The organism is Ruegeria sp. AH12 (assembly GCF_056541465.1).
Genome location: NZ_JBQFYL010000004.1, coordinates 225,220 through 280,765, shown reverse-complemented (window position 1 = coordinate 280,765; position 55,546 = coordinate 225,220). Strand labels below are relative to the sequence as shown.

Here is a 55,546-nt window from a genome sequence, read left to right as displayed (position 1 = left end):
CCGCTATGACAGGTGCCCAAAGGTATTCCTCTCCGCCATCGCTCTCGCCGCCACTGTCATATTCTGGCTATGAAACAACAACGAGTCCTGAACCTAGGCCAGAACGCCGTCACTGTGTACTTAACCTCAAATACTATTGAAAATACCCGGCCTTGCCGAATTAAGGGGGCGACAGGCAAGGCCGGGTGACCGCAAGATGGAAGCCAAAATTACCTCGCTTTTCTGCGGCGTAACCCTTCATTTTTGCAGATGCTGTCAGCCTCGGGAATTGACATCCCTTTCGGGGCAAGCACTGCCTGATCCCAAACGACTAAGTCAGGTGTATATAGCTGACAGGTCACGATACCCTTTGGGGTTTCGATCTCAACCGGAGTTGTTTCGTAGTAGTTTGGGTCATTGCATCCGCAAATACTCAGGATTGATGTAAGAGCAATTGCTACTCGGTTTACGTGGATTTTGGGTTCTCCTTCTTTCAAAAGGTTGCGGAAGTGAGTGATGCCGGCTTAAACTGCACGGTCGAGGTTAATGAGGTTGCTTTCATGGGCTTTCAAAACCATACGCGCGGTGGACCCGTAGTTTGAGGTTTCCTCAAACGCGTCGAGTTCTGGGAATAGGTTCAGGATTTCTTCACGCATTTCGCTGTCTTGCGCCAAAACCTCGGAGCCTGGAAAGAAGCTCTCGGTCCAAAGATCGTTTGACAAGACAAGTTCATGAGCGTCGAACAAGATATGGAAATACTCAACCGTACCTCCGGGTTGCCGCGTGATGCCAGGCTGGCCAACAAGGTGTTTTGCGGCAACCAGTACCTCGCTTTCACCAAACAATGCTCCCATGTCTGCACTGTTTTTTAGAACGCGGTGATTAGGCGATAGCCACAGGTACTGATCATTCGACCCAAGCACGCCAGGGGCGATGCGGATTGGGGCCAATTTCCCTAGCGCAGAAACTCTTTTGGACCCGATCCACCGGATTTCCTGTAGACCATTGTCCCGAGTGATAACCCTGTCGCCGACCTTCAGGCGTTCGACTGTGGTCAGCCCTCTGGCAGTCGCGATCTCGGTGCCGGATACGAAACAGGGAACGCCTGTTTGTTCGAACAACGAAGACCCATTGATGCCAGACAAAGCGGCAAGCCCGGTGATCTGTCCGCCTCCCATCGACGTATTGTCGGAGTAATCACCAGAGGACTGGTTCAGAATACCATCGTCTGCCAGATCTTGTTCAAGTTCGGCTTGGTCTGTGTAGTAACTGGACAGATCGATAAAATCGTTGTTCGAATTGTCACCATCATCGGCATCAGTGGAACCCGTACCAAAATCGGTGATATCCAATGCCTCACCAGCAGTATGTATGAAGATGTCATCCCCATCGCCGCCTGTGGATTGATTATCTCCGATACCACCGACCAGTGTATCATTGCCCAACCCGCCGGTCAGGGTGTCATTACCATCTTGGCCGAAAAGCTGATCGTTCCCGTCGCCGCCGTCCAGATCGTCGTTGCCTTCGCCGCCAATGAGCTGATCAGCCCCGGCACCCCCCGTCAGCGTGTCATTGCCGTCCTGGCCAAACATGAGGTCATTGCCGTCACCACCATCCAGAATGTCGTTGCCAGTACCACCCTGAAGTTCATCATTGCCAGCACCGCCAAGCAGAGTGTCCTCACCTGCATCGCCAAACAGCCGGTCATCACCATCACCGCCATCTAGAAAATCGACCCCATCTCCTCCAACCAAATCGTCGGAGCCAAGACCGCCATCAAGCGTATCGTCGCCTGCTTCGCCAAACAGCAAGTCGTTTCCGTCGCCGCCGTCCAGATCGTCGTTGCCATCTCCTGCGACCAACTCATCGTTGCCGATGCCACCACTGAGCGTATCTGTGCCAGTGCCGCCAAACAGCCTGTCATCGCCATCTTCACCGAACAGCGCATCGTCACCGTCTTCACCAACAAGATCGTCATTGCCGGATCCGCCAAAGATCTGATCGTTGTCGGCACCGCCATAGACTTCATCGTCGCCTAAGCCGGCTGAGATGATGTCATCGCCACCGTTGCCGAAAATCAGATCATCCAGACCATCTGGCCCGTCGATGATATCGCCACCGCCATCTGTCAGCTGGCCCGCATCATCATAAAGCGGCCCCATTGTTTCGCCGTAGTCTTCGCCATCCACGGCGCCATCTGGATTGGCGCGGACAAGACTGCCGATATCGACGCCGGTATTGTCCGGCGTTAAATCGTTGGGGGAAACAGGGTTCCCATTTCCGTCCAAAATGGTCAGCGAATTGTTCGCATCCCAACCAGCGTAAGGATCATCCAGAACCCCATCCGCCTGATCGGCCCGCAGCCATTCCAATTCATTGGTGATCACAGTCGGATCAATATGACCCGCATTCACCGCTGCGATAAAATTGGCTTCTGAATAATAGGAACTCAGATCGACGAAATCATTATTCGTAACATCGCCATCATCAATCGGACCACTGTTTCCAACATTAAAATCGGTGATTGTGTTGTGACCCGCGCCAGGAATGAACGTGTCATCCCCGTCACCGCCTGTCAAAATATCATCACCTTCGCCGCCGTCCAGGGTGTCATCCCCACCAGGTTCATAGGGGTCAGCGGAAAATGTTACCAGCTCGTCATAAGCGACGCTTCCAGCCCCAGTTTGCGAGGTTGAAAGATATTCATGCCCCTCTACAAAGGGTTTGCTGGTCGCAAGGTATTGGTAGGTGATACCATGTCCCATGGTGACTTCAAAGACAAAGAAATCATCTATGTAATTGCCATTCTCATCATATTCTTCAAACCGATGTTCAGTTGTTGTTGCGATGTACGTCCCCGCAGGGAAGGTTTCGTACTCAGTGGTGAATTCTTCGGTCAGTCTCTGACCGCCACCCCCACGACCATTATCAGTGAGTTGCTCGTCCTCAAAGAGTGAAGCCGTTTCTAATATCAGATCCGTGTCTGGGCCGACTGCAGAGTTGTTCCCAACCGCAGCAGGACCACTGTATTGGATGTCTGTGTCTGATATTGTGATTGTCTGAACACTGCTTGGGTTTGCATTGTATATACCCGACCAGGCGTTGCTATATAAACCCACCCCAGTGGACGTCGTGTCAAATCCAAAACGATCAACAAGTGTGAACTGATGCTCGGTCGACAGTGTTGGCGGCGGTGGAGGAGCTGTGCCGCTGCTATCCCCCCCTGAAATGACGTCATCCCCGTCGCCACCAGAAAGCATGTCGTCACCAGAACCGCCATCAATCGCATCGGCTCCGTCACCGCCATCGATGGTATCACTGCCAGCACCACCATCAATTGTGTCGTCCCCCAAACCACCATCAATGACATTCTGGCTTTCATCACCAGTCAACGTGTCATCAAAAGCAGAACCCGTCAGGTTTTCGAAGTTGCTGAGCGTGTCACCTTCTGCATGCCCACCCGAGGCAACACCTGTATCCAGATTCACCTCAACGGCAGCATCCGAGTTTTCAAAGCTTGCTGTGTCGGTTCCGGTGCCACCATCAATTCTGTCAGCACCCGCGCCACCTTCGATCGTGTCGTTGCCAGCATGGCCAAAGATCGTGTCGTCGATCCCGTCAGCGCCATCAATGATGTCCCCCTCGGCATCAACATAGCCGATCCCCATGGTGTCATCACCTGATGTTCCATCGACCGCATCCTCTGGCACAACGTTGGTCAGCTCATTGAAAGACAGAAAGTTCCCAAGGCTGCTGAACGCTGAAACCGTGTTGGCAACTTCAAAAGTGGCGATTTCCTTGGTCGAATCGATACCGGACGTCTGCAAACCGGCCGGTGTGTTGCTGTCGTAGGTCGACCAGATAAACTGCCCGTCCGCCGTATGGATAGCCCAAAGGTTCTGTGCGTTGCCCGTCGTTCCGTCTGCATAGGTGATGATGCCATCAAGCTGGTAGACATTACCTCCGTCGCTCGTGACCACGCCATCAACAACAATGATCTCATTATTGAGCATTTGGCCATCGCCGTTGAAGTCAATGTCAACAGTTGTCAGGCCCGAGAAGGAAAACACCGTCCCCGCGGTTACCTGTGCCGCTCCAAGAGGTGTTCCACCGTCATCTGTAACCGCTGTGTCTCCTGAGCCCCTGGCGGGACCCCCAGTCGTATAGTCAAAACCCATCTACTCGTTCCTCATGCGACCGCATGCGGTCGTGTTTTGCCACCTGTTTTTCAACCTTTTGAAGAAGCAACACTCACCACTACGTGTGTTCACAGCCTGCTCACCCTTGCGGGATGCACAGCACCACTTGATCAATTCCGATCTCTGCTGCGATGCCATAAACACCACTTGGGCTGCTGGCATACATCGGCCTGCGATGTCTTCCTCGGGTTTCAATAGTGTATCGATGACCTTGATCATCCCTGAGCTCCATCGTCCAACGAGGCCGAGCTTCAGTTGCGTCATCACAAGCTACTGCAATCAAAGACAGACGCCGGTTTTCGTCCGGAACCATTGATTGCGCTGTGTCGACTGATATGAGCGTTGGGATGCGCGGTACGCCGAGTGATCTAGACATTAAACGATACCTCAAATTACTGCTGTGCCTTAGATTGCAACGACTATCGTCTCGCATCCTGGTCGCTGCCCGGAGTGTTCGTTCATTGGACAAGCTAAAGCCCTCTCTTTTTAACTAACTTGCGTCCAGCTTCGGCGCTCTATCCTCGAACCTAACTGAAAAGGGTTAACCCAACCTCTCGTTCGGTAGGTATCAGACTGATCTGAACTGCTTGGGTAAGAAATGAAAAAGTCACTGGCGCCGCCGCGATGACGACGCTGGTGTCAAATCACGTAAACGGTCTCAAAATATTATGCCTGATACCCGTACAGTGGATGCTGGAAACTATTATTGTTTCGATTTATTGGGCAAACATCAGCTCTCAGATCGCTGAACAAATCAGCAAAAGCTCAGGAATCTATTCGCGATCGCTGATGGCGATATCCATAGTTGCCAGTTGACTACCGAATCGCTCTGATCTGAACCAGAGACTGTCTGGATTTATGTATCGATTTCAATACTATGGCAAACATTTGGCATTCGCGTTGGGTTTCCACAATCATGCCATTATTGAAGGTGAATTTTGCCTAAAAAAATAGCGCTCTTTCAGTTGGCCGGAGCTTTGCCCAACTTTGTCTTGGTCATCTTTTGCCGCACTTGCATACTCAAGAGCCCGCCTCAAATCAGAAAGGAATGTGCAAAGTCCACTCATGTCGTTGTGCAAGGCTGGAGTGACGCTTAGCTGTGGTTCTAGATATGATCAAGATTTCGACCTCAAACGTCTTGTTACCCGGTTACTTTCGTGCCCAGTTCAGAAGCCAGTTTGGAGAGTTGCTCAAGAATGAACTTCCCAAACTCTCTGATCTGCAAGTGGAACTCACACTCGAAGAAGTTTGGAATACATTTGACATCGCAGACCGAATAATTGGTGAGCACTGGCCGCTGTTAGCAACTAAGCTTTGGAAGTACGGTACCCATCAACTGTTGACATCATTCGTCGAAACCAGCCCGAACATTGCCACTGCACTTCGCGATGTTTTCTCCGAAAGTACAGCATATCTTCCCGTTTTTGCCGCCAGTTTTGATCCTACGCCCGAGTGTATGGTGGTCAGAATTCGTCCTGCATTTGAAGTAAAGGATCGCCACTGGAACATCCTAATGATGCTGATGATACTCGGGGAGACTGCATTCTATAAAAGGCACCTACCCGAAGAAGCAAAGTTGATTACTTACAAAACCAGTATTCCTGAGAGCGACTACTCAGACACTTTCCGAAAGTTGACGACCGCAAACATGAATTTTGGCTTTCCACCTGAGGAAGCACACTTCATGTACCCATATTCTCTGATTGGAAAGAGTGTCGGAAACCGAAATGATCGTCTCAACAAAGTGTTGCTCGAAGAAATTCGACAAACAGCACGATTGCCGGCTGCAACCGACCAGACTTTGCTAAACCTAAAAAGGCTTATTTCTGACCGTCTTCCAGACGTGTTACCGGTCGATGCTGCGGCGTCTGAACTGAAGATCTCCCGCAGCTCGCTGCTGCGCCTTCTAAAAACACATGGCCAAAGCTATCGAGAGCTCGTGACAACCGCGCGTCGAGAATATGTACTCGTTCGGTTGTCTAATATTAGATACGAAGAGGACTATGCTGCAAAGCTGGGGTTTTCATCAGTACGTGCCTTGAACGAATTTTGCACCAAGAACCTTGGCTATACGCTTAGAAGACTTCTTAGAGACTCGTGAGCCAAGCAGACACGGTGGGGTTTTCTTGTGAAGTAAGAATGGTTTTTTGGAAGTCGCTGTGATCAGATGACCAGTCCGGCGGACCGGCACTGGATAGACATTGGACTGGAGTATTGTTCGGCGCTTCCCTGTAAGCCTAAAATGCAAACAATCAGCGGCCCAACTCCAAACCAATTCGATGACGCCGATTACATCGCCGCTGCAACGGGGATTGTTCACGTATTCAGACTGCCACCACTTGAATCGGTCGAAGATTTTGGCTCATGTCCGCAGGTGGTGAATATAGTTCCAAGAGTGGCTTACCGTTTTTCTTATGTCTTCTCACCAACATCTTCTGCTGATTGCCTTCTACCTGGCTGAGTATCGGGACGGAACCAAGTCGCGATGGCTGTCAAACCCGCTGAACGGGTTGAAAGGCTGAACCTAAGGAGCACGCTAACAGCCATCCGTCGCGATGTGCCCATGGGATTTGTTGACAAAATTTGCCTTATCAACGAACACAGTGGCCACCCGAAAGAAGTCCAAAAAGCTGAGCTTCTGAACTCTTTCTGCGTTGCACGGATATGGGCCTGCCAGTTGCGCATTCTCTGGTGGGTAACCAACGGTTCTTGAGCTCCCTATGATCAACAACCCGACACCAACAACCGGGCATTGGAATATCCTCGACATCTATTCGCCAGACAGGGACGTTTCGCACGTTGCAACCTAACGTGATTTGGAGTTTGGGATACGTCTGCGCATAAGGCTCTTGTCTAAATCTGTGAAACAGAACGGCAAGTGCCGCTATACTCAGGTTCAATATCATGGGTGAACATTGCGTCGTATAAGGAATGATCTCTTCAACTGAAACATAACCGGCATCGAAAAAAGCTTGTAAGTGTTTTGGGTCAGAAATGCTTGACGTAATTAGCCGATTAATTGAGGTTTGGGCGGTCGATTGAGTCAAAAATCAGTGACGTTCTACATTTCCCTGTGAGGCGACGCATAGTTATGCCATCAGCGACAGAACCTTTCCTTTTTTGGCCTCACATCTTTGATCCAGCACCTAAACCGATTTCATTGATCCTGACTTTCTTTCGAAAAATTAGGACTGATTTGCAGATCAGACGCCGAAGGCGCCTGTTCCTGCTGATCTGAAACGCGGCGAACGCGGATGGGGGGCGAGGCGATGCTATTCGACAATAGTGGTGTGGCCCGCAGGCGCAGCCGAGGGCACGGTTTTGTCTAATAGGGTTGGCGTAGCAAAAGTGCGCTTACACCTCGAATTCTCCAACAAAGTCGGACCAATTGTGCACTGTCTTAGTTATCCAAAGTGATAAGCTTTCGAATATTCGCCCACATCAGTATTGCCTGCGATTTTTGTGGTTCTAGCGAGCTAGAAATCAAGTTTGAGTACCTTAGCTTTGGTGAATCAGGGCGCTTGTGTAGGTGGCCCGTACTTGTAGTCAGCATCCCCGGTTCTATCCCGGCGAATGAGCTGAGCGCATTGTGTGAAACAGACAAGTATTCGGTCCCCAATACCAGGCGCCGATTTAGAGGTACGACAGCAAGTATACGTTCGTTTTGGCTGGTCCAGAATTGCAACAACTGACGCGAGAGGTCCGGCAATGCTTTTTGATACACTTCAGCATCTAGCGCCATTGAAGGATCGAAACGGACTCCGCTGATCTTTGCCAATCGCATGAAGCTGGCGGGGAAAGGTAATCCGCGGGTGCGTGCGTCAAAAGCATCTCGCTGCAAATGCGCCAGAACTGATTCAAGCCAGCTAAAGGGCTCGCGTAATACAACTATGAATTTAGCTTTAGGCATGAGCTTTGTGAACTCCCGGGCAAACCAGAAATTGACGCTGGAGCTATCGACTTCAAGTTGTCCAAGCGCTTGTCGGGTCAACAAAAATGCACTCAGCTCAACTCGGCTGATCCTGCCGTCATCATATGCTTCAAGTATCTTGGTCGCCGCATCAAATTGGTATTCATGGCTTGCGCGAAAAGCGGAGAAAAGACCCGCAACTGACTTCGTTCCCGTTTTTGGTAAGCTCAAGTTAACAATATGTAGTTGGCGCATGGTAACCAGTGTTAGTGCCGCAGGGCGACTGAGAGCAAGAGTGGAATTGGCGTACATCTTACGGGCGACGTGTGCCTTCTTGCATCTCCTCACAATACGGATAGATGTATTTCAACTAAGTAATGAGCAAGATGAGATCCAGATCGAGCAAAGCCTTGCAAGAAACTTCGCCCAAATCAATCCTGGCACCGCATCCAAACCAATATCTCAAACCCGGTGCTTTGAACGTGCGGCCGTTGTTTCGGACCCATCTTCGATACGGCGCGTTGGCAGCTGACTCGATGCTAATAAAAAGTGAGGTGGATACGCTCGTTCTTGAGGGAGTTGACGCGGCCCAATTGCAGGTTTTGATCCCGTTTTTGGACGGGGCACATACACTGCGCCAGGTTCTGCAAGCGCTGAATGGCGTCATCGATTCAGCGGATATGTTTTCTGCTTTGGGGCTACTGGATGAACACGGCTGCCTTGATACAATCGAATCCGACGTGCCTGTTGAGACTGTCATTTGGCACAGTGCAGGATTGGATATTGAGAGTGTCGGCACGTCCCCGCACGGCTCTTCTGTGTCGATTATCAGCCTGGGTGTGAGTACGAAGTTTGTCGAAGAATTGCGCGCGTCACTTGGTCAAGCCGGGATAGACGCCTTGGCGTCAGGCTCTACTAGGGAGTCGGCGTTCACCGTCGTATTGGTCGATGACTACCTCAACCCTGAGCTGCCAGAACTAAACCGTAGTTTTTTGGAGTCAGGCACTGCTTGGCTCATTGCTAAACCTGTTGGACGTGTCTTGTGGTTCGGACCTGTTTTTGGACCAAATGAACAAGCATGCTGGGCTTGCTTGGCACAGAGACTCAGGGACAATCAACGTGATGAGCTGGCGGCTTTAACCAAGGATGCTGCGGCGCAAGCACCGCCTTCGAGCGGGCTGTTCGAAACCGCGTCCCTCTCACTTCTAACAACTCAGATTTCTCTTTTGTTTGGAGGACGGAATAGGGGTGCGCAGCCCCGCGTACTCAGAACTTTCGATCATGTTGAAGCAGCGAGCGCTCAACATTTTTTCCCACACCGTCCACAATGTCCTGAGTGTGGCTCAGGTGCGCCAAAGGACGGTTGGCGGTTGGATCAAAGCGAACTTTTGATGCGCCCGGGGCTTCAACTTCATGACGCGGTCAAACGATCCTCAAGTGACGGAGGTTTTCGCGTTTGCTCTGCTGAAGAGACGATTGCACGCCTATCACCACTCGTCAGCCCAATCACCGGCATCATTCCCAGCCTCCAAGATGGCGTGATCGGTCCATTTCACGTCACAAAGTGCAAGCAGATCTCTCCTTGGCGCGTAGATGGCTGGCAGAGGCGCATTGACTTGACATTGGGTGCTGGCGGAAAGGGTGCGAGCAGTGCGCAAGCGCGGGCAGGTTGCATGGCCGAAGCCGTTGAGCGGTATTGCGGGACATTTCAGGGCGATGAGCCACGGATTTTTGGCTCGCTGAACGCGCTCAAGCCCTATGCGATCCATCCCAACGATGTCATGGGGTTCAGCCAGAAGCAATATGCTGATCGTGCTGCTGGCAAAAGCTCCGGTTTTCAAATTCCGGAGCCGTTTGACCCTGACTTGCAAATGGACTGGACGCCATTGTGGTCGCTGCGAGAAAAGACATGGCGTCTGCTTCCAACGACCTACTGCTACTACGAAGCTCCTTCGCAAGGTGGTTTCTGCGTAAGTAACTCGAACGGATGCGCCGCTGGAAATACAAGAGAAGAAGCAATCCTGCATGGCTTGCTGGAACTTATCGAGCGCGATGCTATTGCTATCTGGTGGTACAATAGGCTGCATCGTCCACCGCTTGAAAGTTCTCGGTTGGACAGTTTTGCCTCCAGACGGGTCGCGGACTTAACCCGCGAGCAGGCCGCAGCTGGGCGAACTCTTGCTCTTCTCGATCTGACTAACGATCTTGGCGTTCCAGTTATCGGCGCGGTGTCTGCGGACTATCAATCAGGGAGCAATATTGTATTCGGCTTCGGCGCGCATCTTGATCCTTCGATTGCCGCACTTCGCGCTGTAAGCGAACTGGTTCAGCTTGAGGTTTATCGCCGTGAAGCCGAACAATCGGCGGCTCCACGCATGGACCAAGTGCGCGCTTGGTTTGCTGCGGCCAATCTGGAAAGTCATTCTTATCTGGTCCCAGATCAATCAGCAGCGCCCGCCCGCCATTCAGAGTTCAGCCAAAGCACGAACTTGAAGGACTATATTGAAGATCTTGTTAGACTGCTTGGCAAATGCGGATACGATGTGCTTGCGCTTGATTGCACGCGCCCTGACATTGATTTCCCTGTCGTTCGAGTGGTCGTGCCGGGTCTGCGTCATTATCACAACCGCTTTGCGCCCGGTCGACTTTATGATGTTCCTGTCGAAATGGGATGGCAAAGATCAGCAACCAAAGAGGCCGATCTTAACCCGATCGTGTATTTTGCGTGACTGGCCCAGTTCTGAAAGAGCCTGAAACACGTTTGTATTCGCGATATATCGAAATCGCGACCAGAAGTCTCTTTTCCGGTGTCGACAATAGTCGGGATTTAGAGCTTGCAGAAAGGACGATAGGGGCAATTCCACTCGATCAGGAGGTGCCGCCACCTGTTGGCATTGAGATACCGATGCACGGACCCTGGTCGGGTTTCGATTTGTCACTTGGGTTCGCCTCTGGTTTCGGAAACAAGCACGCGATCAAAACCGCTGCGCAAGCTGCCTCGCCAACGCTGGCGCAATCCTTTTCGAACGTTGCATCTATCGAGACCAGCGACCCGGAACTCTGGCAGCAGCTAGATAACTTCTGGTTCGAATTCGACCTCCGCAACCAGCAAAGTGCTGCGGCCAGTGTTTATTTTTCACCGAACGCTCAAGAACTTGGTACGCAAGCGACCACCAGCTTGACCAACGACCAGCCGCAGCAGCTTACGCAAACGCAAGTAGAGGCAGCATGTGCGGGCATGAAAAAGCTGTTTCCCAATATCAGCGGTGATGACCTTGCAATATTGGCGTCAATGATGCGGACTTATCAAAGCGTCAGCCCCTTTCTGCTTTGTGGCGCTATGCTGGGCCGCCGACCAATTGAGGCGCGGGTCGTCTTCGCCTTTTCGAACATTCAAGAAGCTTCCGCTTATCTAAACAAATTTGGCATAACCTGCCACGAGGGTGTTCTGCACTCAGTCAACGAGAGTTATGGTGATCTTACTGAGCGCGTATTGCTGGGCATCGCACCGCTGGTGCCGGGGCGCCACAAGGTTGGATTGGAACTATATGCCCCCAATGGTTGGATGCGGTCAGACAGCCATGATCGCCAGTTAATTGACCGGATGATGGAAAACGGCCATTGCGACCCTGCGCCTGCGCAGACGGTAAAGAGCTTTCCGGGTCTTTCAGTCGTCGATGGTGGACGTGAACATTGGCCGGTCGTTCCTCATCGAGATGGCTTTGCCCAAGCGGACGCGCAGTGCCCGATTTGCGTTCGCAGATTCCACCATGTGAAGTTCTCAATAGAGAATGGAGAAATCAAGCAGACCAAAACCTATCTGTCCTCCCACTTTCAGTGGTCCCGGATGTAACAATGGTTGAGAAACAAACAGAGCAAATAAATGACCCAGCCAGCCGACTTCTTTGGAGATGGAGCGGCCAAGTCGTATTTGATGCCGATTATGGTTCGATAGAGTGTTCAGAAACCGGCGAAAGTTTCAGAATCGAGCCATCTTTTCTTGAGCGCATTCGACCTCTGACTATCGGCCTATCGGGCAACGGTTTGGATGACCGACAGATTAGGTCATTGGCATCATGTCAAGATGCAGGGTTGCTCTATGCTTATCTTGGCCGATTTCTGGAAAGCCTTTGCATTGAATGGGCGCTTTACATAGGGCAGACAAACGTGGCGGTGTTCAAGTCGTTGGTTCGCGGTTTCCGACCTGACACTGCAAGTGACATCACGTACACGCGAATTTCACCGTTCGCATTTCTTCGATTTAACGATGGTACGCCTGTTCTACAGTCCCCGCTGTCGCAATGTCGGGCTGAGTTGTCCGTAGCTGGCGCACATGCTTTTCTTGATGCTCAGTCCGAAACGCACAGAACTCAGGATTTCATAAGTAATGAATTGGCCCGTGCACTCGCCCGTTTTGGGTTCATGGAGGACAGCAAAGAAAGAACGGATCAAGGGTTGGAAAGCTGGGATTTTTCTGATGCGCTTTTGCATGTCTCCAGCACCCGCAGGCGAGACTTGCCGATCGTAGGGCTCAACAAAAGGCTTCAGGAACAATTTCCTCGCCCTCCTACATACGCGCCATCGTCCGGGCCTAAAGTTGAGTTACCTGCTCCACGTCAGGAGGAAATGGCACGGCATTCGGCACTTGACACGATGCGCAAGCGGGTATCTTGCCGGGATTGGTCGACCCATAGTCTGCCGTTGGAGACTGTTTCCACCTTTCTTTCGGTGCTAGTTGGGCCGAAGACTGATGAAAGTGATGCCCCTTCATCAAAGGCGAATACTCTGCCGATGGCTGGAGGCATAGATGCGCTTGGATGGTTCATCGTCGCGGGGCGGATTGAAGGCCTTGATGTCCGTTTGTATCGCTACGTTGCCGAAAACCACCGCCTTGAGGTGTTTGAGCATTCACGCAGCCAAGCACAGGACATGCTGAAAGCGGCAACTGCGTCTATGAATAGATCACAACCCGAGCCTCAAGCCATAATCCTACAGACTTTACGGTTGCCTTTGCTGTCATGGCGCTACGCCGGAATGGCCTACAGGTTGGGACTGCTCGACGCAGGTATCTCTGTTCACGCGATGTATATGATGGCGACCCAAATGGGTTTGGGTGGGTGCGCTTTAGGGACAGTCGACCCCCGACCCTTTGAGTCGGCGACAGCAATCGATTGGTCCGTGGAAACACCAATCTCTGCCTTTGCTCTTGGGTTGCCAGCATGAACAGCCTCTTTGGGTTTGCACGAACTCCGCTGTCGCCACAGCTTCACACCTACGATTGCGGACTTGCAGCTCTTCTTTGCATACTCAGGTACTTTGGGTACCCTTTGGAACGCTCGGACCTTGAAAGAAAGATTAAGCCGACACGAAACGGCGTAGCGCTCACATCTCTCGCCGACATAGCCATGGGTTTCGACGTGTCAGCGCAGGTTCGCCGCTGCACCGCAAAGGACGTTTTGGATTCACAGATCCCAATTTTGCTTCATTGGAACCAAAACCATTACGTTGTTTATGAGGCGCATCGCTTCGGAAGGGTCCGGATCAATGATCCAGCGCGTGGGCGTAGGACGATATCACAAGACGAATTTATCCGGAGTTTTTCAGGCTCAGCCATTTTTTTTGATCCACCCTTCGAAAGACTGCGGTGGAGAAGTGTGTTCAAATCACGAGCCGGATCACTCTTACAGTTGTGGTCATTCGTATCTTCAGAACCGTTGCAAGCGCTCTTCGGACTTTTGTCTGGCCTAGTCTGCGGACTACTTTTTTTACTGCTTCAAAATAGTTCTGATGCACGCGATTCATCAATGTCCCAATTTGTCTGGATGTCTTTGGTTGCGACACTTGCCGGTCTCCTGGCGGTTCATTTGTTAAACCTAAGACGTCTCGGCGAGCGCAAACGGAGGCTGCGCGATCTTGCATACAAATCTCTTGATGGAGGTTTTTCTACTTCACGGCATTGGTCGGCGCAGTTTGTTCTTATTCTGGCCAATACCAATCTTCTTTTTTCGACCGACAAGGCCCAGTTGCTTAGATGGATTTCTGCATTGGTTGCGATCATCGGATTGATGGTTTTCGTGCCGGACCATCACTTGGCATCTTATACCGCTTTCGCTTTCTCCTTTGTCCTTGTCATCGGGGCAATGCTTGTCACGGGCTGGTTGAAACAAGCCGAGATGGAAAGGAATGCAGACGACAAGGTCGGCATCATGCTGGACGTGTGGTTTGTCGATATGGTCAGCGATTTTTCGTTTTTGCAAAAGATTGCGCGCACTCCGACCCAGCTGGACATCATGCACAATTCGATTTTGGATCGGGTTTACAAAAGAAATCGGGACAACAGGATAAATTTGCTTTTGGTTCTGGCTAATTTTCTGTCCGCTACCGTCCTTGCGGGGTTTGCGGTTTTTGCGCCGAAAGGCATTGGGTCAGATATTGCATTGCTGTTTGCAGCAAGCGGATTTGCGGCATCCGCGATGGCCCATTCATTTATCAGACCCTCCACGATTCCATCGCCTGTGCGCCAGGCTGTCGTCGAAGAGTTAGAGAATGGCGGCACTCAGAACAGCCGCCTTGAACCGAGCCAGATAATCGAGCGCGTTGAAACCGGAATCGCTCGTCTCACATTCGACCAGGTTTGTTTTGGTTTTCAAGATGCAAGTCACATACTTCTCAAAGACGCAAATATGGTTATTGAGCCCGGGCAAGTCATACTTGTGTTGGGAGAACATGGTTCCGGAAAATCGACGCTCGCCCAATTGGCAGCAGGTCTATTGTCGACCGACGAGGGTTCGGTATCTTTGGTAGATGCGCCTTTAGGCACCTCATCAAACAATGCGGGTCTTATCCATGTTAATGTGGGAAAACCGTTTCGAACGGGTACAATAGGGTCGAACCTGCAGCCTCTGCAAGATCAAGATGGTATTGACGAAACATGGATCCTCGAACACAGCGCCTTGTCGCAAACCGTTAATAACCTTCGCGATGGTGTTTCGACTCGTATTGGTCACAACGGCTGTCCACTTAGCGAAGGTGAAGGTGATCGTTTGCAGGTCGCACGTGTTTTAGCAACGAGACCAAGCTTCGCGGTGCTGGATGAAACCTTTCGCCACTTTAGCGCGGAAGAAGAAAACCGAGCCGTATCGGCCCTTCGAAAGCAAAAAATTGGAACCCTTGTGGTTTCGTCGCAATCCCGTGCGCCGACAAGCTATGACCAGGTTTATCGTCTCGAGGGCCAACGTTTAGCACCGATCAAGAACTTCAAGCTCGGCAACCGGTTCGTCGACCTTACGTCCCAAGATTTCAGGTAGGCGGATGCCTGAGGGACAAGCAACGCGATTGTGGGCCCCGGTAGGACCTGGAATTTTCAAATCGACGTTTGCGGTTGCAAGCATAGCCTGCTCGATATTTGGCGGTGTTGCAGTGCTATGCGCAGCATACATAATCGCAAGCTGGATAACGGTCAGATTTGGTATCGGGGCTGATATTGAACCCGACTATTCGGGTGGGCATGTGCTCGTCTATCTGGCGCTGGCCGCTTTGTTTTCGACCCTTGCGCTTGGTTTCGCCGACCGGGCAAATGCGGTGCTTGCCGAGAAATATGTCGGCCGTGGTCTGCACTTTGCTCTTGAATCGAATGAATTCTCTGCGGAGCTCGCGCAAGACATACTGAAGAGTGTTTTTCTCACGCTAGACCAAGGCGTTGATATCACCCGTTCGGTTGCGCTTGCGACTTATGGGGTTACGATTGTTTTGGGTGCCGGCGCCATATCGTCTGTCTATCTGCCCGGCACTTGGTCAGTGCCTTTATTGTTGCTGACATTTGCTTGCATCACGGTTCAACTGCGATTTTTTATTCGCCAGCGGCGAAAACCTGTGACCGGTGAATGGGCACGTTTGGAAGCGCGCACCCGTTTCTTTCGGCTTTGGAGACTTCGTGAATGGCCAATGATGATGGCCGATATGAAAGAAGTTGATGCGTCGTCTGATCTAAGGCCAGTCAACTACGACAAGGTTGCCACTTTGCCTATGCTTCCTGTCTTATTCTTAGCGGTTCTGCTAATCACAACTCATTGGTCCTCCGAGTCTTTAGAGGTGTTTGTTGACGTTGCGATCACGGCGCTTATGGCATGTCTGTTGGGATTTGGATTGGTCGCATTCGGTCGCGCTCTGGCAGATATAACTCGAAGCCCTTTGCGCAGACTTGTCTTAAACAGTCATGTGCCTATCGGCAGAGATGGGATGCCCGCACAGCCTGATTTCGATGGGAGCGTCAACCTGTCAAATGCCGTTCTCATGCATCCATCGCGCAAAAAACCGGTGCTGAATGAAGTCAATTTGCGCGTCGAAGCTGGCACGATCGTTGGAATTACCGGTTCCGTTGGCAGCGGAAAGACGTCGCTTATCAAAGTGTTACTTGGTCAGGCCAGATTGGTTAAAGGGACTGTGATGTTCGGCACCCGAAACGGGCAAATGCTTGCAAACAAGACAAATCAAGGCCGCGTTGCAGGTTTGTTACAAGGTGATCGGCCTATGGGGCTTACATTGATGAATAACATGCGACTTTCTGGTGCCAGAAACGCCAAAGAGGCTTTTGCTGTGGCATCCGTAACTGGCATTGGGATTGAACCCAGTGTTTTGCCACAAGGTCTATCTACAATGGCGGGGGACAATGGTGCCTATCTTTCAACGTCCGAACAACAGCGGCTCAACCTGGCTTGCGTTTTGTCCAGTAGCGCAAAGATACTCGCGATCGACGATGTAATCTCAACTCTTGGAGCCAAGCGTATTTCAAAGGTTTTCGACTTTGTACGCAAAGAAGGTAGGACGCTGATCCTAGTGTCATTAGATCCCGAAGTTTTGGCCCGCGCGGACACTGTTTATCGACTTGAAGACGGCGATCTGACCAAAATAGAAAATTAGCCCTATCGCTTCAGCGAGATGCCGGGATTGAGTGGCACAAGCGGTGCCGGCAGGGTTGACCTGCTCGCCTTATTTCGTGGGAGATATCAACGGGCAGCCATCATTTGACAAAACAGCCGTCCCGTCAGCCAGCACTCGATCTATGTGACCTGCTTTGCCAAGTTTGGAATAGTATGCAGCGCCAGACGCAGAAAGCCTAGCGTCTGGTGCTGACCACCGGCTGGTGTAGCGTGCCATCGTCGCCTGGGTCGGGTTGCCGGGTGCGCCATGGACTGCCATCGGGTTCAACACCAGGCAATCAGTGGGTTCAAGGTTCCACCTCATGATGTCGTGGTGCTCAAGCTCTTGATTAAAGTCAGGGATCAGCTCAGGCGTCGACCCATCTGGATTACGCATCTTTTGCCCAAGTTCTTTCTGCATTTCAGCGAACTCAGCCTTGTGCCAAGGCTCATAGAACTGGCGGTTCCATAGATGCGATCCACGGATAACTTCTACACTCGAAGACATTGGGACTGAATCCAGCGGTATCCAAAGTGAAACTAGGCGGCCAAGAAATCCCCAATCCTGATGCCATGGCGTAGGGTCAATCGTACCTGGGTACTTTATGATCCAGCTATCGTAGAGGAACCTTGCAGACCGTGTTTCGAGGAAGAAACAGGCGATAGATGCTGCGGCATCGCTCCAGGCAAAGTTTCGCAATCCCTCCGAACGTGCACTTACCCAGGCATCGCTCACATAGCGCCCGATCCCCCCGGGCTTGGTAAAAACCCTTTTGCTCGTCGAATCTGACTTTGCATCTTCGAAAACCGCATGCCGAAGATCTAGAACTACGTCGGTGTCAAAAACACTTCTGAGAACAACCGCTCCATCCCTTTTGAACGCTTGGCGCTGTTCCTCACTCAACAGCATACGTTTTTTCAATTCGGTTTCAGCTGCAACGTTCATTGTGCCACTCAAATTTGGTTCCAAAACTTTAGCCACCGATCGATTGATCTTTGGCTGGCTAACCTTTGTCTAGAACTGGCAAGAGCGGATAGGTTTCATCGTCGAACTGCGTGTCGTCCACCCGATGCAAGGGGACATCTGCATCCTCTGACACAACATAGTCACCAATTGCCGCGCCATGCGGCGCCATCCGGGCCTTTGGCTCCATCCACCTAGTTGAATACCGACGTATGACTGACGTACTGAAATTCCCTCCGGCGCCGTGAACCGCATAACAGTCAAGCACGATGCAATCACCTGGGTTCATCTCCCACGACAATATCTCGTACTTGTCCAGGTTGCTTTCGATCTCAGACATAGGCAGAAGGCGACGCCCGCCGGAATCTTCCATATCTATCTGTCCCGCCAACGCCGCGTTTTCGATCACATTGGCGAATTTGCCTCTGTAGTAACAGGCGCCGCTGCGATGCGTGCCGCGCAGGACTTCAAGCCCCGATCCTTTTGGAACCGGATCGAGAGCAACCCAAATGATCAGACATTGACCATCGATACCGTGATCTTGATGCCATAGTGTTCGACGCGCGGTTCCCGGGTACTTTGACAGCCACGTATCATAGACAAACCGGACTTGTGGATGCCCCATGAACGCGGCAGCTATGTGCGACAAGTCGGATTTCAGGATCACTTGTCGGAAGCTATCGCGCACCGTACTTGCGAACGTTTCCTTTACGAACCGACCCATCTCGGTCGGTTGAGTCTTGGTTTTGAAGAATGGACTCGGATCCGCGGTAGATTCCGCAATGCCGATTTTCAGGTGGTCGATCCAGTCTGGCGACAATACGGATCGCAGGCAAACTGCTCCATCCTGAATGAAGCGCTCTCTGTCTTCTTTGGATAGCTTGAACACGTCTGCGCTCATTCGATGGCGGAAGAACTTACTTCGAAGCTGGCCACGAGTTCGCGCCGTACACTTGCGACAGGTTTGTGCCGGATGCCATTTCTTCGGGGGAGTTTGGCAAAATGAAGTACCGGCTGTTATCGGTGTTTTCCACAATATTGAAATCAACGCCCTCAGGCACTTTGATGTCGTATTCGGACAAGACCGTTTCGGTTGAAGACATCAAGCGTTGCTTGAACTCTTCATCAACCCAGCATCTCGCCACAATTTGCCCCATTTTAAGGCCGAAATCTTCATCGTTTTCCATGGTTTTTCCTACTGCAATTTTCCAAACATGCCCAAGTATTGACGGTAGCCATGTTGATAGGTGTGCGCAAGGAAGTAAGCGCCGAAAATACCAACAGCACATCACGCAGGTCAGTGGCCTTCCATTCGCTCCAGCGCATAAGACAAGGCAAAAAGCGATTGCGCTGTCGCGTACAACCGTTTGTGATCTGCAAACCGCTGCGTGTAGCTGCCATCTGCATCAGGCTGCGTCCAAGGCCGATCTATCGTCGGATTGCTCATCTGACAGCTGGCTGGCCAAGATCCATCCTCTAACTGTGCATCCAACAGGCGCTCAGTCAGAACATCGAATGACGAACCAGCTTGCACAGCAAGCTGTAACGAAAGCGCAATTTCCAACCCAGACGTGTAGCTGTAGGGAACACTCTCAAATTGACCTTGGCGAGAATCTCCCGTTTGCGACAATAGGAATGCTGTCATCGCTGGCGTGTATACGGCTGATCTCCAAAAATGACTGGCAGCAGGGCCATTTGTTTCAAGACTAAGCAAACAATAATTTTTAGAAGCCTCGGCATTGATTTGATCATCCAAACGATCAAACGCGAGTCCAACAACAGCCGACACATCAGGATGGCTCTGTTTCCAAGCTGTGGGGACCGTGTCAAAGTCACGAAAGCATGACGCCCCACCCGTATCTTTCAAAAATGTTCGAAGCAGTTCGGCGAGCCGCTTTTTGTCCAAGTTATGCCACTGTGACAGGAACAATATTACAAATGCCGTACTGTCCGCATCAACATGTGTATCTTCGGCGAAGCCCCACCCTCCCTGGGGTAGTTTCTCAACCTTTCGCAACCAGTCCCGCGCGCGGAGCATCGAGGGATGATCATTGCTTAGCGAAACTGAGGAACGCGGCTCAACAAGCGCTCGACCTACCACGGCCGTTAGCCAGGGACCAGAAGCACCCACCCAAAGTTGGAAGTCCCGCCAAGCGCCGTCTGCTTCTTGATGCGCCAATAGGTAGTTTACGGCCGCGACACAGCACTCGCGAACCCGATCAATCTCGGTTGCATGACAACTGCTTGGTAAACCCAATAAACACCTCCCATCGTGTCTAGGCTAAGTGCCTCAATCCTCTCAGCGCAGCCTATGCCAAGTTCTACAAATTTTTTTGTTCCTGTAGCACTGGCTTTGTTGCTCCCTGCTCATAAGGGAGGTGCTTTCACAATCGGCATTGACTTGCATTGCTCTGCATAGCTCTATGAGTAGCGATGGATCAATCTACGGCCAACCAAATGAGAAACAGGAGACTCCCCAGTGATGAAAGCAATTCGCAATATGCTTTTGCCAACACTCGTGCTTTTTAAGCACAAAGCTGTTCGGGCAGCGACTACATTTGTGGTTGTGATTGGCATTCCAGGGTTCGCATCAGCAAGCGATGATAGGCATAATATCCTCGGCAGTTGGGAGGCGGTTTCCGAAGTGCACATAGAAGGCGAAGGTATCCCATTTATTGTTGAGGAGACACATGACGGTGTAAAACTCGTTGTAACAGATACCGAGGAAGATACCTTCCGCGGATACTTTGAGTTCCAAATGATTGTTGGCGACAAGGTGGACGACGAAGTTTTACATTTTGTTGGCCTTTTCCGGAAGGATAATGAGTTCGTGATTGGGACCAAGCTTGGGACAGTCATTTATGGTGACGTGGCCGGTGATGTTATGTCGATCGACTATCTGTCCTTTGGTTCGAGCCACGCGGCTGGAAGCTACGAGCTACGACGCGCCGAATAGTAGGTCACACGGCGCTGGGGCTTTACGTTTACAATCGTGGCTGGTTGACCTACCCAAAGTCGGCTGGCCGATTTTCAAAATCTTGACCAATGGCATCAGTCGGAGGACTTCAGTAACGGAGCCACCCCAGTCAAGCTGTTTTGCACAGAACAATTGATACACCAATGAAATTTGGGCTTATTTGTCCTTGTCCGCGCTGCTCTCTATCGCTGCATTTGGCTGAGATTGTCCGTCGTCAGAGATTTGGGACAGATGGCGCTCTGATCTAAGAGAGAATGTGGCTCATCTGGTTGGATTGGTTATGCGGCGGATTTGCGGTGAAGCAAGCGCCGGGTTTCGATGGTTTTTCGTTTAATCCCTTCTCGTTGTTCTAGAATGGTCTGACCGCGTCCGAAGTAGACGTCAGCGGGCGTGAGGTTTTGTAAGCTTTCGTGGTAGCGCGGATGATTGTAATGGTCGACGAAAGCATCGATCTGCCCCTGTCGATCATCACATCAGCCGTTTTCGCCTTGCTTGGGGCGCTTATACCCATCGCCTATTTCCCGTTTCTGACGAGCGACATCTTTGCCCAGATCGGCATGGTGTTGTTGACCGGACTGGCCGATGCGGTTGCACGCGGTCCTGTTTACATCCGAGCTGAGAATGCACGTGCTTATGTGATCATGAGGACAGAAGAGTATGACCGGCTGTCCGCACCTAGTTGATGTGAGTTGATGCTGGGCGGCGCATATGTGCCGCCCGATCTGTTTACCAGTAATGTCTATGTGGTTTGCGCCCATCGGGCCGATTGATGTTGTCAAGATCAGCCCCTTTGACAACTTGCCTCTACAGGGACTTGGTTCTTCGTCGCGCGGGTCTCGTATGAAACAGCTTGTCATGCCATCACGGCCAGCTCTCCAGCCAATGTACGGTGTCTGGACCTTCCGACAGTCGATGCTCGAGCCCTCGTGCTGAGTAGCCGATCCGAGATACGGTGCGCGCCCGTTTACGTTTGTGATGAGCGATTTTATCGGCCTTTCATGTAGTTTCGTTGCTGCACGTCACCTTCCATGTGGTTTATTTGTTTCAAGCCGCATTCGGCTTGGTCGACCGAAAACGCAGCCGGTCTGGATGTTGGATCGCGTCTATGAAAGCAAGGGAGCAGTGACTTAAGAGGCGGATCACTACAAGCAGTGATTAGTAGTACACTCAACCAGAGATCGCTTCAAATAAAACCGCTTCAGTAACGTTCGCGGTTCGTTGTTCCGGAGTGTTCATATATAGGTTGTGCGCGCTTCGATTTTTGGCAGTTACCCACGCGGCCTTCTGAGATGTTTGCCCCATGCCCAACGCCAGATTTCAAGTTAAGCTGACCCAAGCCGCATTCCTTGAAGAGCTTTGCACACATGCAGCTACAAACTTAACGCCATTGAGCCCGTCATGAACCGTTGGATAAGCAACGGATGCGTCAGGTGAAATCCCATTTCGGAAAGCTTGGATCGCCTCAGCAGCCTCTCCATAGATATTGGCGAAACCTTCAAGATATCCCTCGGGATGGCCCGGAGGGACTCTGCTCAACCTATTGGCAGCGTCACCGGCTCCCGCTCCATTTCGGGTGATCAGGCGCTTGGGTTCCTTGTATGGTGTGAACCAAAGGTAATTGGGATCTTCCTGGGCCCACTCTAGCCCACCTTTTTCACCGTAGACCCGCAACCGAAGTGCGTTTTCATTTCCGGGAGCCACCTGAGACGACCACAGCATACCCCGCGCTCCACCTTCGAAGCGAAGCAATACGTGGGCGTTGTCATCGACTTTGCGCCCCGGCACAAAGGCCTGCAAGTCCGCCGCAAGGCTTTCCGCGGTCAGCCCGGTTACAAAGCAAGCGAGGTTGTAAGCATGAGTCCCGATATCACCGGTTGATCCACCCGCGCCCGAGCGTTCGGGGTCGGTGCGCCACTCCGCCTGTTTGAAATCTTGTTGCTCGGTCAGCCAGTCCTGCGGGTACTCAACCTGAACCACACGAATCTTGCCAATTTCGCCGTTGGCAACCATTTCACGCGCCTGCCGAACCATCGGATAGCCCGTGTAATTATGGGTCAAAATGAATAGGGCATTCGCGCTTTCTGCTGCTTTGACCAGCTTTTTTGCATCGGCGAGAGTCGAGGTGAGTGGCTTGTCACAAATGACATGAATCCCGCGTTTCAGGAACTCGCGCGCGGCGGCATAGTGGACGTGATTTGGCGTGACGATTGAGACCGCCTCGATCCCAGATTTCAGCCGTGCTTCCCTTATGGCCATTTGCTTGAAGTCTTCATAGACTCGTTCGAGTCCCAACGCCTGCCCACTTTCAATGGATTTTTCGGGCGTCGAAGACAACGCACCGGCAACTAGCTCGAACTTGTCGTCCAATCGCGCGGCTATGCGATGAACGCCGCCTATGAAGGCGTCGTTTCCGCCGCCAACCATGCCAAGGCGAATGCGTCCTGAGGTTTCTTCACTGCGTCCTGTGACCATCACTCAATCCCCAGCATTTTACGATTGGCGGCTTCGTCTGCGCCACCATCAGCGAAATCATCAAAAGCTTTTTTGGTCACACGGATGATGTGATCTGACACGAACTGAGCGCCTTCACGCGCACCATCCTCGGGGTGTTTGAGACAGCATTCCCATTCGACCACAGCCCAGCCATCAAAGTCATTCGCGGCCATTTTTGAAAACACAGCCCCGAAATCCACCTGACCATCGCCCAGTGAACGGAACCGCCCGGCCCGATCGACCCAGCTTTGATACCCGGAATAGACACCCTGCCGCCCGGTCGGGTTAAATTCGGCATCTTTCACATGGAACATCCGGATCCGGTCTCTGTAGATGTCGATATTGTCTAGATAGTCGAGGCATTGCAGCACGTAGTGCGACGGGTCGTATAGCATGCAGGCCCGTGGGTGATTTCCCGTCCGTTCCAGAAACATCTCGTACGTCACACCATCGTGGAGGTCTTCTCCGGGGTGGATTTCGTAGCAGACATCAACGCCGCAGTCTTCGGCGTGATCAAGGATCGGCACCCAACGGCGCGCCAGCTCATCAAATGCCGTTTCAATTAAGCCCGCAGGACGCTGCGGCCAGGGGTAAACATAGGGCCATGCCAACGCGCCTGAGAATGTCGCGTGCGCCGAAATGCCCAGGTTCTTTGACGCTGACAGTGCCTTTTTGACCTGATCCACGGCCCATTCTTGCCGGGCTTTCGGGTTGCCACGAACGCTTTCGGCGGCAAAACCATCAAACGCACTGTCATAGGCCGGGTGAACGGCCACAAGCTGGCCCTGAAGGTGCGTTGAAAGTTCGGTGACTTCGACACCATTTTCTTGGGCTTTTCCTTTGAAGTCATCGCAGTAACCCGCGCTGGACGCGGCCTGCTCGAGGTCGAACAACCGTCCGTCCCAACTGGGAACTTGAACGCCCTTGTATCCACAATCAGCCGCCCATTTGGTGATCGCGTCCCACGAATTGAACGGTGCTTCGTCCCCCGCAAATTGCGCAAGAAACAAAGCTGGACCTTTGATCGTCTTCATAAAATTTCCTCCCCAAAACCTAAGCCTCTACGGCGGTAAATTTTCCTTCAGATAGATGTCGATACGGATACGTTCCTGCGCTTTGTTGAATGGAACCTTATCCGAAGTTGCGCGCAATAGACGGACGGCTGAACGAACAATATGCCCGGTGTCTTGCGAGATTAAGGCGTCAAATGTTCCAAGCCTAAGCGCCTCACGACTGAGCGGCGTAAGCTCATGAGCTATGATCACCAAATCTTTGCTGAACCTGTTCTCTGAAAGAAATTGTACCAGGCCCGCATTTCCCGCTGCTGACGAGTATATTCCGACCAGATCCGGATAGGTTTCAAAGATTTCGGGCATCATCTTGTAGATCAGATCCGGGTCATCCCGACCCTCAACCGACGCTACGACTTGGAGGTGCGGAAATTCCTCAGCAACAACAATATCAAAGCCTTGGCGACGTTCCAGGTGGTCACGCGCCAAACGGGATCCTGTAAGAACTAAGACCTTGCCGTCGCGATGGACGAACCGCCCCATCAACTGAGCGGCGGTTCGTCCTGCCGAAACATTGTCGATTCCCACAAAATGGTCTCGCTCAGAACTGGGCAAGTCAGATACCAACGCAACCACCGGAACACCTTTGTCTCTGAGCCTTTTTACTGCATCGCGGACAGAAGGCGTTTCGGGTCCGAAAACGGCGACTCCGTCGACATCCAAACTGTCCACAGCATCCAGAATGTTGACGATATCTTGCGGCTCAAACGGGGCGACCTTCTTTATTTCAATGCGAGTCCGCTCGATAAATTGGTCACGGGACTGTTGTGCGATTTGACTGCTGATCGCCTCCACAAACTCGTTGTCCGTGTCCGGCAGAACAAAGAGGAAATTGTAAACACGGTTTCGCGCAAGGTTGGCCGCAGCGGTGTCGCGCACATACCCCAGCTCATCAATTGCCTTTTGTACTTTCTGTACAGTTACGGCCCGCACGCCGGGGCGTCTGTTCAAGACCCGGTCTACAGTCGCCAGACTGACACCCGCGACGCGCGCGAGGTCGTTGACGGTTGGCTTTTTCACCAATTCTAGTTTTTGTTTTTGGTCTTCCACGTGTTCTTCAGCCCTCAATCTCCCGCGCCAAGCCTTCAAACAACAAAGCAACAGCCTCAGCGCCGGGATCGTTATATCCAACTAGGTTTTCTTCGGGAACATAGGCCGCGCGGCCTGCCTTCGCACGACGAATATTTGCGGTGTTGTTCGCGCCTTCGCGGGCAGCCTCTGCCGCATGTGTCAGACCTGATGACAGTGCGGCAAGGGCAGGGGCCAAAGCGTCAATCATTGTCCTGTCACCAACCTTGGCACCCCCAACCTGGCTGACGCGATTCAGACCTTCGACCAAAGACTTCGGTACCGAAGCCCCGCTGGCACAGGCATCTCCAGCTGCGTTGAAGAAGATTGCGAGTATCACGCCGGAAGAACCACCCATTGTTTGGCTTAACTCATTGCCCAACGCCGGAAACAGTTGTGTCAGGTCAGCAAGCGGCATTCGGTCGAGGCTACCTTGCAATGCTCTTGCGGCCGTCGCCAATGTGCTTCCTGTATCGCCATCTCCGGATTTCGCGTCCAGCTCGTTCAGGTTCTTCTCAGCGTTGATGAGCAGTTCAGACAACCGGGTGATCGTTTCCCTTGTGGCGGGATTGTTCGAAGGAATTGGATCAATAGGAGTTAGGCCGTCAGGCAAAGGTGCGACTTTTATTGGATCGATGGAATTGACACCGGGCCAAGCCGCCAGATCAACAGGCGCTTTAAGCGCCGATAAATCGTCCTGATCTACAGGCAGAATAGAAACAGAAAACCCGTGCATATCCAGTGATGTCATCATTGGTGCTGGGCCAATGATATGGTCGGCTATACCAGTTTCGGACAACGCATGCGTGAGGACAGCCATTTCTAGCGGAGTTGTTGAACCTAGGTTGTTGACCAGCGCCACGCAATCCCCAGCACCCAACCTTTGCTTTAGCTTCTCCACCACTGTGGACATAGCCGATACAGCATTTGAGAATTCGACTTGCTGTACACCGGGTTCGCCGTGGATGCCCAAGCCGAGCTCCGCTTTGCCAGGTGCGATCCGGTCTTCTTTTGGAGATCCCGGAACGGTACAGGTGTCCAAGCTCATACCGATGCTGACAACCTTTGTAATGGTGCGTTTCGCTGCGGCGCTGACTGTGTCCAAATCGGCACCGCTTTCGGCAAGCGCCCCAGCTATTTTGTGTACGAACAACGTACCCGCCACGCCACGTGGTTGCGGCAGGTCGGGCAGGGCGATGTCATCATCGACGACGACCATCTCGACCTTGCGGCCCAAAGCTCGTGCGCGTTCCGCGGCCAGCCCAAAGTTCAGCCGGTCACCGGTGTAGTTTTTGACGATCAGCAAGCACCCAGCCTCACCCGTGACCGCAAGAATGCCCGCCAAAACCGCCTCGACTGACGGGGACGCAAACACTTCCCCGCAGACCGCGGCCGTCAACATACCGGCGCCAACGAAACCGGCATGGGCGGGTTCGTGACCAGACCCTCCGCCAGATACCAGGGCGACCTTCGACTTGTCCCAATCCGATCTGTAAACAACCTTGATATGCGGGTAGCCGTCCAGCCGGGTAAGCTGACCGCCAGAGGAAGCCAGAAGGCCGTCTATCGCCTCTGTCACCAGAGTTTCTTTTGTGTTGAGGAACTGGGCCATGCTTTTGCTCCTTAATTCACGCGCGCGCCGGACGCGTCAAAATACAACGGGTTGTTGGGGCGGATTTTTATAATCTTTCCAGATGGGTAGTCCTGATGGACATCAATCAAGGTCACAACCGGGTGACCGTTTAAGTCCAGGTGCAGCCTTGTTTGATCGCCCAGATGCTCGGCGCGTATCACGCGCGCCTCGCTTCCTTCGCCTTCGATGATGTTTTCCGGGCGCAAGCCGATCTGCGGGCCTTTGTGGTCGCCTCCGAACAACTCGGACGGCAGGATATTGATCCGTGGCAGACCCAACCTGCTTGCGACATAAACACTGCCCGGGTTTTCATAGATGTCCCGGGGTGTTCCGTATTGAACCAGCCTGCCATTTTCCAAAACGCCAATATGCGTCGCCATTGTCATGGCTTCGACCTGATCATGCGTCACGTAGAGCAAGGTTGACCCCAAATCAGCCTGAATCCTCTTTAGCTCCACCCGCAAATCCGCCCGAAGCTTGGCGTCCAAAGAGCTGAGCGGTTCGTCCATCAGGAAGATCTGTGGATCGCGCACCAGCGCCCGTCCGATCGACACACGCTGCATTTCGCCGCCTGACAGTTCGGTGGCTTTGTTGTCCAGTTTGTGTGGGATCTGCAGGATCTCCGAGACTTCGTTAACCTTCCTGACGATCTCATCCTCTGGCGTCTTTAGGATCGGCGACCGCAGCGGGAAAGACAGGTTTTCCCGCACCGTCATATGCGGGTACAGCGAGTATTGCTGGAAGACCATCGCCACATCGCGCTGGGCAGGTGTATCTATTCCAACGTCACGCCCGGCAATGCGCACCGTTCCTGAATCCAGTTTCTCAAGCCCGGAAATCAATCTCAGAGTCGTTGTTTTCCCCGCACCCGTTGGACCCAACAAAACCACAAAGGCGCCGTTGGGGATCGTCATTGAGATATCATCTACCGCTTTGACATTGCCAAATGACTTCGAGATATTCTCCAACACGACTTCAGCCATTGCTTAGTACCTCGTCGTTCAGAGCGGACCTCAACGCGCGCCCGGTAGACTTTTCAAACAGGGTTACAGCGGGAGAGCGGAACTCCAATCCTACCGTCTCGCCGGGATTAACGGTTTCGCGTGCATCAATCCGGGCTTTCAGCTCTCCGTTCGGGCTTTGCAGCGTCACGATCTGGGTGGTTCCAAGATATTCTGCGGCCAGGACCTTGGCCCGGTAGGCGCTGTCGTCTGATAGAAAAACATGCTCGGGGCGAACGCCGAAAACCAAGTTACCTTCCGCCCCTTCCATCAGTTTGGGCACGGGCTCGTCATGGCCATTCAGTCGAACCATTTCCGAGCCAGGCGCGACCTTTCCATGAAACGGCAGGAAGTTCATGGAGGGAGACCCGATGAAATCTGCAACGAACATCGTAGCTGGCTTGTCGTAGATTTCCTGCGGCGTGCCGAATTGTTCGATCACGGCGTTGTTCATCACCACGATCTTGTCGCCCATTTGCATGGCCTCCAGCTGATCATGTGTGACGTAGACAGTGGTTGCGCCCATGCGATCATGAAGCGCGCGCAACTCTTCGGCCATGTGCTCACGAAACTCGGCATCCAAGGCACCAAGAGGTTCGTCCATCATGAACGCCTTGGGTTCGCGAACAATCGCGCGACCCAGCGCCACGCGCTGCCTGTCGCCGCCTGACAACCCACCTACCGGGCTATCGAGGATATCCTTGATCCCCAGAATTCCCGCGACTTCTTCGACTTTGGCTTTGACAGCGGCACGCGGCATGCCCTGCGATATCAGGGGGTAGCTGATATTCTTACGCACGTTCATATGCGGATACAGCGCGAACATCTGGAACACGAAGGCAATGTCTCGCTCTGATGGCGGCCGCTGGCTGATTTCTTCACCGTCCAGGTAGATTTCACCCGAGGTTGGAAGCTCCAACCCTGCGATCATCCGCAGCGTTGTCGTTTTTCCGCAACCGGACGGGCCCAGCAGCATAAAGAACTCACCATCCTCGATCGTGAACGAGCTTTCGCGGACAGCCGTGAAATCGCCGAACATCTTCTTTACGTTTTTGACTACGATCTGGGCCATTTCTACTCCGGGAAATGGCTGACGATGATGAACATGACGGTTCCGATCAGCGTGACGATGAAAGAGTATGTGAAGGCCCAAAGGACAAAGGGTTGCATCAGCATGAAGACACCCAGTGCGATAAGGATGGTTGCGACCATCTCCCATGGGCCGCGGCGGAGCCGTAGTAATCCGGTCAGAAACTCGCTCATTTGCGTACGGCTCCGAATGTGATCCCACGCAGCAAATGTTTGCGCATCAGGATGGTGAAAATCATGACGGGGATCAGGAAGATTGTTGCGCCGGCTGCCACTGCGGGCCAGTCCAAGCCGCCAATACCGATAATGGTCGGGATGAACGGTGGTGCAGTCTGCGCGTTGGCAGAGGTCAGAAGCACGGCAAACGCGTACTCATTCCAGGCGAAGATCAGGCAGAAGATGGCAGTTGACGCGATGCCTGTGGCGGCCTGCGGCAGCACAACTTTGTAGAAGGCCTGAAACCTCGTGTAGCCATCTATGAGGGCGGCTTCTTCGTACTCTCTTGGGATTTCGTCGATGAACCCTTTCAGCAACCAGACCGCCAGGGAAATATTCACCCCAGTGTAGAGCAAGATCATCCCGAGATGCGTATCGCTTAAGCCGAGGTTTCTGAACATCAGGAAAATCGGGATGGCGACAGCAACCGGGGGCATCATCCTTGTACTAAGAATGAAGAACAGAAGGTCGTCCTTGAGTGGGACCTTGAACCTGCTGAACGCATAGGCGGCGAGCGTACCAAGGAAGATACTCAGGAAGGTTGAGCCAAATCCGATGATAACCGAATTCATAAAGCGCTCGCCGAACTTGGACGGCCCGACAATCACCATGTCGTACTGGCGTACAATCTCATCAGCCCAGTTCTGCGGTGGGTTCGCTTCCAGAAACTCCTGCGTCTGCCGTGTGCGCGTGGTGAAGAGGTTGACGTAGCCTTCAAGCGTTGGGTCAAAGACGACTTTAGGCGGGTAGCTGATCGCATCGGCAGGGGATTTGAACCCAGTTAGCAATATCCACACCAGCGGGATCATTGTGATCAGCGCATAAGTAATGACCAGAAAGCCTGCGATCCACTTGGACCGGTTCGAGGGTTCAGTGACGGAAAAACTGCTCATCTCTGTTTCACCTTGTTCAGGGCTTTGACGTAGATCGACGCAAGGCCGAACACGGTGACAAAAAGAATGATCGCATAGGCTGAGGCATAGCCCGTACGCCATTTTTCAAAGGCTTCGCGTTTCAGGTTGATCGAAGTGAGTTCCGTAACAGACCCCGGCCCACCGCCGGTTAGCTGAACCACCAGGTCGAACATCTTGAAGTTTTCGATCCCCCGAAACAGCACAGCGAGCATCAGGAACGGCAGCACCATTGGGATGGTAATCGTAAAGAACTGCCGCAGTTTGCTGGCCCTGTCGATCTCAGCCGCCTCGTAGATGTAGTCGGGAATGCTGCGCAATCCGGCCAGACAGATCAGCATCACGAAGGGTGTCCACATCCAGGTGTCGACAATCACAATCGCCCACGGGGCCAACGTGACAGATCCCAGCATTTCAAAGCTAGACGGCTCCTTGCCGGTAAACCAAGACACGATGTAGTTAAACAGGCCGATCTGAGGTTGATACAGGAACTTCCAGAAGTTGCCGACGACAGCCGGGGACAGCATCATCGGCAGCACTATGATCGTCGTCCAGAGATCGTTGCCCTTGAATTTCTTGTTGATCAACCATGCCAGCGTGAACCCAATCAGGACCTGGAAAAATATCGTCCAGAACAGGAAATGCGCCGTTGCCTGCATATTCAGCCAGGTGTCCGAGTCCGTCAGGATACGCTCGTAATTCCTGAGCCCGACATCTTTGACTTCACGCCCGATCCGGTTGGCTTTGTAGTTGGTAAAGCTCAGTTGGATGGTCCAGATCAACGGAAAGATGTTGATCGCCAGCAATAGAAATATCGTTGGGGAGATGAATATCCAAGCGATCGCGCGGTCGGATAATCCCCGGATTTTTCGCGCAACTCGCTCGGGCGTTGCCTGCGCAACGCGATCTACGGTCCTGTCAGACATCTCTTTGCCAATTCTTGTTGGTTTAGGACTCACGGGTGAAGGTGGAGCGGGAGTGCACCCGCTCCGGCCTGTGTCCGGATTACAGCTTGCCTTCGTCTTCGAAGACTTCCGTCCAATCTTCGATCAGAAGATCCAACGCTTCCTGAGCTGTACCTTGGTCAGCAACCACGTAGTCGTGGATGCGTTTCTGCATCGCCAGCAGAAGCTCTGCATAGGCAGGCTCTTGCCAGAAATCCTGCACACCGCCCATTGCTTCAAGGAAGTCACCAGCAAACGGTTGGCTGTCTACGAAACCAGGATCTTCCAGCACCGAGTTATGTGCGGAGTATCCGCCAAGCTCCCACCATTTGGCCTGCACTTCCGGCTGCGCGAACCACTTGATGTACTCAAGTGCGGCGTCCTGTTTGTCAGAGTAGCTGACAACAGAGATACCTTGTCCGCCCAGTGTTGAACCTGCCTGATTTTGGGGTGGGTTCACAAAGAAGTCGATCTTGTCACCGCCGGTATTGGGGTCGGCATAGAGACCTGGGAAGAATGCAAACCAGTTCATGGCCATAGCGACTTGACCGGACTTAAAGGCGTCCAAGCTTTCACCCATGTAAGAGTTGGTATATCCCGGAGGCGTCGCCGTTTCGTAGAATTCCTTATAGAACTCCAGAGCTTCAACTGCTTCGGGTGAGTTCACCGCACCTTCCATGTCATATGAGCCCGGGGTGTTTTCGTATTTGAAGCCCCAAGGATACAGCGCTCCGGTCACACCCATGGTGATCCCTTCCGAGCCGCGCTCGGTGAAGATTGCTGCCCCATAGACAGTCTTGCCGTCGATCTCACGACCTTGGAAGAACTGAGCGATCTGCAACAACTCTTTCTGAGACTGCGGTTCACGCAGATCTTGACCCGTCGCCTCTTTGTATGCGGCTTGGATGTCTGGGTTCTCGAACCAGTCCTTGCGATAGAACCAGCCGTTTGCATCGCCCATCGCAGGCAGCGCGTAGTAGTTTGGTGTGCCCTTAGGCCAGGTTGAGTACGCATAAACAGTGGCCGGCGCGAAATCATCCATGCTGATGCCTTCAGCATCAAAGAACTCGTTCAGCTGGACATAGTGACCATTCTCAGCGCCACCACCGATCCATTGGCTGTCACCAATCAGCAGGTCGCAGAGCTTACCTCCAGAGTTCAGCTCGTTCAGCATCCGGTCCGCAAAATTTGGCCAGGGAACAAACTCGAAGTTCATGGTATGGCCGGAATCTGCTTCGAATTCTTTCGATAGCTCAACAAGCGCGTTGGCCGGGTCCCATGCAGCCCAACATAGTGTCAGATCTTCAGCATTTGCCTTGGTAGAAAGAGTAGTAGCGGCAAGGACTATTGCGCTGGCCGAGGCCAGTTTTGTGTAAGTCATCCATTCCTCCCTTTTTGCGCCGTCAATCGAGGATGTGCGAATCGCGGCATACTTCCGAGGCTATTTGAGGTACGCACCTCAAGTCCAGAATTTTTTGAGGTTCGTACCTCAAATGAACAAAGAAGGTCGTCAATTTCGCTTTGTAGTCATTGATTTTAAATGAACTTTTTGGCTTGTGATGATGCGCATGTATTTTCAGCAGTGAGGCACTAAATGGCCAATTCGACTAAAATAGGCGCAGCTCACAATCGCGGCCAGCGTGCGGCGAACCGGTTTAGCGAACCCGCTTGTGAAGCTCTCACAGATTATTTGTTCGATACCTTTGAGGATTAGAGATAGCGTCAAACTGCACAGACCACTCGGGATCGTGCATAACTCATTTGGTCAGGTGCAGACGTATGAACACTCTCTCTATCGTCAGATTGAACCGCTACCCAGTTAAAGGCTTGAGTGCCGAGCCCATGCAAACCGTGACGCTGCGAGAAGGGGAGGGGATTCCGGGTGATCGCCTTTTCGGATTCGCGCGCTACAACTCCGGTTTCGACGCGCAGAACCCTCAGCCACTGCCGAAAGATCGCTTTGTTGTTCTGTTGAATGAGGCTGCACTGGCAGGCGTTAAGTCGAGTTTTGATATTGAGACCCAAGATCTTGAGATCAAAGCGAACGGGAAAACACACAGCTTAATATGCAAGCCCCAGAAGATCGGATGAATGCGGCAAGATTCCTTTCTTCAGAGATCGATTTGAAAGATCCCGAACCGCCAAGTTTCGTTTCATCTGCTCCGCATCGCTTTACAGATGTATCTGTCGTATCGCCCAAAATGATGAACGCGATATCCGTATTAAATCTGCCGTCTGTGGAAAAATTGGGTGAACAAATGGGCGCAGAAATCCACGCAGCACGCTTCCGGGCGAATATAGAGATCGATGGCTTACCCCCGTTTTCTGAGCTGAACGCAGTTGGATCAGTTCTTAGATTTGGCGATGTCGAGTTAAAGATACTCTCACGTACGAAAAGGTGTGCAGCCACTGAAGTGAACCCGGATACGGCCGAGCGGGACTTGAAGATACCTTATCTTATTCGGAAGTTGATGGGCCATACGGATATGGGTGTCATGTCGAGGTAGCTAGAGGCGGAATGCTGAGAGGCGGCCAAACTGGAGAAATGTTAAATTGAATACAACTCCCCACGCCAAAGTGGCAGCCCCGGGCGGTTTGTCCTCCGTTCGCTCAGATGATTTGTGTTTACTTTTTCGCCAGTCGTTTTCTCGCTCGCCCAGCCTGGCCAGCCCTGTTTAGGCAGGCTGCGAGATATCTTGCGATTCAGTTGTCCTCAATCCGCCGATCTTCATCAAAAGATCGACTATCGCGTCCACCCCTTGCCTGTGACGAAGTGATGAGAATAAGAACGGCCGCCCCTTGCGCATTCTATTGGCATCTCGCTCCATCACGTCCAGCGACGCGCCGACATGAGGGGCAAGGTCGGTTTTATTGATCACCAAGATGTCTGACTTTGTAATCGCTGGGCCACCCTTGCGGGGGATCTCCTCGCCAGCGGCAACGTCGATGACATAGATGGTCAGGTCTGCAAGCTCCGGGCTGAACGTGGCTGAAAGATTGTCGCCACCGCTTTCGATCAAAACCACGTCAAGATCAGGATGACGTGTTCGCATTTCGGCAACGGCCGCCAGATTGATCGAGGCATCCTCACGGATCGCCGTATGCGGACAACCACCTGTTTCAACACCGATGATCCGATCCTGTGGCAAGATCTGCATGCGCATCAGCGCTTCGGCATCTTCCTGAGTGTAGATGTCATTGGTGATGACGCCGATTGAACAAACATCACGCAGTGCTTCGGATAGGGCGGCGGTCAAAGTGGTCTTGCCAGCGCCAACAGGGCCGCCAATCCCGACCCGCAAAGGGCCATTCATCTGAGTCATGTGCGAAACATCCTTGAATATTGGGCTTCATGTGTCATCGACGCGATGTCTGATAGAAACGCGGTTGAGGTCAGCTGGTCCAAGCCAGCCAGATGTGCATTCTGGGCGATCTGTTCACAGAGCGGTGTCAGGTCACGGATCAGCCTTTGCGCATCCGTCTGACCCAAAGGCACCAGCCGCGTTGCGCAGGCGACCAGAGTGCTGGCGAAGGCCTGTAGAAACATTTTGGCTGTTAGAAGGGCGGGCAGGCCCTGCAAATGTGCCGCGCGTCCAACTGCGACAGGGTAGGAGAGTTGGGTAAGCTCTACGGCCCACACGTCCCCTGTTACCTGACCGAATGCTTGGCCCAGCAAATTGGTTTCCATGACCCGTTCGTAAGATGCGCAAAAGGCCCGGGCCATCGAATCGATATTGTTCAACGCGTCGACGTCTTGCGCGTTGTAGGCCGCAAAAAGGAACAAGGCATCGTTCCAACCAGACCCATGTTCCAGCACATCCCAAATCCAGGCCTTGGCATCCTGCGCAGATGCAACGGCGCCAGCGTCGATAGCGAACTCCAATCCATGCGAATAGGCAAAGCCGCCTACTGGATAGGCTGGGGATAGCCATTGAGTCAGCGTCAGGATATCGGCGTCAGTGGGCGTGGCCATGTGTCCTGCCATGACCATAGGCCCCACCTTCGGGGGTGAAGGGTTCTCGCACTTCTCGCACCGTTGCGCCGATTTTCATCAACATGTCGCGGATAACGTGATCGATCTGGATCAGCAGACGTTCGGCTTCGATCTGGCAGGGTGTATGGCGATTGCCAATATGCCATGCGATACGCGCCAGGTCCGGGGCTGTGACCTCCAGCAGGGCTTCGGGTGCGGCCTGTATTTTCACTTGGCGACCATCGTCCAGAACCAGCGCGCCGCCATGGTTCAGAGAGGTAGTTTGTGCCAGATCCACCAGAACTTGCATACCGCTTTCACAGGTCAGCATTTTGCGCCGCAAGAACCTGTCGTCATATGTTAGCGACAGTTCATCAGTGGGATCACCGTGAAGATGGTCCGAATATCGGTGGGCAGTGCAAAACAGGGCGGTCATAGATACGCCCCATCTGCAGTTGCGGAGTTCAGCGCCAGACGGAGTCCGAAAAGACGTGATACACGATTTGGTCGCGAGAGATGCCGCGCTTTTTCAGGTCTTCGTCGCTGAGCGATTGCAGAAACTCGATTTGCTTCGAGCGTGATCGCGCTTCGGCCACGGCTATCATCCCGTTGTAAAATGCTTCGCCAACAGAGCGGAAGAAGCCAGCAATCGAAAAGCCAGTGCGTGGGTTGGTTGTTGAATGTGCCATCAGGACCTCCAGTAAACTGGTCTAAGTTGGTCCTCCCTTGGTTTTCATACTTGGTCATTTCGTCCTCGGTGAGTAGAGGGCCTTTCGTCATGGCCGCGTTGCATATGCTGCATTGCAGCACAAATATTGATCAGAATAAAAAGTATCGCTGTGCCATCGGTAGAACTTCGGCTGGCTGGCAGATCAGCAACTCGCCATCTGCGCGGACCTCGTAGGTTTCCGGATCGACTTCTACATGCGGGGTCGCGTTGTTTAGCAGAAGATCCTGTTTGCTGATCTCCCGCGTGTTTTGAACGGCGACGGTTTGCTTTGCCAATCCCAGCGTATCGCCAATCCCGTCGGCCTGAGCGGCTTGAGAGACGAAGGTGATAGCAGAGTTTTCGACCGAGCGGCCATAAGCCCCGAACATAGGGCGGCTGTAAACTGGCTGCGGTGTCGGGATCGAAGCGTTCGGATCCCCCATCTGCGCACACGCAATGGTACCGCCCAGCAACACCATCTCGGGCTTGACGCCAAAAAACGCCGGGTTCCACAGCACCAGATCGGCGCGTTTGCCTTCTTCGATACTGCCGATCTCGTGGCTCAACCCATGCGCAATTGCGGGGTTGATCGTGTATTTGGCAATGTAGCGCCGGACCCGCAAATTGTCGTTCTCGCCGGTTTCTTCTGGCAGACGACCGCGTTGCTTTTTCATTTTGTCGGCTGTTTGCCAGGTGCGGATCAGAACTTCTCCGACCCGACCCATAGCCTGGCTGTCCGAGGCGATGATGCTGAAGGCGCCCATGTCATGCAGAATATCCTCGGCGGCGATGGTCTCGCGCCGGATGCGACTTTCGGCAAAGGCCACATCTTCAGGGATGGATTTGTCGAGGTGATGGCAAACCATCAACATATCCAGATGTTCCTCGACAGTGTTCACAGTGAAAGGGCGCGTGGGGTTGGTGGATGAGGGCAGAACGTGGTTCTCGCCGCAGATCTTGATAATATCTGGTGCGTGGCCCCCACCTGCGCCTTCGGTGTGGAAAGCGTGGATCGTGCGACCTTTCATGGCCGCCACCGTGTTTTCAACAAAGCCGGATTCGTTCAACGTATCGGTGTGGATCATCACCTGCACGTCCATCGCATCCGCGACCGAGAGGCAGCAGTCGATGGCGGCAGGGGTTGTGCCCCAATCCTCGTGCAGTTTCAGCGCACAAGCCCCGGCTTTGACCTGTTCCTCAAGAGCGGCGGGTAGAGAGGCGTTGCCTTTGCCCGCAATTGCCAGGTTCATCGGGAACGCATCGGCTGCTTGCAGCATCCGTCCGATGTGCCAGGGACCCGGCGTACATGTCGTGGCCAATGTGCCGTGTGCCGGGCCGGTGCCGCCGCCCAGCATCGTGGTCAGGCCAGAATGCAGCGCGTCCTCAATCTGTTGCGGGCAGATGAAATGGATGTGGCTGTCGAACCCGCCTGCTGTTAGGATGCGCCCTTCGCCAGCAATGGCTTCGGTCCCCGGACCGATGATAATATCGACGCCCGGCTGCGTATCCGGGTTTCCTGCCTTTCCGATCTTTTCGATGCGCCCGTCTTTGAGGCCCACATCCGCCTTGTAGATGCCCGAGTGGTCGACGATCAAAGCATTGGTGATGACCGTATCCACGGCCCCCGCGGCGCGCGTAACCTGAGATTGCCCCATCCCGTCGCGGATCACCTTGCCACCGCCGAACTTGACCTGTTCCCCGTAGAGCAGCGCGTTGTCACCGATCCCTCCGGTCGCGGCTGCGCCGGCACGCTCGGCGGTCAGGTCGCGTTCGACTTCGATCACCAGATCGGTATCAGCCAGCCGCAGCTTGTCGCCGGTGGTGGGGCCGAACATGGCGGCATAGTCAGAGCGTTTGATTGTTGCGGGCATTAAAGCGATCCCATGACTTTTTGGTTGAACCCATAAATCTCCCGCGCTCCGCCGACCGGGATCAGCGAAACCTCGCGCGATTGACCCGGTTCGAACCGCACGGCGGTGCCTGGGGCGATGTCCAGGCGCATCCCGTGCGCGGCGGCACGGTCGAATTCAAGCGCTGGGTTCGTCTCGGCGAAGTGATAATGCGAGCCGACCTGAATCGGCCGGTCACCGGTATTGGCCACCATCAGTGTCAGCGCCGTTGCGCTTGCGTTCAGAGTAATGTCGCCCTCGGCCGGGAACAGCTCTCCGGGGATCATTTGTTCAGCTTTGCAATCACCGCAATGGCGCCCAGAGCGACGAGAGCCAGGCCAACGCCCAGAGTGATATAGTCCGAGCCATGGGCGTGAATATGCGTGTCGGTATGTGCCGCTGCAGGGCCAGCGAGGATGAAGGCGGGAAAGAGCATACGGATCAATTAAGAGTTCCTTTTTCAGCGGATGGGATTATGGACTGTCACCAGTTTGGTGCCGTCGGGAAAGGTGGCCTCGACCTGAACTTCGTGGATCATTTCGGGCACGCCTTCCATGCATTGCGCGCGGCTGATCACTTCGGCCCCGGCCTGCATCATATCGGCGACGGACCGACCGTCGCGCGCCCCTTCGACCACTGCGTCAGTGATCAGGGCAATCGCCTCGGGGTGGTTCAGCTTGACGCCGCGCGCCAGCCGTTTGCGGGCAATTTCGGCAGCCATGGCAACCAGCAGCTTGTCTTTTTCACGAGGGGTCAGATTCATCTCAGATCATCCAGCATCGGGGTAAGGTATCGTCGCTCAATCGCCGCAGGATCGGGATCAGCACGCGGCGTAACTCAAAACTGTTTGGCGCCAGTATCCTGACGACCATCAGGTCATTTTTTACCAGCGTGGCCCCCGCAACCGTTTCCGGCAGCATCTTTCGGATCGCATCCAGCTGACCTTCGGCAGCTGACGAAACAAAGACGACCAGCGCCATTGCGCCGGCGCCGTTGGCGATGTTGGGTCTGGCCAAATGAGCATTCAGATCGCCGTTGAACTGCATCGCATCCAGAAAGATGGGTTTGCCGTTCTTTCGAATTTCGATCCTATCGCGCAGGCGAATGTCGGTCAGTACCTCGCCCATGGCTGCGCGCCCAAAGACCCAGGATTCTGCCATCAAAACCGAGGCCCCCGAGGTCAGATCGATATTCAGATGACGATCGAGCGCGCTGCCTTCGAACAAAATTGTCTCTTGCGGTAACCAAGTGAGCCGGGCGCCGGCATCGACCTTCAACAGGTTTGATATCTGGCCCGGCGGCCCCGGTTTAGCCTGATAGGCGCGTTCGCAGGCTTGTGTCGTAAGCGACAGCGCCGTGCCCTCGGTTGCGTGACCCTGAAATTTGAACACATCCCCGCCGGTGATCCCTCCGGCGGTGTTCAAAAGGACTGCATCCAGCCCATCCCCATCTGTCCGGGGGAAAAGACACTTGAATGAACCGGATTGGCGAAATGCATTCAGAACCGAGGTTTTGCCCAAACGCTTTGTGCTGAGACGAACCGATCCCTGCGCGCGCGGCGGCGCGGCGGTCAAAGGGGGCGGTATCGAAGCGTGATGTGTGATGGCGGACCTGCAACTCAAAGAACTGTGTCGTCTGTTTTCCCTGTTGAGCGCCGGGACTCTATTCCAAGGGTCAGAATTCGAAGCGTTTCCTGAAGGGGTGTCTAAATTTTGGGCTTCACGCCGCCTGACTGATTAAAAAATAGTCAGGCGGGACTGATCTGCGGAAATGATCAATCCACGAATTGATAATGATGCTGCAATGCAGAAACCGTAAGCGTGCCCACTTGGGAAAAACCAAGGGTGTGTGACGGCTGCGCGAATTGGACCTCGAACACAACCGCCACACGTAACGCAACAACAGTTGCGGGGATCAGGTAGAAGAGAAACGCGCCTTTGTGCAAGCCCTCTCTCCCGGCCCCGCCAGGAGGATTACATGAAATCGCTCAAATCCACGCTTGCCGGATCACTTGTTCTTGCAGCTATGGCGACCGCTGCGTTGGCGGATGAAGATACGATCAAAGTTGGTGTTTTGCATTCGCTGTCTGGCACGATGGCGATCTCGGAAACTACGCTAAAAGACACGATGCTGATGCTGATCGACCAGCAAAACGCCAAGGGCGGCCTGCTGGGCAAACAGCTTGAGGCGGTTGTTGTCGACCCAGCCTCGGACTGGCCGCTATTTGCTGAAAAAGCGCGCGAGCTGCTGACTGTGCATGAGGTGGACGTGATCTTTGGCAACTGGACCTCGGTCAGCCGGAAATCGGTTCTACCCGTGATCGAAGAGCTGAACGGCCTGCTGTTCTACCCGGTTCAGTATGAGGGCGAAGAATCCTCGAAGAACGTCTTCTACACCGGTGCCGCGCCGAACCAGCAGGCGATCCCTGCGACTGACTACTTCCTGGACGAGCTGGGTGTTGAGAAATTCGCGCTGCTAGGCACTGACTATGTGTACCCGCGTACCACCAACAATATTCTGGAAAGCTACCTGAAGGGTAAAGGCATCGCGGACGAGGATATCTTCGTCAACTACACCCCCTTCGGCCATTCCGATTGGTCCAAGATCGTCGCAGACGTTGTTGCGCTGGGTGCCGACGGTAAGAAAGTCGGCGTGATCTCGACCATCAACGGAGACGCAAACATCGGCTTCTACAAGGAACTGGCGGCTGCGGGCGTTTCGGCGGATGACATCCCGGTCGTAGCCTTCTCAGTCGGTGAGGAAGAACTCTCGGGTCTGGATACCACCAACCTGGTCGGTCACCTAGCCGCGTGGAACTATTTCCAGTCGGCAGATACCGACGTGAACGCCGAATTCGTTGAGACGTGGAAAGCCACCATGGGTGAAGACCGCGTGACCAATGACCCGATGGAGGCGCATTACATCGGCTTCAACATGTGGGTAAACGCCGCGACCGAGGCCGGATCGACCGAAGTGGATGCCGTGCGCGCCGCCATGTACGGCCAGGAATTCCCGAACCTGACCGGTGGCACTGCCGTGATGCTGCCGAACCACCACCTGGCCAAGCCGGTTCTCATAGGTGAGATTCAGGAAGACGGTCAGTTCGATATCATCAGCGAAACAGACGTCGTTCCGGGTGATGCATGGACTGACTTCCTGCCAGAATCGGCAGTTCTGATCTCGGATTGGAAAGAGCTGGGTTGCGGTATGTACAACACCGAGACCAAGACCTGCGTTCAGACCCTGTCGAACTACTAATCTTCTCGCAAGGCGGGTGTCGTCGCCCGCCTTGCCCTAAAGACACCTCGGGTTTCACCACATGTTACGACTATTCCTTGCGGGCCTCGCGATCCTGTGCGCCTGCCTAACGGCCAATGCGCAAGAGAGCGGTTTGCAGCCGATCCTGCAAGAGCATCAGGAGATCATCGCCAAAAGCTCGCGCAAGACGATTGGGCCTGCGATTGATGCGATTGCTAGCAGCGGGTTGCCGCAGGCGCAGGTGATGCTTGAGACATGGGCCGCCAAAGACGTGTGGATGCGCAAGTCGGATGGCTTGTTCTTTTCAGGTGAAAAGGCCGAGGGGCGGTCGTATGAACTGACCGATTTCGACACCGGAGAAGTCGTTGGCACGTTTGAGAAATCCGACCTGAAGCAGTTGAAACCCAATAGCGGCATCCGCGCGATGATCGGGACGGCTTTGGTGCAGTTCCAACTGACCGACCCGGATCGTGCCAAACGTCTGGCTGCTTTGACATCTATCCAACGCGATCCCGGGGCCGCTCTGTTGGAGCCGCTGCGCGCCTCGATTGACGACGAGCCGGATGCCGATCTGAAAGCGCAGAAACAACGTCTCGAGCGGTTGCTGACCATCGGGTATGACGAGGATACCGCAGCACGTGTGGCTGCGATTGAAGAGATGTCCGACGATCTGGGTGTGGACGTTCGTGCGGCCTTGAACCCTCTGGTCGTGACCAAACGCCAGACGGGCACTGAACTGCCTACTGACGCGAATATCGCCAATATACTAGACCCCGGATCAGAAGCCCTGTTGCGGGGCGAGGCCTATGACCTGTTGGTCGCCAATGACCTCGCAGCTCCGCGTACCTCGCCGGATGATATACGCGCCGCACTGGCCGCCAATATCGACGGTGAACGCGTAGGAGATATTCCTGTTACGCAGCTGAACTCTGACGCCACGCGTGCTCAGGCTTACGTTGCTCTGGCCGAAGTCGGCCTCGTCCCTGCTTTGATCACCGATGCCGACATCGGTTCTGCGTTGGAAACGCATGTCTTCTTTGACGCCTATGCCGAACCCTCGCCCGAAGTCACAGCCGCCGCGGAAAAGGCGCTGGAACAGATCGAGCTGAAGGTTGGTCTGAACCAGACCCTCGACCTGACACTGGACGCGATCTCATTGGCGTCGATCTATTTCCTCGCTGCCATCGGTCTGGCCATCACCTTTGGCGTTATGGGCGTGATCAACATGGCCCATGGAGAGTTCATCATGATGGGTGCCTATACCGGCTACGTGGTGCAGCAGTTCATCCCCGACCATACGCTGTCGATCATCGTGGCCATCCCGATGGCTTTTGCCGTCACCTTCGCCATGGGCGTCGCGATGGAGCGGCTGGTGATCCGCTGGCTCTATTCGCGCCCTTTGGAGACGCTACTGGCGACGTTCGGCATCTCGATTGCGCTGCAACAGCTGGCCAAGAACATCTTCGGCACGCAGGCGCGACCGCTAACCGCGCCCGGCTGGTTGGACGGGGCGTGGGTGCTGAATGATGTGGTCTCGATCAGCTATATCCGCATCGCGATCTTCGTTCTGGCGATGATCTTTCTTGGGCTGTTCCTGTACATCATGAAACGCACCCGGCTGGGGCTTGAGATGCGCGCGGTGACGCAGAACCCACGCATGGCCGGGTCGATGGGCATCAATCCGGGGCGGGTGAATATGCTAACCTTTGGGCTTGGTTCCGGCATCGCCGGAATTGCCGGGGTTGCGATTGGTCTGTTCGCCAAGGTCACGTCCGATCTGGGCAGCGACTATATCGTTCAAAGCTTCATGACTGTGGTTGTCGGCGGTGTTGGCAACATCTGGGGCGCGTTGGCAGGGGCAGGCATGATCGGCTTCTTGCAGAAGGGGATCGAGTGGATGAACCCGTCGAACACCCTCGCCGCGCAGACCTACATGATCATCTTCATCATCATTTTCATCCAATTCCGGCCAAGGGGCATTATTGCCCTCAAAGGCCGCGCGGCGGGGGATTGAGCCATGGAACGCAGCTTTGTCGCCAAGAACCCCTCGGTGCTTGTCTTTCTGGCCATCCTGTCGCTGTTCACTTTGGGCGTAACCGTCCTGTCCGAAGGGTTCGGAATCGGCGTGATATCAACCAGTTTCGTCAAGACGCTGGGCAAGACCCTGTGCCTGTGCCTGATTGCCGTAGCTATGGATCTGGTCTGGGGCTTTACCGGTATCCTTTCACTGGGGCATTTCGCCTTCTTCGGGCTAGGAGGCTATATGATCGGCATGTGGCTGATGTACGAACGCACGCGTCTGATCGTGGTCGAGTCTCTGTCACAAACTGAAATCCCCCCTACCCAGACCGAGGTCGTGGACGCCATCGGAACGCAGATTTTTGGCGTGGTCGGATCGTCGGACTTCCCGTTGATCTGGGCCTTTTCCCATAGCCTGACCCTGCAACTGATACTGGTCGTGTTGGTGCCCGGACTTCTGGCGCTGATCTTCGGCTGGCTGGCCTTCCGCAGCCGAGTAACGGGTGTATACCTTTCGATCCTGACCCAAGCCATGACGCTTGCGCTGGCCCTCTACCTGTTTCAGAACGACAGTGGATTGCGCGGGAACAACGGCTTGTCGGGCCTTCAGAACCTACCCGGAATTAGCGCCTCTCAGGATGTGGTATCGATCTGGTTTCTTTGGGCATCCGCACTGGCGCTGGGGCTGGGCTATATGACGGCCGCGTGGATCGTTTCGGGCAAGTTCGGATCGGTTCTCAGGGGCATTCGCGACAATGAGGCGCGGGTTCGGTTCCTCGGGTATTCTGTCGAAGTTTATAAACTTACTGTCTTCACGCTAACCGCCTGTATCGCCGGGATTGCAGGGGCGCTTTATTATCCACAGGCAGGCATCATCAACCCCGAGGAGATGGCCCCGATCGCCTCGATCTATCTCGCCGTCTGGGTCGCTATCGGTGGGCGTGGACGTTTGTACGGCGCAGTTATCGGCGCCGCTTTTGTCAGCCTGCTGAGCACGTGGTTCACCGGTGGGCAGGCCCCGGACATCCCGCTGGGCTTTTACACGATCAAATGGGTCGATTGGTGGCAGGTCCTGTTGGGCGTTTCTTTTGTGCTGGTCACGCTGTTCGCCCCACAAGGGATCGGAGGCTTGTTTGACCTTTGGGCAAAGCGGAACCACCCAGACCGGCACGGCGCGGCCCTTGGCCCCGATGACGGGGCATTGCGTGAAAAGGAGGCTACGGAATGAGCACTCTGCTTGAAGTGAGCGGCGTTTCTGTCACCTTCGACGGGTTTCGCGCCATCAACAACCTTTCCTTCCGGATCGGTGAGGCGGAGTTGCGTGCTGTCATTGGCCCAAACGGCGCCGGGAAAACGACGTTCATGGATATTGTGACTGGCAAAACCCAGCCCGACGAAGGTCGTGTGATCTGGGGCGAGAAATCCGTCTCGCTTTTGCGGATGAGCGAGGCCAAGATCGCTCAGGTGGGAGTTGGCAGAAAATTCCAGAAACCGACTGTGTTCGAGGATCAGACGGTGCAGGAGAACCTGCTTATGGCATTAAAGAACAAACGCGGATGGTTGGGTGTTCTGCTGTATCGTCCCGCTGCAAACGACTTGCAGAAGGTCGAAGAATTGGCGGCTGAAATTGGCCTGAGCCATGACCTCGACCGCAAGTCAGGTGAGCTGAGCCATGGCCAAAAGCAGTGGTTGGAAATTGGCATGTTGCTGGCACAGGACCCGCGTCTGCTTTTGGTCGATGAACCCGCCGCTGGCATGACGCCGCAAGAACGTGAACACACAACCGATATTCTGGTCAATGCGGCCAAAACCCGTGCCGTCGTGGTCGTTGAACATGACATGGAGTTTGTCCGGCGGCTGAACTGCAAAGTCACGGTTTTGCACGAGGGCTCGGTTCTGGCTGAAGGCAGCCTTGATCATGTGACATCCAACCAGGACGTGATCGATGTCTATCTGGGGCGCTAACTGATGTTGAATTTGACCGATCTGACGTTGCACTATGGGCATTCTCAAATCCTGAACGGAATTTCCATGGAAGCCCGGCAAGGTGAAGTTACCTGTGTCATGGGAACCAATGGCGTTGGAAAAACCAGCCTGATGAAAGCAATCTCAGGCACGCATCCACGTTCAGGAGGCAAGTTAGAATTGGATGGCGAGCCTCTGGGTGCTTTGCCCGCGCATCGGATGGCGTTGAAAGGCGTCGCCTACGTGCCGCAAGGGCGCGAGATTTTCCCGCTGCTTACGGTGCGAGAGAATCTGGAGACCGGATTTTCGTGCCTACCGGCATCTGAACATGTCATCCCGGGCGAAATCTATGATCTTTTCCCTGTTCTGAAGAAAATGCAAAACCGGCGCGGTGGCGATTTGTCCGGCGGGCAACAGCAGCAGCTGGCTATCGCGCGGGCGCTGATCACAAAACCGCGCCTTCTGTTGTTGGACGAGCCGACTGAAGGTATCCAGCCAAACATAATTCAACAGATCGGGGACGTGATCCGGCACCTCAGAGCCACAGATAGAATGGCAATTGTTTTGGTTGAGCAATACTTCGACTTTGCCTATGACCTTGCCGACAGGCTCGTCGTGTTGCGGCGCGGCGAGGTCATGATCAAAGGTGCAAAGGAAGACTTGACGCGTGATCAGGTCTTGCAGACGGTTCGAGTCTAGTTGATCGGATTTGAATCCGTTCTGCAACAATCTTTGTTATGTTTGAATTTGGTCTCTTTTTTGCCGAATTTCTGGTTGATAGATAGCCACTGGTAACAAGTTAAATGTGTTTAGGGGTGAACGCGGGCAGATGAGATCAAATCTTAGTGGTCATATAGCAATATCGTGGGCGCAGACCGAGCTTGATGAGCTTGAAGCAGCGCCTTTGGATTCCTTGGTGGTTGGTGCGGCTTGGTCCTGGCGTGGGCAAGCCGTAGTTTTGGCCACAAGCTTAGAGCAAAGCATTGAACGCGTTGGCTCGATGGGTGCGACTTCTTCTTCTGTTGTTGATCGTTTTGCCGTTATTCGGGAAATTCCGGGCGATACCTGTGCCTCAGTCGTTCTGTCGAACGGGGCGCAACAGTTCTGTGCGGATTTGGTGGTGCAAGAGGGTGATGTTGACCCGACATTTGTATTTGAAAACGGCTGCCCGGCGCGTGACCAGTTGTTTTGGATCAGCGAAGTGTCGCACTACGCCACGTCTGCCTCGGCGCGCACCGCAGCGGATGCGAATGTAGTCAGCTTTCCTCACCCCGGTTTGTCCTGACTAGTTTTCCTCTATTATCTGAATGAATTTGACCTGGGTTGGTTTAACCGATCCAGAGAGTGCGTACGCCTTGTAGGTTTAGTACATTTAACTGCGGTTTCGCATGTTGACTCTGCCTTCTTTGCAGATATAAGCGCGGCTTCATTGGTGTTGGTGGCCCCCGTAAGGGGATGCCTGTCATGGGGGAAACCTCAAGAGGACAACGCCCTTCATAGTGGCCCCTGGGCCTCGACTAAAACGAAGGAGATCAGCCGTGACCAAACGCACGTCTGCCAAGTACAAAATCGACCGCCGGATGGGCGAAAACATCTGGGGTCGTCCGAAATCCCCGGTCAACCGTCGTGAATACGGCCCCGGCCAGCACGGCCAGCGCCGCAAGGGCAAACTGTCAGACTTCGGTCTGCAGTTGCGCGCCAAGCAGAAGCTGAAAGGCTACTATGGCGACCTGACCGAGAAGCAGTTCCGCCGCATTTACGCAGAAGCTGAGCGAGTCAAAGGCGATACCGGTGAAAACCTGATCGGTCTGCTGGAGCGTCGTCTGGATGCGGTCGTTTACCGCGCCAAATTTGTGCCGACCGTGTTTGCCGCACGTCAGTTCGTGAACCACGGCCACGTCAAGGTGAACGGCAAGCGGGTCAACATCCCCAGCTACCGTGTCAAAGAAGGCGATGTGATCGAAGTGCGTGACAAGTCGAAGCAACTGGCTGTTGTTCTTGAAGCAGCTTCTCTGGCCGAGCGTGATGTGCCGGATTACATCGACGCAGATCACTCGAAAATGACCGCGACTTTCGTGCGCGCACCGGGCCTGGGTGATGTGCCTTACCCGGTCATGATGGAACCGAACTTGGTCGTCGAATTCTACGCGAAGAACTGATCTTCGCAGTTAAATCGAATTCAGAAGGGCCGCGCCACTTGGCGCGGTCTTTTTTTGTTTGAAGGGGGGCTCTGCCCCCGTCGCTGCGCGACTCCCCCGAGATATTTCTGGCCAGATGAAGTTTGGATCAGAGGGGGAGCGGGCGCCCTTCGGCAATGGCCTCCATCGCGAAATATGATGTGACGCTGTCCAGTTCGACCTTTTCGATCAAGCGTTGATAGACTTTGTCGTAGGACGCCATATCTTGCGTGACGACTTTGAGTTGATAGTCATAATCCCCGCCAATCCGATGGAAATCTACCACTTCGGGGATCGTCAATACGTGACGTCGGAAGGCCTGCAGCCAGTCAGCCGAGTGGTGACGCGTGCGGAGCATGACGAATACCACAAGCGTAAGCCCTAGTTTCTCGCGCGCGATCCTGGCGGTTGAGCCGATCAGCACCCCGTTTTCGTTCAGAGCCTTCAATCGTCGCCAGCAGGCATTTTGGGACAGTCCGACGCGATCCGCCAGCTCACGCTGAGACAGTGTGGCGTCTTTTTGCAGTTCCTTGAGGATGCGTGTGTCTATTTGATCTAACTTTAGTGTCATAGTTCACCATATGACACAAGTATCAAGAAAACTACGCAAAAATAGAGTGGTTTTCCCCAATCTGGATCAATCATCTTAGTGGCATAACTAGGAGCAATGCCATGACCCTGTCCAGATTTCGAGCGGAACTCTGTTTCACCACTCAAAATTCCAATCTGCGCGACGGATTGATCGGAGAGAACGTTCTGATCCCCGGTTTGAATGGGGATGTGCCGCTTGTATATGCGGATTACGTAGCTTCGGGTCGCGCGTTGCAACAAGTCGAAGACTATGTGGCCCACCATGTTCTGCCGTTCTATGCAAACAGCCACACCGAAGCATCGTATTGCGGATCATATATGACGGGTCTGCGCCGCGAAGCGCGTGCAGAAATCGCTCGCATCGTCGGGGCTGCCGAGAACGACGCGGTGATCTTCACCGGGTCGGGCGCGACAGCAGGGTTGAATCGTCTGGTGAATTTGCTGGGCGTAGAGGACGCAGTGCAGCCGGTTGTTTTGATTGGTCCGTATGAGCATCATTCGAACATTCTGCCTTGGCGGGAAAGCAAGGCGCAGGTCGTCGAAATCCCCGAAGCTAAGGGTGGTGGGATTGATCTGGACGCATTGGAAGAAACGTTGGGGGCACATGCCGATGCTGATCTGGTGATCGGGTCCTTTTCTGCGGCTTCGAATGTCACGGGCATCATCACTGACCCAGATCCGGTCACACGGATGCTCAAGGCACATGGAGCGATGGCTGTTTGGGACTATGCTGGGGGCGGGCCCTACCTGCCGATTGATATGGGTCCCGAGGATGCCCACAAGGATGCAATCGTAGTCTCTCCGCATAAGTTTCCCGGCGGGCCGGGCGCGTCGGGTGTCCTGATCGTGAACAAGCTCGCGGTGCAGCGGCGCTGCCCCAGCTGGCCGGGCGGGGGAACAGTCAGTTTTGTGTCGCCCTGGCGTCACGATTACAGCGACGATCTGTCGGTGCGGGAAGAGGCTGGTACGCCCAACGTCATCGGAGATATCCGCGCGGCTTTGGCCTTTATCGTCAAGGATGTTGTGGGCACCGACGAAATCGCCCGTCGCGAAGAGCGGTTCAATCAGATGGCTCTGGACGGTTGGCAAGACAATCCGAATCTGACCTTGTTGGGGGTCGAGGCTGCGCATCGCCTGCCGATCTTCTCGTTCCTGATCCGGGACAACGCGGGTCAACCCGTGCATCAACAGCTGTTCACTCGGATGCTGAGCGATGTCTATGGCATTCAGGCGCGTGGCGGGTGTGCCTGTGCGGGGCCTTATGCGCATCGTTTGCTGGGGATCGAACGCGCCGCATCGGACGAACTGCATGCAGCGCTTTCAGCCGGGGAAGAAATGAAAAAGCCGGGTTGGGTGCGTTTGAACTTCTCCTACCTCATGAGCGAAGAGACGGTTCAGTTCATCATCGAGAGCGTCAATGACCTGTCTCGCCGGACCGAGGAGTTTGCGCCCTGTTACAACGCTGACCCGGCGACGGCCCGTTTCAAGGCGGCATAGGAGAATTGCTGCTTTTCTCAATCCTTTGAGACAGGTATGAGAGGCTCATTGAACGGAGCCTCTCATGACCAAGATCACCCCACAACCCGGCATAATGGATATCGCGCTCTATCAGGGCGGGCAGTCGCATGTGGCCGGTGTGGAGCATGTGATCAAGCTGAGTTCGAACGAAAACCCGTTCGGGCCAAGCCCCAAAGCGATTGAAGCTATACGTGACAGCGCCGCCACTTTGCACCGTTATCCCAGCACCGATCACGCCAGCCTACGCACGGCCATCGGCGCGCGGCACGGGTTGGACCCAGCGCAGATCATATGTGGTGTCGGCAGTGATGAGGTGCTGCAATTCGTCGCTCAGGCCTATGCAGGGCCGGGAGATGAGGTGATCTATACCGAGCATGGGTTTTCCATGTACCCGATCATCGCGCGCATGGCCGGGGCGACACCGGTCATGGTGGCCGAGCGGGACCGCAAGGTGGATGTAGATGCCATTTTGGCTGCAGTCACGGGCCAGACGCGGATCGTGTTTGTCACCAACCCCGGCAATCCAACCTCGACCATGATCTCAAATGACGCGCTGGAGCGTCTGGCGCAGGGTCTGCCTGACAGCTGTCTGCTTGTATTGGATGGGGCCTATGCCGAGTTTGTGGATGGGTTCGACGGCGGTGCGTCACTTGTGGATGCCCATGAGAATGTCATCATGACCCGGACCTTTTCGAAAGTGTACGGGCTGGGTGGGATGCGAGTTGGCTGGGGCTATGCGCACCAGAGCATCATCGACGTGCTGAACCGGGTACGGCAGCCCTTTAACCTCTCGCTGACAGCTTTGGCCGCGGCAGAGGCAGCGGTGAATGATGTGGAGTTTTTGACCTTCTGCCAGTCAGAAAACGCGCGGTGGCGCGTTTGGTTGAGTGAGGAACTGGCCAAGATTGGTGTGTCCTCGGACCCGTCTTGTACCAACTTCATCCTTGCGCGTTTTGCCGACAGGGCCGAGGCTGAGGCCTGCGATTACTACCTGAAAACGCAGGGTTTGATTGTGCGCCGGGTTGCAGGCTACAACCTGCCAAACGCTTTGCGGATCACCGTGGGCGATGAACAGGCCTGTCGCCGCGTTGTTGCTGCGATCACCGCATTCAAAGAGGGCGCCGCATGAGCCAGATTTATGACCGCGTTGCGCTGATTGGGCTGGGCCTGATCGCGTCGTCCATGTTCTGGGCCATCAAGCGCGCCGGTCTGGCTGGCGAAGTCACTGGGTATGCGCGGTCCGAGGCAACCCGCGACACGGCCCGCAAGATCGGCTTGTGTGACCTTGTTTGTGACACAGCTTGCGAGGCTGTTGACGGGGCCGATCTGGTGGTGCTCTGCGTCCCTGTCGGCGCGATGGGCGCAGTGGCCGAGGAGATTGCGCCAGTTTTGAAGGCCGGTGCGACCGTCTCGGATGTAGGCTCGGTCAAGCGGCACGTGATCCAAAGTGTTCAACCGTATATCCCTGAGGGCGTGCATTTCATCCCTGCACACCCGTTGGCAGGGACCGAGCATTCCGGGCCCGAGTCCGGTTTTGCCGAGCTGTTCGACAATCGCTGGTGTCTGCTGGTTCCGGTTGAAGGCACTGATCCGGATGCGATTTCCCGATTGCGCGCGTTATGGGAGGGTATGGGCTCGAATGTCGATGAGATGGACGCGGATCACCATGATCTGGTTCTTGCCGTCACCTCTCATGCGCCGCACCTGATCGCTTACACGATGGTTGGGGTTGCAGATGATCTGCGTCGGGTCACGGATACCGAGGTCATCAAATACTCGGCTGCGGGTTTTCGTGACTTTACGCGTATCGCGGCCTCGGACCCGACGATGTGGCGCGATGTGTTCCTGTCCAACAAAGACGCGACACTGGAAATTCTGGGGCGGTTTACCGAGGAGCTTTTTGCCCTGCAACGCGCCATTCGCACCGGGGACGGAGAGCACCTGTTTGACTATTTCACCCGCACACGGGCGATCCGGCGAGGTATCATTGATGCGGGCCAGGATACGGACGCACCAGATTTTGGCCGGGGAAAGATCGGATCATGAGGCCGATTGCGGGACGCCTTCTGATCATGGTGGCCGCACTCTGGTGCGGTACTGGCCACGCGTCAGCGCCCGAGCAATCGTTGGTCCCCATCGCGCGCCCATCAGACACCGTCGATCTGGCGGCAGTAACCAGTCGGACGGCGACCCCGCTGAGCATCCCAAACATGCGGCCCGTCCAGCGACCTGTGTCGCCTCAGATCGCCGCCGTTGCGGCGCGACCATCTGATCTGCCGCTGCTCAGCCCGGATACCTCTTTGATGCCGTTTGCGCGGCCAGAGGCTTTGGAACAGCAGATTTTGTTCAAGAAACGCAAGCTGCGCAAAGGCTCTGTCTGTGGGGACATTGCGATACAGGGCAAGCCTGTTGGTCGTGTGACCAGCAAGACAAAAGCCTGCGGGGTCAGGGATGCTGTACAGATCACCTCTGTCTCGGGTGTCACGCTCAGCCGTGCGTCGACGATGGATTGCGGCACGGCGATTGCACTGAACGAATGGGTCGACAAGTCCGTCAAACCGACCTTCAAGCGACGCGGGCCGGTCGTGCAGTTGCAGGTGGCCGCCCACTACGCCTGTCGCACCCGCAACAATCGCAAAGGCGCACGAATATCAGAGCATGGCAAAGGTCGCGCCATTGATATCTCGGGCTTTGTGATGGCGGATGGAGAGGTTGTGACCGTGCTGAACGGATGGCGCAAGAACCCGTCTCAGAAACAACTCAAGAAAGTCTGGCGTGGGGCCTGTGGGCCGTTTGGCACGGTGTTGGGCCCGAATTCAGACCGCTATCACCGCGACCATTTCCATCTGGACACGGCCCGTTATCGCAGCGGCGCCTATTGTCGCTAGCGCAGGATCAAGCGCGGGGTTGGCCCCAAGGGTAGGGGGCCCAATGCCACGAACCCGTCGCGGAAATTCAACTGCAGATCCAGCGCATTTGGATTGCCACCCAGCCCCGCCAGAAAGTTCAACGCCCGCGTCACCGGATCAACGGCTTGGTCCGGAAGGGCCCCCGCCGCATTGGCCATGGCGATCATATCGCGCCAGTTCTCGGCCTTGATCGCGATTTCACCGGTTGGAATGCCCTGCGTGTCGACATCCAGTTCTCCTGCCGCAAACAAGCGAAGCTCGCCCCATTTGATTTCGGCCAGTTTCAACGTGATTTCGACAGGTTGGGGACGGTTCTGTTCAATGGCGGTTCGATCCCACGGTTTGTCAAAAACGGTCACCATATCCAGTTCCAGCGTCTCGAACCGCTGGGGCAGCGATGAGGCGGAATGCATCAGTGCGCGTAGGTCGTTACCCGGTGCAAAGCCATCGATCTGCGCGGCGACCGCATAGGCTTCGGGTGTGTCTGTCTGTTCCATCATCAGGCTTAGCGTATTGCCACCCGCCAGCGCATCGGCGTCATCGGTGATTTGCCAGGGCCCTGCTGTCAGCGCCATCTTCTCAAGCACCAGTGCCACGCCGGGTTGTAGCTGTAGTTCGGCCTGCAGATCATCAGCAGTGATGGTCGCGGTTTGATCAAAATAGGACAGACGTTGAGGTGTTTCGGCAAAACGCAGGACTTGGCGACCGGGCCAGATCGCGGGACTTTTGAATTCGACCCAGTCCGCGCTCCAAGCGGTTCCGGTGGCGGGATCGGCCAGTGCTGGGCTGTTCAGGCGGGTGACGTGATGTCCGGGAAAACCCGAGGTTTCAGCGTCGGCGAATTCGGATTGCCATCCGCGCGCCTGCTGCGCATCAAACCAGCTGGTGATCGCATTGCGCAACCCAAATCCCGCAACAAACCAATACAGGCTCCATAGGGTGACGATGAAAAAGAGAACTCGTATCAGTCGGCGCATCCGCTTTGGCCTTTTTCCTGCCTCGGATTTGATGTTTATAGGCCCAAACGGGCAAGGACCAGTGCAATGACGATGTGGGTATTCGGGTATGGATCGCTGTTGTGGAATCCGGGATTTCCCGTCGCCCGCAGCGAGCTTGCAACGCTGCACGGTTACGCGCGCTCCTTCTGCATGAGCTCGATCCATCATCGGGGCACCGAAGAGCATCCGGGCCTTGTGCTGGCACTGGATGAACAGGCTGAGGCGCACTGCAAAGGGTTGGCTCTGGCCGTTGAGGGCGGCCACGAAGACCGTACTTTGCACGAGCTGCGCGAGCGCGAGTTGATCTCATCTGCCTATGTCGAACGGATGCTGGATGTGCATCTGGACAATGGCGACGTCGTGAATGCCGTTACTTATGTGATCGATGCGCATCATGTACAGTATTGCGGAGGGATGCCGCTGGAGGAGCAGGCCCAGATCATCGCCCACGCGATTGGCGGGCGGGGGCCGAACACCGAATATCTCTACAATACCACGGAACATTTGGCCGAGATCGGGCTGCATGACCCTGATCTTGAGTGGTTGTCGCAACGGGTGCGGAGCATTAGGGCATAAACCCTTGGCGTCACCGGCGGAATTTCGCTATTTTCAAGTCAGAGCAGGCAAAATTAGGAACCACGCGCATGGCGCAGGCACATCAGGGCGCGAGACCCCATTTCTCGCATCCCATTCGTCAGATCGTGATGATGCTGATCGCAATCGGTCTGGCCGGGCTGGGTGTGTTTCTGGCGTTGCCCTATGTGTTGCCGGTCTTCTTCGCCAACCCATATTTGAACGGCTTCATTCTGATGGTCTTCGTCATCGGTGTGATTGCCTGTTTTTATCAGGTCACCCAGCTGATCGGATCGGTCCGCTGGATCGAGGCGTTTGTCGGTGGGGTCGTCCGCGAAGATGCGCGCACACCGCAACTTTTGGCGCCTTTGGCCTCGCTGCTGCGCGAACGCGGCGCGCGGTCTCAGATCAGCTCGACCTCAACCCGGTCCATTCTGGATTCGGTTGCGGAACGGGTGGAAGAAGAACGCGAAATCACGCGCTATATCACCAATGTCCTGATTTATTTGGGTCTGTTGGGAACCTTCTTCGGTCTGGCCACCACGGTCCCGGCCATCGTCGACACAATCCGCAGCCTGAACCCGCAAGAGGGTGAGGAAGGCCTGACTGTCTTTAACCGCCTGATGACCGGGCTTGAGGCGCAGTTGCAAGGCATGGGCGTGGCCTTCGGGTCCTCGCTGCTGGGGCTCGCAGGGTCACTGATTGTCGGTCTGCTTGAGGTATTCGCAGGTCATGGGCAGAACCGGTTCTATCGCGAGCTAGAGGAATGGCTGTCATCGATCACGCGTGTGGGCTTTGCCTCGGGCGAAGATGGCGGCGCAGAAATCGCGGTACTGGCCCCGGTTCTGGACGCGATGTCCGAGCAGATGGATGCGTTGCAGGACCTGTTTTCAGCACAGGAACAAGACCGGGCCGATGTGTCGGGCAAGCTGGGTCAGCTGGTGAGCGCCATCGGCGAGATGAACCAGCGCCAGGTAGACAATGAGGGGATCACCGCTGCGTTGGAGCGCGTGGCGCTTGGACAGGATGCGCTGCTGGATCACATGCGCGAACATGGTGCAGGCGAAGGCATCGATGCCGAAAGCCGGATGCGCCTGCGGTCCATGGATGTGCAACTGCTGCGTATTCTCGAAGAGATTTCGGCGGGTCGTCAGGAAAGCATGAATGAATTCCGCAAGGATATCGAATTGCTGGTCAAGGCGCTGACGCTTCCTCGTGGTGCGGTGCGCAGCACCCACGAAGGAGAGTAACCCATGGCCCTGTCCCGGCGCACCGGTCAACGGTTCCAGGGCTCAGTTTGGCCCGGTTTCGTGGATGCGATGACGGGCCTGTTGATGGTGCTGACCTTTGTGCTGACCATTTTCATGGTTGTGCAGTTTGTGTTGCGCGAAACGATCTCTGGGCAAGAAGATGAACTGACCGCACTCGCGGACGAGGTGGCTGCTCTGGCGGGTGCCTTAGGTCTGGAAGAACGCGAAAACAGCCGTTTGCAAGCGCGGTTGGGGGCCTTGAACGCAACCCTGACACAAGCCGAAGAAGATCTGGCCCAAGTGCAGGGTCGCATCACCGATTTTGAAGCCCAGGTCGCGGCGCTG

The 55,546-nt window shown here is 54.4% G+C and carries 51 protein-coding genes and 2 pseudogenes (1 of these 53 cut by a window edge); 25 read left to right on the top strand and 28 right to left on the bottom strand.

Annotated elements, in window-relative coordinates; translation table 11 throughout:
- Positions 1–503: 503 nt before the first annotated feature.
- On the bottom strand, positions 504–4,157 hold the full coding sequence (locus ACR0EL_RS10195) for a Hint domain-containing protein (RefSeq protein WP_480499732.1): 3,654 nt from the start codon (positions 4,155–4,157) through the stop codon (positions 504–506).
- Between the two features lie 1,132 nt (positions 4,158–5,289).
- Here ACR0EL_RS10195 and ACR0EL_RS10190 point away from each other — a divergent pair.
- Complete coding sequence (locus tag ACR0EL_RS10190) at positions 5,290–6,279, top strand: helix-turn-helix domain-containing protein (RefSeq protein ID WP_480499731.1); 990 nt, start codon at positions 5,290–5,292, stop codon at positions 6,277–6,279.
- A 1,299-nt stretch (positions 6,280–7,578) separates the two neighbouring features.
- On the opposite strand, the gene ACR0EL_RS10185 is transcribed toward ACR0EL_RS10190, so the two are convergent.
- Positions 7,579–8,400 (bottom strand): sulfotransferase, encoded by an 822-nt coding sequence (locus ACR0EL_RS10185; protein WP_480499729.1) that lies wholly within the window; start codon positions 8,398–8,400, stop codon positions 7,579–7,581.
- A 98-nt stretch (positions 8,401–8,498) separates the two neighbouring features.
- Between ACR0EL_RS10185 and ACR0EL_RS10180 the strand changes: the two genes are divergently transcribed.
- From ACR0EL_RS10180 to ACR0EL_RS10155, 6 genes and pseudogenes are all read left to right on the top strand, one after another.
- The gene (locus tag ACR0EL_RS10180) at positions 8,499–10,817 is read left to right on the top strand and encodes a TOMM precursor leader peptide-binding protein (protein WP_480499728.1); all 2,319 of its coding nucleotides are present in this window, start codon (positions 8,499–8,501) and stop codon (positions 10,815–10,817) included.
- Positions 10,814–11,941, top strand: a complete 1,128-nt coding sequence (locus ACR0EL_RS10175) for a hypothetical protein (protein WP_480499726.1) — start codon at positions 10,814–10,816, stop codon at positions 11,939–11,941. The genes ACR0EL_RS10180 and ACR0EL_RS10175 overlap by 4 nt, the downstream gene beginning before the upstream one ends.
- Before the next feature lie 2 nt (positions 11,942–11,943).
- Positions 11,944–13,311, top strand: a complete 1,368-nt coding sequence (locus tag ACR0EL_RS10170) for a SagB family peptide dehydrogenase (RefSeq protein WP_480499724.1) — start codon at positions 11,944–11,946, stop codon at positions 13,309–13,311.
- Positions 13,308–13,706, top strand: a pseudogene (locus tag ACR0EL_RS10165) (cysteine peptidase family C39 domain-containing protein); the annotation flags it as partial. The gene ACR0EL_RS10170 and the pseudogene ACR0EL_RS10165, both read left to right, overlap by 4 nt.
- Positions 13,707–13,892: 186 nt before the next feature.
- Positions 13,893–15,395: an ATP-binding cassette domain-containing protein gene (locus tag ACR0EL_RS10160; protein WP_480499741.1), complete on the top strand. Its 1,503-nt coding sequence runs from the start codon at positions 13,893–13,895 to the stop codon at positions 15,393–15,395.
- 202 nt (positions 15,396–15,597) lie between these two features.
- Complete coding sequence (locus ACR0EL_RS10155; RefSeq protein ID WP_480499723.1) at positions 15,598–17,007, top strand: ATP-binding cassette domain-containing protein; 1,410 nt, start codon at positions 15,598–15,600, stop codon at positions 17,005–17,007.
- A 69-nt stretch (positions 17,008–17,076) separates the two neighbouring features.
- On the opposite strand, the gene ACR0EL_RS10150 is transcribed toward ACR0EL_RS10155, so the two are convergent.
- The 4 genes from ACR0EL_RS10150 to ACR0EL_RS10135 form a co-directional block, all read right to left on the bottom strand.
- Positions 17,077–17,952: a phytanoyl-CoA dioxygenase family protein gene (locus ACR0EL_RS10150; protein WP_480499722.1), complete on the bottom strand. Its 876-nt coding sequence runs from the start codon at positions 17,950–17,952 to the stop codon at positions 17,077–17,079.
- 58 nt (positions 17,953–18,010) lie between these two features.
- A complete protein-coding gene (locus ACR0EL_RS10145) occupies positions 18,011–18,859 on the bottom strand; it encodes a phytanoyl-CoA dioxygenase family protein (RefSeq protein WP_480499720.1) in 849 nt (282 codons plus the stop codon).
- A gap of 28 nt (positions 18,860–18,887) precedes the next feature.
- Entirely contained in the window at positions 18,888–19,157 is a 270-nt protein-coding gene (locus ACR0EL_RS10140) for an NHLP leader peptide family RiPP precursor (protein ID WP_480499719.1), read from the bottom strand.
- Between the two features lie 110 nt (positions 19,158–19,267).
- On the bottom strand, positions 19,268–20,008 hold the full coding sequence (locus ACR0EL_RS10135; protein ID WP_480499717.1) for a prenyltransferase/squalene oxidase repeat-containing protein: 741 nt from the start codon (positions 20,006–20,008) through the stop codon (positions 19,268–19,270).
- Between the two features lie 444 nt (positions 20,009–20,452).
- Here ACR0EL_RS10135 and ACR0EL_RS10130 point away from each other — a divergent pair, with 444 nt between their 5' ends.
- The gene (locus ACR0EL_RS10130) at positions 20,453–20,926 is read left to right on the top strand and encodes a hypothetical protein (protein WP_480499716.1); all 474 of its coding nucleotides are present in this window, start codon (positions 20,453–20,455) and stop codon (positions 20,924–20,926) included.
- Between the two features lie 299 nt (positions 20,927–21,225).
- On the opposite strand, the pseudogene ACR0EL_RS10125 reads toward ACR0EL_RS10130, so the two are convergent.
- A pseudogene (locus ACR0EL_RS10125) lies at positions 21,226–21,402 on the bottom strand (IS3 family transposase); the annotation flags it as partial.
- On the opposite strand from ACR0EL_RS10125, the gene ACR0EL_RS10120 reads away from it, so the two are divergent.
- A complete protein-coding gene (locus ACR0EL_RS10120) occupies positions 21,379–21,630 on the top strand; it encodes a hypothetical protein (RefSeq protein ID WP_480499715.1) in 252 nt (83 codons plus the stop codon). The pseudogene ACR0EL_RS10125 and the gene ACR0EL_RS10120 overlap by 24 nt on opposite strands.
- 634 nt (positions 21,631–22,264) lie before the next feature.
- On the opposite strand, the gene ACR0EL_RS10115 is transcribed toward ACR0EL_RS10120, so the two are convergent.
- From ACR0EL_RS10115 to ACR0EL_RS10070, 10 genes are all read right to left on the bottom strand, one after another.
- The gene (locus tag ACR0EL_RS10115; protein ID WP_480499714.1) at positions 22,265–23,419 is read right to left on the bottom strand and encodes a Gfo/Idh/MocA family protein; all 1,155 of its coding nucleotides are present in this window, start codon (positions 23,417–23,419) and stop codon (positions 22,265–22,267) included.
- The gene (locus tag ACR0EL_RS10110; RefSeq protein ID WP_480499713.1) at positions 23,419–24,474 is read right to left on the bottom strand and encodes a sugar phosphate isomerase/epimerase family protein; all 1,056 of its coding nucleotides are present in this window, start codon (positions 24,472–24,474) and stop codon (positions 23,419–23,421) included. The genes ACR0EL_RS10115 and ACR0EL_RS10110 overlap by 1 nt, the downstream gene beginning before the upstream one ends.
- Positions 24,475–24,501: 27 nt before the next feature.
- Positions 24,502–25,560: a LacI family DNA-binding transcriptional regulator gene (locus ACR0EL_RS10105; protein ID WP_480499712.1), complete on the bottom strand. Its 1,059-nt coding sequence runs from the start codon at positions 25,558–25,560 to the stop codon at positions 24,502–24,504.
- 7 nt (positions 25,561–25,567) lie between these two features.
- Entirely contained in the window at positions 25,568–27,190 is a 1,623-nt protein-coding gene (locus ACR0EL_RS10100) for a dihydroxyacetone kinase subunit DhaK (protein WP_480499711.1), read from the bottom strand.
- Positions 27,191–27,201: 11 nt separating this feature from the next.
- The gene (locus ACR0EL_RS10095) at positions 27,202–28,194 is read right to left on the bottom strand and encodes an ABC transporter ATP-binding protein (protein WP_480499710.1); all 993 of its coding nucleotides are present in this window, start codon (positions 28,192–28,194) and stop codon (positions 27,202–27,204) included.
- Positions 28,187–29,284: an ABC transporter ATP-binding protein gene (locus tag ACR0EL_RS10090; protein ID WP_480499709.1), complete on the bottom strand. Its 1,098-nt coding sequence runs from the start codon at positions 29,282–29,284 to the stop codon at positions 28,187–28,189. Before ACR0EL_RS10090 ends, ACR0EL_RS10095 begins: the two co-directional genes overlap by 8 nt.
- 2 nt (positions 29,285–29,286) lie before the next feature.
- Positions 29,287–29,475, bottom strand: coding sequence for a hypothetical protein (locus ACR0EL_RS10085; protein ID WP_155150119.1), 189 nt, complete (start codon positions 29,473–29,475; stop codon positions 29,287–29,289).
- Positions 29,472–30,410 carry a carbohydrate ABC transporter permease gene (locus ACR0EL_RS10080; RefSeq protein ID WP_010442361.1) on the bottom strand — a complete coding sequence of 313 codons (939 nt, stop codon included), beginning with the start codon at positions 30,408–30,410 and terminating at the stop codon, positions 29,472–29,474. Before ACR0EL_RS10080 ends, ACR0EL_RS10085 begins: the two co-directional genes overlap by 4 nt.
- Positions 30,407–31,354, bottom strand: a complete 948-nt coding sequence (locus tag ACR0EL_RS10075; protein ID WP_170436750.1) for a carbohydrate ABC transporter permease — start codon at positions 31,352–31,354, stop codon at positions 30,407–30,409. The genes ACR0EL_RS10080 and ACR0EL_RS10075 overlap by 4 nt, the downstream gene beginning before the upstream one ends.
- Before the next feature lie 79 nt (positions 31,355–31,433).
- On the bottom strand, positions 31,434–32,753 hold the full coding sequence (locus ACR0EL_RS10070; RefSeq protein WP_480499708.1) for an ABC transporter substrate-binding protein: 1,320 nt from the start codon (positions 32,751–32,753) through the stop codon (positions 31,434–31,436).
- Between the two features lie 398 nt (positions 32,754–33,151).
- Here ACR0EL_RS10070 and ACR0EL_RS10065 point away from each other — a divergent pair, with 398 nt between their 5' ends.
- Together ACR0EL_RS10065 and ACR0EL_RS10060 are read left to right on the top strand one after the other, a co-directional pair.
- Positions 33,152–33,463, top strand: coding sequence for a hypothetical protein (locus ACR0EL_RS10065; protein ID WP_480499707.1), 312 nt, complete (start codon positions 33,152–33,154; stop codon positions 33,461–33,463).
- Positions 33,460–33,879, top strand: a complete 420-nt coding sequence (locus ACR0EL_RS10060) for an MOSC domain-containing protein (protein WP_480499705.1) — start codon at positions 33,460–33,462, stop codon at positions 33,877–33,879. The genes ACR0EL_RS10065 and ACR0EL_RS10060 overlap by 4 nt, the downstream gene beginning before the upstream one ends.
- 168 nt (positions 33,880–34,047) lie before the next feature.
- On the opposite strand, the gene ureG is transcribed toward ACR0EL_RS10060, so the two are convergent.
- From ureG to ACR0EL_RS10015, 9 genes are all read right to left on the bottom strand, one after another.
- Complete coding sequence (gene ureG / locus ACR0EL_RS10055; RefSeq protein WP_480499704.1) at positions 34,048–34,695, bottom strand: urease accessory protein UreG; 648 nt, start codon at positions 34,693–34,695, stop codon at positions 34,048–34,050.
- Positions 34,692–35,345, bottom strand: a complete 654-nt coding sequence (locus ACR0EL_RS10050) for an urease accessory protein UreF (RefSeq protein ID WP_480499703.1) — start codon at positions 35,343–35,345, stop codon at positions 34,692–34,694. The genes ureG and ACR0EL_RS10050 overlap by 4 nt, the downstream gene beginning before the upstream one ends.
- Complete coding sequence (locus ACR0EL_RS10045; RefSeq protein WP_480499702.1) at positions 35,329–35,781, bottom strand: urease accessory protein UreE; 453 nt, start codon at positions 35,779–35,781, stop codon at positions 35,329–35,331. The genes ACR0EL_RS10050 and ACR0EL_RS10045 overlap by 17 nt, the downstream gene beginning before the upstream one ends.
- Positions 35,782–35,809: 28 nt before the next feature.
- Positions 35,810–36,034 (bottom strand): hypothetical protein, encoded by a 225-nt coding sequence (locus ACR0EL_RS10040; RefSeq protein ID WP_480499701.1) that lies wholly within the window; start codon positions 36,032–36,034, stop codon positions 35,810–35,812.
- A 130-nt stretch (positions 36,035–36,164) separates the two neighbouring features.
- Positions 36,165–37,925, bottom strand: a complete 1,761-nt coding sequence (gene ureC / locus ACR0EL_RS10035) for an urease subunit alpha (RefSeq protein WP_480499700.1) — start codon at positions 37,923–37,925, stop codon at positions 36,165–36,167.
- Positions 37,925–38,230 (bottom strand): urease subunit beta, encoded by a 306-nt coding sequence (locus tag ACR0EL_RS10030; protein WP_480499698.1) that lies wholly within the window; start codon positions 38,228–38,230, stop codon positions 37,925–37,927. Before ACR0EL_RS10030 ends, ureC begins: the two co-directional genes overlap by 1 nt.
- Positions 38,227–38,388, bottom strand: coding sequence for a hypothetical protein (locus ACR0EL_RS10025; protein ID WP_480499697.1), 162 nt, complete (start codon positions 38,386–38,388; stop codon positions 38,227–38,229). Before ACR0EL_RS10025 ends, ACR0EL_RS10030 begins: the two co-directional genes overlap by 4 nt.
- A gap of 15 nt (positions 38,389–38,403) precedes the next feature.
- On the bottom strand, positions 38,404–38,706 hold the full coding sequence (locus ACR0EL_RS10020; protein ID WP_480499696.1) for an urease subunit gamma: 303 nt from the start codon (positions 38,704–38,706) through the stop codon (positions 38,404–38,406).
- A gap of 1 nt (position 38,707) precedes the next feature.
- The gene (locus tag ACR0EL_RS10015) at positions 38,708–39,367 is read right to left on the bottom strand and encodes an urease accessory protein UreD (RefSeq protein WP_480499695.1); all 660 of its coding nucleotides are present in this window, start codon (positions 39,365–39,367) and stop codon (positions 38,708–38,710) included.
- Between the two features lie 553 nt (positions 39,368–39,920).
- Between ACR0EL_RS10015 and urtA the strand changes: the two genes are divergently transcribed.
- The 7 genes from urtA (at position 39,921) to rpsD (ending at position 47,344) form a co-directional block, all read left to right on the top strand.
- On the top strand, positions 39,921–41,201 hold the full coding sequence (gene urtA, locus ACR0EL_RS10010) for an urea ABC transporter substrate-binding protein (protein WP_480499694.1): 1,281 nt from the start codon (positions 39,921–39,923) through the stop codon (positions 41,199–41,201).
- A 61-nt stretch (positions 41,202–41,262) separates the two neighbouring features.
- The gene (gene urtB, locus ACR0EL_RS10005; protein ID WP_480499693.1) at positions 41,263–43,215 is read left to right on the top strand and encodes an urea ABC transporter permease subunit UrtB; all 1,953 of its coding nucleotides are present in this window, start codon (positions 41,263–41,265) and stop codon (positions 43,213–43,215) included.
- 3 nt (positions 43,216–43,218) lie between these two features.
- The gene (gene urtC / locus ACR0EL_RS10000) at positions 43,219–44,448 is read left to right on the top strand and encodes an urea ABC transporter permease subunit UrtC (protein ID WP_480499692.1); all 1,230 of its coding nucleotides are present in this window, start codon (positions 43,219–43,221) and stop codon (positions 44,446–44,448) included.
- Entirely contained in the window at positions 44,445–45,185 is a 741-nt protein-coding gene (gene urtD / locus ACR0EL_RS09995) for an urea ABC transporter ATP-binding protein UrtD (protein WP_480499691.1), read from the top strand. The genes urtC and urtD overlap by 4 nt, the downstream gene beginning before the upstream one ends.
- A gap of 3 nt (positions 45,186–45,188) precedes the next feature.
- Positions 45,189–45,884: an urea ABC transporter ATP-binding subunit UrtE gene (urtE, locus tag ACR0EL_RS09990; protein ID WP_480499690.1), complete on the top strand. Its 696-nt coding sequence runs from the start codon at positions 45,189–45,191 to the stop codon at positions 45,882–45,884.
- Positions 45,885–46,014: 130 nt separating this feature from the next.
- Positions 46,015–46,470 (top strand): hypothetical protein, encoded by a 456-nt coding sequence (locus tag ACR0EL_RS09985; protein WP_480499689.1) that lies wholly within the window; start codon positions 46,015–46,017, stop codon positions 46,468–46,470.
- A gap of 253 nt (positions 46,471–46,723) precedes the next feature.
- On the top strand, positions 46,724–47,344 hold the full coding sequence (gene rpsD, locus ACR0EL_RS09980) for a 30S ribosomal protein S4 (protein ID WP_353010371.1): 621 nt from the start codon (positions 46,724–46,726) through the stop codon (positions 47,342–47,344).
- A 127-nt stretch (positions 47,345–47,471) separates the two neighbouring features.
- Here the strand turns inward: rpsD and ACR0EL_RS09975 are convergent, their stop codons facing one another.
- Positions 47,472–47,933 carry an Lrp/AsnC family transcriptional regulator gene (locus ACR0EL_RS09975; protein ID WP_480499688.1) on the bottom strand — a complete coding sequence of 154 codons (462 nt, stop codon included), beginning with the start codon at positions 47,931–47,933 and terminating at the stop codon, positions 47,472–47,474.
- A 101-nt stretch (positions 47,934–48,034) separates the two neighbouring features.
- On the opposite strand from ACR0EL_RS09975, the gene ACR0EL_RS09970 reads away from it, so the two are divergent.
- The 4 genes from ACR0EL_RS09970 (at position 48,035) to ACR0EL_RS09955 (ending at position 52,359) form a co-directional block, all read left to right on the top strand.
- Positions 48,035–49,450: an aminotransferase class V-fold PLP-dependent enzyme gene (locus tag ACR0EL_RS09970; RefSeq protein WP_480499686.1), complete on the top strand. Its 1,416-nt coding sequence runs from the start codon at positions 48,035–48,037 to the stop codon at positions 49,448–49,450.
- A 64-nt stretch (positions 49,451–49,514) separates the two neighbouring features.
- The gene (gene hisC / locus ACR0EL_RS09965) at positions 49,515–50,600 is read left to right on the top strand and encodes a histidinol-phosphate transaminase (RefSeq protein ID WP_480499685.1); all 1,086 of its coding nucleotides are present in this window, start codon (positions 49,515–49,517) and stop codon (positions 50,598–50,600) included.
- Positions 50,597–51,517, top strand: a complete 921-nt coding sequence (locus ACR0EL_RS09960) for a prephenate/arogenate dehydrogenase family protein (RefSeq protein WP_480499684.1) — start codon at positions 50,597–50,599, stop codon at positions 51,515–51,517. Before hisC ends, ACR0EL_RS09960 begins: the two co-directional genes overlap by 4 nt.
- Entirely contained in the window at positions 51,514–52,359 is an 846-nt protein-coding gene (locus ACR0EL_RS09955) for an extensin-like domain-containing protein (protein ID WP_480499683.1), read from the top strand. The genes ACR0EL_RS09960 and ACR0EL_RS09955 overlap by 4 nt, the downstream gene beginning before the upstream one ends.
- Here the strand turns inward: ACR0EL_RS09955 and ACR0EL_RS09950 are convergent.
- Positions 52,356–53,357: a DUF2125 domain-containing protein gene (locus tag ACR0EL_RS09950; RefSeq protein WP_480499682.1), complete on the bottom strand. Its 1,002-nt coding sequence runs from the start codon at positions 53,355–53,357 to the stop codon at positions 52,356–52,358. The two genes, ACR0EL_RS09955 and ACR0EL_RS09950, sit on opposite strands and share 4 nt — an antisense overlap.
- 66 nt (positions 53,358–53,423) lie before the next feature.
- Here ACR0EL_RS09950 and ACR0EL_RS09945 point away from each other — a divergent pair, with 66 nt between their 5' ends.
- The 3 genes from ACR0EL_RS09945 to ACR0EL_RS09935 form a co-directional block, all read left to right on the top strand.
- Entirely contained in the window at positions 53,424–53,954 is a 531-nt protein-coding gene (locus ACR0EL_RS09945) for a gamma-glutamylcyclotransferase (protein WP_353010383.1), read from the top strand.
- A 68-nt stretch (positions 53,955–54,022) separates the two neighbouring features.
- The gene (locus ACR0EL_RS09940) at positions 54,023–55,201 is read left to right on the top strand and encodes a biopolymer transporter ExbB (protein WP_480499680.1); all 1,179 of its coding nucleotides are present in this window, start codon (positions 54,023–54,025) and stop codon (positions 55,199–55,201) included.
- A 3-nt stretch (positions 55,202–55,204) separates the two neighbouring features.
- Positions 55,205–55,546, top strand: the start of a protein-coding gene (locus ACR0EL_RS09935) for a peptidoglycan -binding protein (RefSeq protein ID WP_480499679.1). The gene runs 1,317 nt beyond the window's last position; the window shows 342 of its 1,659 coding nt (coding positions 1–342); the start codon lies at positions 55,205–55,207; the stop codon falls past the right edge of the window.

Excerpts from the sequence above, each read along its gene's own strand:
- ACR0EL_RS10195 (WP_480499732.1), bottom strand. The coding sequence starts at position 4,157 with ATGGGTTTTGACTATACGACTGGGGGTCCCGCCAGGGGCTCAGGAGAC.
- ACR0EL_RS10190 (WP_480499731.1), top strand. The coding sequence starts at position 5,290 with ATGATCAAGATTTCGACCTCAAACGTCTTGTTACCCGGTTACTTTCGT.
- ACR0EL_RS10185 (WP_480499729.1), bottom strand. The coding sequence starts at position 8,400 with ATGTACGCCAATTCCACTCTTGCTCTCAGTCGCCCTGCGGCACTAACA.
- ACR0EL_RS10170 (WP_480499724.1), top strand. The coding sequence starts at position 11,944 with ATGGTTGAGAAACAAACAGAGCAAATAAATGACCCAGCCAGCCGACTT.
- ACR0EL_RS10160 (WP_480499741.1), top strand. The coding sequence starts at position 13,893 with ATGTCCCAATTTGTCTGGATGTCTTTGGTTGCGACACTTGCCGGTCTC.
- ACR0EL_RS10150 (WP_480499722.1), bottom strand. The coding sequence starts at position 17,952 with ATGAACGTTGCAGCTGAAACCGAATTGAAAAAACGTATGCTGTTGAGT.
- ACR0EL_RS10140 (WP_480499719.1), bottom strand. The coding sequence starts at position 19,157 with ATGGAAAACGATGAAGATTTCGGCCTTAAAATGGGGCAAATTGTGGCG.
- ACR0EL_RS10135 (WP_480499717.1), bottom strand. The coding sequence starts at position 20,008 with ATGCTCCGCGCGCGGGACTGGTTGCGAAAGGTTGAGAAACTACCCCAG.
- ACR0EL_RS10130 (WP_480499716.1), top strand. The coding sequence starts at position 20,453 with ATGAAAGCAATTCGCAATATGCTTTTGCCAACACTCGTGCTTTTTAAG.
- ACR0EL_RS10120 (WP_480499715.1), top strand. The coding sequence starts at position 21,379 with ATGGTCGACGAAAGCATCGATCTGCCCCTGTCGATCATCACATCAGCC.
- ACR0EL_RS10115 (WP_480499714.1), bottom strand. The coding sequence starts at position 23,419 with ATGGTCACAGGACGCAGTGAAGAAACCTCAGGACGCATTCGCCTTGGC.
- ACR0EL_RS10110 (WP_480499713.1), bottom strand. The coding sequence starts at position 24,474 with ATGAAGACGATCAAAGGTCCAGCTTTGTTTCTTGCGCAATTTGCGGGG.
- ACR0EL_RS10100 (WP_480499711.1), bottom strand. The coding sequence starts at position 27,190 with ATGGCCCAGTTCCTCAACACAAAAGAAACTCTGGTGACAGAGGCGATA.
- ACR0EL_RS10095 (WP_480499710.1), bottom strand. The coding sequence starts at position 28,194 with ATGGCTGAAGTCGTGTTGGAGAATATCTCGAAGTCATTTGGCAATGTC.
- ACR0EL_RS10090 (WP_480499709.1), bottom strand. The coding sequence starts at position 29,284 with ATGGCCCAGATCGTAGTCAAAAACGTAAAGAAGATGTTCGGCGATTTC.
- ACR0EL_RS10085 (WP_155150119.1), bottom strand. The coding sequence starts at position 29,475 with ATGAGCGAGTTTCTGACCGGATTACTACGGCTCCGCCGCGGCCCATGG.
- ACR0EL_RS10080 (WP_010442361.1), bottom strand. The coding sequence starts at position 30,410 with ATGAGCAGTTTTTCCGTCACTGAACCCTCGAACCGGTCCAAGTGGATC.
- ACR0EL_RS10075 (WP_170436750.1), bottom strand. The coding sequence starts at position 31,354 with ATGTCTGACAGGACCGTAGATCGCGTTGCGCAGGCAACGCCCGAGCGA.
- ACR0EL_RS10070 (WP_480499708.1), bottom strand. The coding sequence starts at position 32,753 with ATGACTTACACAAAACTGGCCTCGGCCAGCGCAATAGTCCTTGCCGCT.
- ACR0EL_RS10065 (WP_480499707.1), top strand. The coding sequence starts at position 33,152 with ATGAACACTCTCTCTATCGTCAGATTGAACCGCTACCCAGTTAAAGGC.
- ACR0EL_RS10060 (WP_480499705.1), top strand. The coding sequence starts at position 33,460 with ATGAATGCGGCAAGATTCCTTTCTTCAGAGATCGATTTGAAAGATCCC.
- ureG (WP_480499704.1), bottom strand. The coding sequence starts at position 34,695 with ATGACTCAGATGAATGGCCCTTTGCGGGTCGGGATTGGCGGCCCTGTT.
- ACR0EL_RS10050 (WP_480499703.1), bottom strand. The coding sequence starts at position 35,345 with ATGGCCACGCCCACTGACGCCGATATCCTGACGCTGACTCAATGGCTA.
- ACR0EL_RS10045 (WP_480499702.1), bottom strand. The coding sequence starts at position 35,781 with ATGACCGCCCTGTTTTGCACTGCCCACCGATATTCGGACCATCTTCAC.
- ACR0EL_RS10040 (WP_480499701.1), bottom strand. The coding sequence starts at position 36,034 with ATGGCACATTCAACAACCAACCCACGCACTGGCTTTTCGATTGCTGGC.
- ureC (WP_480499700.1), bottom strand. The coding sequence starts at position 37,925 with ATGCCCGCAACAATCAAACGCTCTGACTATGCCGCCATGTTCGGCCCC.
- ACR0EL_RS10030 (WP_480499698.1), bottom strand. The coding sequence starts at position 38,230 with ATGATCCCCGGAGAGCTGTTCCCGGCCGAGGGCGACATTACTCTGAAC.
- ACR0EL_RS10020 (WP_480499696.1), bottom strand. The coding sequence starts at position 38,706 with ATGAATCTGACCCCTCGTGAAAAAGACAAGCTGCTGGTTGCCATGGCT.
- urtA (WP_480499694.1), top strand. The coding sequence starts at position 39,921 with ATGAAATCGCTCAAATCCACGCTTGCCGGATCACTTGTTCTTGCAGCT.
- urtB (WP_480499693.1), top strand. The coding sequence starts at position 41,263 with ATGTTACGACTATTCCTTGCGGGCCTCGCGATCCTGTGCGCCTGCCTA.
- urtC (WP_480499692.1), top strand. The coding sequence starts at position 43,219 with ATGGAACGCAGCTTTGTCGCCAAGAACCCCTCGGTGCTTGTCTTTCTG.
- urtD (WP_480499691.1), top strand. The coding sequence starts at position 44,445 with ATGAGCACTCTGCTTGAAGTGAGCGGCGTTTCTGTCACCTTCGACGGG.
- urtE (WP_480499690.1), top strand. The coding sequence starts at position 45,189 with ATGTTGAATTTGACCGATCTGACGTTGCACTATGGGCATTCTCAAATC.
- ACR0EL_RS09985 (WP_480499689.1), top strand. The coding sequence starts at position 46,015 with ATGAGATCAAATCTTAGTGGTCATATAGCAATATCGTGGGCGCAGACC.
- ACR0EL_RS09975 (WP_480499688.1), bottom strand. The coding sequence starts at position 47,933 with ATGACACTAAAGTTAGATCAAATAGACACACGCATCCTCAAGGAACTG.
- ACR0EL_RS09970 (WP_480499686.1), top strand. The coding sequence starts at position 48,035 with ATGACCCTGTCCAGATTTCGAGCGGAACTCTGTTTCACCACTCAAAAT.
- hisC (WP_480499685.1), top strand. The coding sequence starts at position 49,515 with ATGACCAAGATCACCCCACAACCCGGCATAATGGATATCGCGCTCTAT.
- ACR0EL_RS09960 (WP_480499684.1), top strand. The coding sequence starts at position 50,597 with ATGAGCCAGATTTATGACCGCGTTGCGCTGATTGGGCTGGGCCTGATC.
- ACR0EL_RS09955 (WP_480499683.1), top strand. The coding sequence starts at position 51,514 with ATGAGGCCGATTGCGGGACGCCTTCTGATCATGGTGGCCGCACTCTGG.
- ACR0EL_RS09950 (WP_480499682.1), bottom strand. The coding sequence starts at position 53,357 with ATGCGCCGACTGATACGAGTTCTCTTTTTCATCGTCACCCTATGGAGC.
- ACR0EL_RS09945 (WP_353010383.1), top strand. The coding sequence starts at position 53,424 with ATGACGATGTGGGTATTCGGGTATGGATCGCTGTTGTGGAATCCGGGA.
- ACR0EL_RS09940 (WP_480499680.1), top strand. The coding sequence starts at position 54,023 with ATGGCGCAGGCACATCAGGGCGCGAGACCCCATTTCTCGCATCCCATT.